The organism is Bartonella grahamii ATCC 700132, from assembly GCF_000518085.1.
Classification (GTDB): Bacteria; Pseudomonadota; Alphaproteobacteria; order Rhizobiales; family Rhizobiaceae; genus Bartonella; species Bartonella grahamii.
This window is the reverse complement of the sequence record NZ_JACX01000012.1, coordinates 1-57671: the sequence shown is the minus strand read 5'-3', so window position 1 is coordinate 57671 and position 57671 is coordinate 1. Positions and strand designations below refer to the sequence as shown.

The window sequence follows — 57671 nt, the reverse complement described above, 5'->3', positions numbered from 1 at the left end:
TAACCAATTGCTAAGCACAAAAGTATCACGGCAGCAGCAATAGGGATAATCACTTTCAAGTCTGTTTGGAGAGCAGTTAAAGCTTTGTTGGCAGGATCTAAAACTACTGCTTGGGCTAACACAGGATTGACCATACAAAATACAGTTAAAGCTGCAGAGGTTTTAGTAGCTTTATTCCAAATTATTGTTTGAAGAGTTTTTAATTGTTTCATATTGTTTATTCCAATTTAGATTACAGTTGGTATAAATAATCTCTTTTTTCGATATAGTTCTTTATTGCACTAAATAAAAAAACAGAAATCTAAATTTCTTTATTTCATTAAAGAAATATTTCATTTTTTTAATAGATTTATCAGGGGTTTTTAAATAACAACTCAGCAAGTTCAGTTGCTGAACCAGCGATAACGACACCAATTGCCCACCGTACGAATGTATCTCTTCCGATATAGCGCCCTGCATAACCAATTGCTAAGCACAAAAGTATAACGGCAGCAGCGATAGGGATAATCGCTTTTAAATCTGTTTGAAGCAGCCCTAAAGCTTTTTTTGCAGGATCTAAACCCGCTGCTTGGGCTTGTGCATGAGCAGAATCACCCATAAAAAATACGGTTAAAGCTGCAGAAAATAAAGCAATTTTATTACGAGCTGTTGTGTGAAGAATATTTAATTGTTTCATGTTCTTTATCCTGATTAAGATTAAAACTCCCACAAATGACCCCTCGTTCATGAAGAAACTTAAAGAGATATTTTGGATCAGCCCAAGTTCTTAATTTTCCTCTTTGTGTAAGTAACGTATATTTATTTGGCTTTCCGGTGATTGGATCATCGGAAATAAACGTAAAATACCATTCCCTTTCTGAAAGCATCACAACTGTAATCTCACGTGCTGCTTTTTGACTAAATGCTATATCAACGCTGTTTTGTTCTATCATTTTCATTATATTTGCCCTCAATTAGAAGAGATTTTGTCAAATCTTACTAATTAGAGCTTTAACATTTTCTTATCTACCTTTCATTACAATATCCTATCAAAATTCTAGAGTTTCGTGAAAATATCAGCTGTCACTCTAGCGAGCCTCTCGATGAAGAAGAATCTTCAACCGAAAAAGCATCGCTGGTACCACTTTCTTTATGTGTAAATGCATCTTCTTCTCCCTTTGAAGAGAGAGGAAGAGAATCTACGTTAGTTGTCTGTTCTGGTTCTTCTTTTTTAAGCTTTACAGGCTCCTGCAAATCTTCATTTTCCTGTACGACAGCTTTTACTCCAATATATGAAGTAACTTTCTGTATAGAGGTGTGGTTTGAGTTTTCTGTGTTGTAAAAATTTAGCACAGATTGCAAAGTCGCTTTTTCAAAGATGCACTTTGATGTTGTTTGTTCATAGCAGTAAGTCAAAGCGCTTTGCACAGCTGTAAGATTTCTACAAAAACCAAATGCATCAAAAAGAGAAAACAATTTCACATTTCCAACACCAATTTGCCCTAAAATTATGTTAAAATTATGTTTGCTCTGTCCAAACTGTTCAGTTGTTGCGATTGTTTCCTTAAGCTGAGATGATTGATAGAAGAAGTTATCTTTATCATCTGTTACATAGATACTGTCCCGCGCTTCTTGTTCGGCGATAACTGAAAATGTTATGGGAGGTGTATTGGATATGTACGCAGCAGCAAAAAATGTGAAATCTGGAACAATCATTAGCAATACACCTTATTATGAAGAATTCTATTAATACAAATGCTAATTCTTTGTGGTGCTTTTTCTCGTTGCTTTTTGATTTTATAAATTTGCAGAACAAGATTGTTTAGCTTAGAATATTCCTTGTGATTATTGTTTTGTTCTCTTCTAAGAATATTTCTAATATATGCGAATATCCAACCAACAAGATAAAAGTGTGGGATAAAATAGAGCACATTACGCCAACCAATATTATTGGAACCACGAAAAAAGGTGCTGCTTTTAAAAAATAATAATCTTTGATACTGTATTGAAGTTGCTTGTTTTATATAATTTTTTAGTTGCAAAAATCTTTTCAAAAAAAATTTATACGAAGTAAAAAGCCGTTGTGTATGAGGGAAGGTTTTATTGTCATAATGAACTACACTATCATTATACAGAGAGGGCTTGTTCTTTGTTGCGTATTGCCATAACTTATAGAGTGACGATTTATATTTACTTTTGACTACTGATTCATGAGAGTCAGAGAGGTGTGATGGTGTTTGAGCACTGCATTTAGTAGTTCCAGCGATTGAGCTGAAAAAAGATGCAGTGATGGTAATTGATGTACCAATAAACAGTTCTTTTTGGTCCAAAGCACATCTCCGTCAAAGTGATATATGTATCGTAATTTTAATTTCGATAATAAATAGACAGAAATTGTCTATAATTGTGTTTAAAATATGGCAAGAAAAGATTCTTTTTTGCAAGGGGAGTAATTAAGGTGAATGATCTCAAAAATATGAATTTTGATGAACTACAAGAGATGCGTACACAAATCGATGTGGAATTAAAAAAACGGCAAGCAAAGGAAAAGCAAAATGCGCGACGAAAAATTCTTGAAATTGCTAATGCCCATGGAATTGATATCGCTGATCTTGTGAGCAAAGAGCGCCATTATAGAAATCCCAATAACCAATGGGAATTATGGAATGGGCGTGGACGTAGACCTAAATGGATTAAAGAGTGGTTGGAGAATGGGTATACACTTGATGAACTTGAAGTAACATAACACGTGTGCGATATTTACAAGATAAGGGAATACCAAGGAATGTAAATGCAAGAAGTATGCTCTTTTGGGTAATTTGATTGTATAAACATACTGAACGAATATATTAAAGTATTGAGTGATCAAATAAAATGATAGGGGGCATGAATAAATGTATTTAAGTGAAAAAGTCTTGTTGTTATAATCTGGCAAGCATAATGATGATGCCGGATTAAAATATTGTAATTGCTTTTGGCATTTGAGAGAGGGGGATATTTTACTTCTTTTTATAGTTTTATTGACTCTTTACAAACATAGTCGAAATGAGAATAATTTATTGCATAGGGATTTTCACTCAATATGTAAAATGATAATTTTATCAATTAATATGTTAATAAATTAGCATACTTATATTTTTGAAATATTGTTCTGTAGAATAAGCCTGATGTTATAGATTTTGTTTAGTCTTTTTTCTATAAGATTATATATGAAGCATTTGCGTTATTTATCGTTCGTTTTGTTGAGATGATAGAGTGTGTGGGAAATGAAAAATTTCTATGGCTGTTATGGGTTTTATAGAATTTATGACATATTTCTGAGCGCTTGTGATTAAAATTCATTTATGAGCATTTATGAATAATGAATAAAGAGCATATTTGAAAATAAAAGGATTGAGTCATTTCTATTGCGGTTTATCTTCTTTTATGGTGTGAAATAGGGGGTGATATGCAAGTTTACAATTGTGTGTGATGGTATAGAGTACGGAACACTTTGTTATATATTAGAATATTTTTTCTAAAATCGTGTGATATTCCACAATAAGTTAAAGGGTTTGTCTGAGGAACAGAATACCTCAAACGGGATACAGTTGTGTTACCAATTTACGCGCTTTTTTTAAAAGAAAAATTTTTCAATGCAACGAAGCTTATTTTATGGCGCTTCTCGTGAATAGTATAACGTAAAAATCCCTATAATTACATAAAATCCATTTTGTACACTAGCATTTTTATTTCAATAAAAAATATAAGCCGGCGTCATTATACACTTTACTCGCTTCCAATGTTACTAAAGCCCTTAGTACTTGAGAGGGTAAGGCTTTTTATTGCTGTTTTTATTTATACGACACTCCCGCTTGTGATGTGCAAGTGAATGATTTTGATTGCTTCAACATGAGAGAGATTTGAATTAAGGGTATTTTATGATCGTTAGATTTCTCACTCAATATGATAACAATGAATTTATTATTATAAATAAAATGTTGTGTGCTAAAAAGTCTTGTTTATTTCGTTATGACGTGAAATGGTTTCTTTTAAGGTGTGGTGATATAAGGCAACCTCTTTGAGACATTATTTTTCAGTGCGTGGTGAATATTCTTAGAATGTATCTCGCTTGTCGAGTCTTATGTTAAGTGAAATATGGGAGGAGGAAGTCAAGAGAAAATTACTCGACAGGAATCTGGTTTGTAAACAGATTGGATGAGATAGGAATTTTTTGTTCTTTGAAGGAGGGAGGCAAAGGTTGTAAAAAAGTGAAATAGGATGAATTTTTGCTTAAAGTGGGAAGCCGTGTAGAAGACGTGGAGCATTGGGAGTGAGACCAGAAGCTTCTTGAATGAAGTATTTTTTTATTTTTGGCGTTTGATTAACGATACCAAGGCCGGTATCGCGGAGCATCCGTAAAAGAAGGCTATCATTAGAAAAGAGTTTATTAAGCCAATCATTGCTTAAAGCCATACGGACAACTTCAAAACGTCTCCAGCTTTGATAGCGCTCTAAAGCAGTGAGGGAGCCAATGTCAAGACCTAGTCGCGCTGTTTCAATAATCACTTCAGCGAGGGCAGCGCTATCGCGTAATCCTAAATTGAGTCCTTGTCCTGCAATGGGGTGGATGGTATGGGCGGCATCGCCAACGAGAGCAAAACGTGGTTTAACGCATTGACGTGTTAAAGAAAGACTCAAAGGAAAAGCTTGACGTTCGCCATTCCAAGAGAGTTTGCCTAATCGATGGCCAATGCGTCTTTCGAGTTCTGTTTCAAAAATAAGGGCATTAGCTTTGAGATAATATTGCGCAGTTTTATGATCTTCATTCCACACAATGGCAGATCGGTTGCCTTTGAGAGGGAGAAGAGCAAAAGGACCGGCAGGTAAAAAATGTTGAATTGCTTGACCATTATGGGGTTTTTCATGTTCAACTGTACAGATGATTGCTGTTTGTTTATAGGGATGAGAAAAGTTTTTAAGACCTGCTTTTTGGCGTAATTTCGAATGGGCTCCGTCGGCTGCAATAAGCAATTTTGTTTGCCAAACCTCTTCATTATTTAAAGTGACGGTTTTATGTTGGTCTTCTTGATGAAAATCAATGACACGCGTGTTTGCAATAACAGGGATATTGAGATCTTTGACACGTTTTTTTAAAGTGTTGATGAGTTCTCTCTGCTCTACCATAGCAGCAAAGGGCTCACCAGGGTTAATGTCGCCTTCAAAGGTTAAAAGGGTGGGTTTGACAGGGTCACTTGTGCTTGTATCTGTGATGATCATTGAATGAATGGGTTGCGCATAGGGTTTTATAGGTTCCCAACATTGTAATTGTTTTAACATACGAATAGAAGCAGCAGCAAGGGCAATGGTTCGTATGTTAGAAGCAGGAGTATCTTCTTGTGGAGCAGCATCAACGATTTTTATTTTCAGATTAGGGGCTGTTTGCTTGAGTGCTATCGCTAAGGTTAAACCGACAGCCGCTCCCCCTGCAATGAGAAGATCACATTGTTTTGTTTTATGAGATTTAATTTTTTTATTGGGTTGTACGTCTTTATTGCGATTAGAACACACAATACTTCTTCCATTGTTTACAGTTTGCTTTCTTTTAAAAAGAATATCTTTTTAAATTGCCTAAAATATCTTAACGTTTACTTTTCTTTCTGCTTTACAAAAACGAGGTTCTTTTTTGGCGCCAATCTGATGACAGATTGGTTTTTCAGAGTTCTTCTGCTTCATCATTTATGTGATTCATTTTACAGATTTATCGGATAAGCTTTTTTGAATGTCCTCTTCAATTCTTTTTACACTTGGTTGATAAAAAAGAAAACTAAAAATAAACAAAGATGGTCGTATATTTTTTAAGTTGTATGAGTGTACTTTAGTATGCCTGTTCTGAAGGGGGATATTTAGTTAGTATGATAGATAAAAAATTGTGTTCATTCGTGATGGTTAAAACAGTATTAATATTTTGCCGTTATCATGATGTAGCGTAAAAAACATCATCTGTTTAGGAAGGTGCCTATAGGACCCATGTAAAACTTTACACATGAGGTGTTTTTTGGTTGGTCGTGTGATAAATATCCTAGGAGAGCTTTTTGTGTGCCTTATGAAGGATAGTCTCTTAGGGTGGTGATATATGAAGTGGTTAGAAGGTAGAACGCGCTAGATAAGACGTCGGATTGTTTACAGGCTATTTGTTTACAGATCGGTATAGAGTTTAAGCTTCATCCTTTTTTTAAGAGAGAGAGTTATAACTCTTTAAAATATGAAAATTTTGTATTTGGAATTGATAGATGCACCGAAGTTCTTCTCCTTATGATTCATTAGAAGTGCGAAATTCTCAAGGTTCGCGTCTTATTGAGATGTTTTTACGTCAGATAGGGGTATTTATTGGGCTTGGGCTTTTGGGCTTTATTATTTTTTGTGTGTTTGCTTTGGCGACGTGGAATGTTGAGGATCCATCTTTAACCCATGCAAGTACAAATGAGGTTACAAACCTTATGGGGTGGATGGGGGCAATTTTTTCAGATTTTATTATGCAGTTTTTTGGCTTGGCAAGTCTTGCTGTTTTGTTGCCGCCATTATTTTGGTCTTTTCTCTTGTTGGCGCAAAAGAATATCTACAATTTGACTTTGCGCTTTTTTTTATGGTTGCTATCAACGATTTGTTTTTTAATTGCTTTTGCCCTTATGTCACCTGTTGCTTCTTTTACTTATTGGCCATTGCCAATGGGATTGGGAGGGGTTTTAGGAGATAAAGCTTTAAGTGTTGCTTCTTCAGTCTTTCCTCTTTTTCTTTCTCCTCTTTACACGGTGTTTTTCAGTGTTGTTTTTATTCTTTTAGGTTTTTTCACTGCTGCTTTTGCTGGCAATGTGATATGGCGGCGTCGAACAAAGAAAAGAAAAGAAAAAAGCATTCCAAAAGACGCAATCGTTAATCCAGTTTTTGAATTGGAAGAAGATACGGAATATGCTGCAGAGGATGATCGTGAAAATCATGGTTTTTTTGCGACAACTTTTGGCGCTCTTTTACATCTTTTTTATTTTTTACAAGCGCGTTTCTTTCGTTTGTTCTGTTTCAAAAGCCGTTTTCAGAGTAAGGGGCAAGGAAAGTCATTTGATCGGATTGAGCCAACTTTTTTGGGTGAAAAAGTAAAGTGTGAGGAAAATCAAAATAAAGCCTATGTTTCTCCTGTTAAAAATCGAAAGTCTTTAACAGCTTCTTCAAATGGTGGTTTTGTTCTTCCTCTTGTAGATTATCTTTCGGTTCCACCACCGTCTGTTAGGGAGGCAAAACTTTCTCCTGCTGTTTTAAGAGCAAATTCTCAGGAACTTGAAGGGGTTTTGTTAGATTTTGGAGTCAAGGGGCAAATTATTGATGCTTGTCCTGGACCGGTGGTAACTTTGTATGAATTTGAACCGGCTGCCGGCATTAAGTCTTCCCGTATCATTGGTTTGGCAGATGATATTGCACGCTCGATGCGTGCGATTTCGGCGCGTGTTGCGGTGGTTCCAGGACGTAATGTGATTGGAATAGAATTGCCCAATGCAAAGCGTGAGATGGTTTATTTACGAGAAATGTTGCAGGCGCAGGAATTTATTGAAAGCAAAGCAAAATTAGGGCTTGCTTTGGGTAAGACAATCGGGGGGGAAGCTGTTATTGCAGATTTAGCAAAAATGCCCCATCTTTTGGTTGCTGGTACAACAGGATCGGGAAAGTCTGTTGCTATCAATACAATGATTTTATCATTGCTGTATCGGATGACACCTGAACAATGTCGTCTCATTATGGTGGACCCGAAAATGCTTGAGCTTTCGGTTTATGATGGCATTCCTCATTTATTAACGCCCGTGGTGACAGATCCTAAAAAAGCCGTGATTGCTTTAAAGTGGGCTGTTCGTGAAATGGAAGAGCGCTATAGTAAAATGTCAAAACTGGGTGTTCGTAATATTGATGGGTTTAATGCGCGCCTCAAGGAGTCAGAAGGTCAAGGAGAGACAATGGTGCGTACAATTCAAGTGGGCTTTGATCATGAAACTGGTGAGCCTCTTTATGAAACGGAAACACTTGATTTTAGTCCTATGCCCTATATTGTTGTTATTATTGATGAAATGGCTGATTTGATGATGGTTGCTGGTAAAGATATTGAAGGCGCAGTTCAACGCTTGGCACAAATGGCACGTGCTGCCGGTATCCACGTGATTATGGCGACCCAGCGTCCTTCCGTCGATGTTATTACTGGGACGATCAAAGCCAATTTTCCTACACGTATTTCTTTTTCTGTGAGTTCAAAAATTGATAGCCGAACAATTTTGGGCGAACAGGGAGCTGAGCAATTATTGGGACAAGGAGATATGCTCTTTATGATGGGAGGAGGACGTGTTCAACGTGTGCATGGTCCTTTTGTTGCGGATGATGAAGTGGAGCAGGTTGTTGCGCATCTCAAAGCGCAAGCACGACCTGATTATTTGGAAACAATTACGCAAGAAGTTGAAGAGGATGGTGCTGATGTTTCTTTGGCTTCTCCTTCAGAAGATGATCCCTATAGTCAAGCTGTTGCTATTGTGCTTCGTGATCGTAAGGCTTCGACCTCTTATATTCAACGCCGTTTAGGCATTGGTTATAACCGTGCTGCGACATTGATTGAGAGGATGGAAGAAGAAGGTATCATTAGTCCAGCAAATCACGCAGGGAAACGAGAAATCTTAGTGCCTGCCGAAGAAGAACGCTTTTGAAAAATCTTTATAGTTGTTTTTATAATATCTTATAAAACAAGTGTTTATTCCACTTTATCGTAGAAATTCTGCATTTTCATACACCAGCTCTCGATTTGCGATAGCTCCTTGGCACTTGAGACTCTTTATAAAGGATTCTTTTTATAAAGGATTCTTTATCTTATATAACTTTTATCCACACACCAACCTTGCTTGTAACGTGCAAGCAAATGATTTGAATTGATTCGATATGAGAAAGTATGTGATGAGAGAATCTTCCTGTATTTGGCGTTATGATTTAAGTTAAAAAGATAATTTATTATAAATCAATATCTTGGTATAAAATAATGTCATTGCGAGTGTAGGGGTATAAAAGCATGTAAGGCTTGATATTTAAGTGTTTTTTTAAGTGCACTCTAAATATTTAGGGCAAGGCTTATCTGTCGAGCCTTATATAAATGAATCATATGGGGCGGGAAGCCAAGTGAAATCTGCTAAACTCCAAATTGTTTACAGGCTGGTTCGGGTGAAAATTTTTATTCTTTTGGATTGGAAGGAAGTCAAAAAAGCATTTTTGCCACTTAAAAGAGTTTTCAGGTTCGCGAGCAATATATGTTTAGTACTTAATCCGTTATGTATTGACTATAATCTATGTTGCTTCACAGATTAGGGGTGGGAAGAATATATTATGCGTTTAGAAAATCAGCAGAAAAGCGGGAAATTTGAATGCTTTCGGAAACTTAAACGCAGACTGATTATTTGGAAATGATACCGCAAGAGATCGCAAGAAATAAAGAAGGATGTTTCTTTAGTTTTTTCTTTAGCAGATGATTCCTATTGTCAACCTATTGCTATTGTGCTTCGTGATGGTAAAGCTTCGACCTCTTATATTCAACGTCGTTTAGGCATTGGTTATAACCGTGCCGCAACATTTATTGAAAGGATGGAAGGAGAAGGCATTATTAGTCCAGCAAATGATGTGGGTAAGCGGAAAGTTTTGGGGACGGTCGAAGAAGAATGCTTTTAAAAATCTTTTGATAGTTTTTTCAAACAATATCGTTATCTTATAAAGAAGGGTATTTATTCATCGTTGATTACTTAAGTTATAAATTATAAAGTCAATTAAGTATTGTTTGGGAGCATTTTTTATGAAAACGTCTTTTTTGCCGCAAAGAGGAGTCTTTGGGTTGGTGGGAATTATTATCTTTTGGTGTTTAACTTTTCCTGTTTTTTCGCAAGCGTCTAATAAAGTGATAAAGGCGCAAAATGTTGTAAATCACTTTGCGGCAATCAAAACAATGACAGGTGATTTTATTCAGTTTAGTCCAAAGGGGAAAATGTCTCAGGGGACATTTTATTTAGAGCGTCCAGGGAAAATTCGTTTCATTTACAAAAAAATGCCCTTACAGATTATTGCAGATGGTCAATTTGTAGGTATTAACAATCGGGCTTTGAATACTTGGAACTTTTCACAACTTTCGCAAACGCCAATGAAGTTTCTGTTGGGTGATAAAATTGATGTATCTTCTGGGCGTTTATTGGCATTTCGCGAAGATCCAGGGGCTGTGACGATTGTTTTGCGTGATAAAACGATTGGGGCAGGGCAAATAAGGATGGTTTTTGATTCTAAAGGCTCTGCTTTGCGGCAGTGGACAATTGTTGACCAACAAAATTTGGAAACTACTGTGCAGATTATGAATGTACGGACAGACGTCCGTTTTGCTAATGGAATGTTTGCACTTCCTTCGAAGAAATAGTGCGGTGTTGTTTCATTGGGATTGAAATGGATGTTATTTCGTATTGCAACTTGGAATATTAATTCTATTCGTTTGCGTCTTGCACAGGTTTTTCAGTATTTGGAACTCTTTTCCGCAGATGTTTTGTGTCTACAGGAAACAAAGTGTCCAGATGCTTTATTTCCAGTGGGGGCTTTTGAAGCAGCGGGTTATAAGCATATCGCATTGAGTGGACAAAAATCTTATAACGGGGTGGCTATTGTTTCTCGTTTGCCTTTTAAAAAGGTAGAAAAGCGTTTCTTTTGCCAAAACCAAGATTGTCGCTATATCTCAGTTATTGTGGAAGCCCATGGGAGAAACTTGCGGATTCATAATTTTTATGTTCCTGCTGGGGGAGATATTCCTGATGCTGATGTGAATGAAAAATTTCGGCATAAGCTTGATTTTTTAGAAGAAATGTCTTCCATACGTGCGGATCAAGGAGATGGTCTTTCTTCTCTTTTGGTGGGCGATTTAAATATTGCTCCTTTGGCAGAGGATGTTTGGTCTCATCAGCAGTTGTTGAAGGTTGTAAGCCATACTCCCATTGAAACCGAACGTTTACAGGACTTGTGTTGTCAAGGTGGATGGGTTGATCTGATGCGGTTACATATCCCTGTTCCTACCAAGCTTTACACATGGTGGAGTTATCGTGCACGCGATTGGGCATTTACCGATTATGGGCGGCGGCTTGACCATATTTGGTCTTCTCCTGATTTAGCACCTTTTGTTGTAGATCTTTCGATTTTTCGTGATGCGCGCGGATGGGAACGTCCTTCAGATCATATTCCTGTGCAAACTGTATTTGATTTTTCACGTTAAGTTTGAAATAAGAAGTAAATAAAGTATTAATATTAAATAATGATTCTGAAAGAATGCGGGAGACTAGATGTATATCAGAAATCTCAAAAGGGGCGCTTCTCGTGGATTACTTTCTAGTATCTTGTTGTGGTTGCTTTTGTCAGGATGTATGGTTGGTCCTAATTACCAGAAAACATCTTTTCGTGTTCCAGCAGTTTGGGGAGAAAAATCTGCACAGACTGCAGGACAGCCAGTTGCGCTTGCCGGATGGTGGCGGCGTTTGAATGATCCTGTTCTAGATGCATTAATGGATTATGCGATTTCTGGAAATAATAATGTTGCTGTTGCCAAAGCTCGGGTACGTGAGGCGCGTGCGGGTTTAGGGCAGGTTGTAGGAACTCTTTTACCAAATGTGTCCAATTCAATTTCAGGAACCCGTAGTCATTCTGGACAGTCTGATGCATTGTTAAACCAATACCGTAGTGGTTTTGATGCAAGCTGGGAGCTTGATTTTTTTGGTGGGCATAAACGAGCGGTTGAAGCAGCGCGTTATGGTCTTGATGCGGCTGTGGAAGATATGCGTGCTACCATGGTGACATTGTTAGGAGATGTGGCAACAAATTATGTACAAATGCGTGGTTGGCAACAGAAATTGTTGATTGTGCGTCAAATTGCTGTATCACAACGTAAAACCTATGAATTGATGCGTGCTAGATTAACAGCTGGTGATGTTTCTGAGCTCGATGTTTCAAATGCGCAAGCACAAATGGCAAATACAGAAGCAGATATATCACAGATGGAAGCGAATTTAGCAATGAGCGTTCATCGCCTTTCTGTCTTAACTGGTTGTGTGCCTACGGCATTGAAGGATCTTTTACAAAAAAATGCTAAGCATGCAAAGATTCCACAACCACGCTGGCCGATACCAGCAGGAATTCCAGCCGATATTTTGTTAACACGTCCGGATTTGCGACGGGCAGAGCGTCAATACGCGCAAGCAACAGCGCGGATTGGTCAGCGTGAAGCAGATCGCTATCCATCACTTACTTTAACAGGTAATATTTCGACAGCAGCAACGGCGATAGATCAGTTATGGAAAAATTCAACGATTGGCTGGTCTTTTGGACCTGGTCTGCGTTTTCCTTTTTTTAATGGAGGTCAGGTTGAGGCTTCTATTGCTGTTGCGCGTGCACAGCGTGATCAAGCTTTTATTACTTATCGGGCTGCTGTTTTGGGAGCTTTAGAAGATGTAGAAAATGCGTTGGTAAGATTAACTAAAGAATATCAACGCTTAGAAAAGCTAATCATTGTGAATAAAGCTTCTCTTCATTCCTTAAAACTTTCACGGAGTCTTTTTGAGAATGGAAATACCAGTTTTCTTGAATTGTTAAATGCTGATCGCTCTTATTATTCTGCACAAATGGCACTTAAAGATAGCCGTGTTTCTTTGGTTACGCAATATATCACGTTGATGAAAGCATTGGGGGGGGGCTGGGATGGCGTTGTTGATGTATCACGTCCGGAAGTCGTTGATGGTGCACCTCGTTCGCGTGCAAAGGTAGGAAAATGAAAAAAAGTCTGCTCAAAAATTTCATTACAAAACACAAAAAACTTTCCTTCTTTTTAGCTGCTATATTCCTTCTTCTCTTGTTTTTATGGTTGCGTTCTGTTGTTTTTGGAACATCTAGCCCAACTTATATAACCGCGGTGGTGAAGCGTGGGGATATTGAGGAAAGTGTTTTAGCTTCTGGTCTTGTACGTCCTTATCGGTTGGTGGCTGTTGGTGCGCGTGCAACAGGGCGTGTGGTATCAATGCGCGTTTCTCCTGGGAGTGTTGTGAAAGAAGGCGATCTCTTGGCAGAAATTGATCCTACAGATCAAGAAAATGATTTAAAAAGAAAAAAAGCAGCATTATCTCACTATTATGCGAGTTTGGTAGAACAAGAAGCCCATCTTTCTCTTGCGCAGAAAAATTTAGCGCGTCAGAAAAAAATGATCGAGTCACGTGCGGTTTCACGGGCTAATCTCGATGATGCTGTGACACAAGTAAAAATACGTGAGGCGCAAATTGCTCAACTTCAACAGCAGATTGTGCAAGCACAAATTGATGTGGATAGTGCAGAGGTCAATTTAGGTTATACACGCATCATTGCCCCTTCAGCGGGAACGGTTTTGGCAACAGTTGTGGAAGAAGGGCAGAATGTGAATGCGGTTCAGTCGGCGCCAACAATTGTTATTTTGGGCGATTTGTCAAAGATGACGATCAAGGCGCAAATCTCAGAAGTTGATGTTCTTAAAGTTCAGGCTGGACAACCACTTTATTTTACGGTTTTAGGGAATTCGCAGCGTCGTTATGAGGGCGTTTTAGAAAAGATAGAGCCGGCTCCTGAAGCAATTCGTGCTGATGTGAGTATTAATCCTGGTATGGTAGGGGGGTCTAGTGCTTTAATCTCATCAGCTATTTATTATAACGGAATTTTACATGTTGATAATGCGGACAATTTTTTGCGAACCTATATGACTGCTCAAGTTCATATTATCTTAGGGCGTGCTCAAAATGTCTTGTTGGTTCCAAGCGATGCTTTACGCGATGAGACAAAAGAACATAAGGCATGGGTTTCTGTTTTGGTGGGGGGAAACAAGGTGGTTACTAAACAGGTGAGCGTTGGGTTGAATAATAAAGTGATGGCAGAGATTGTTTCAGGACTTAATGAGGGCGATGTTGTTATCACCGGCTCGCCTGATGGGGTGATGCCAGAACCTTCTGACGTGCATAGTGAAGACGAGATTTAAGCCATGAACACAAACCAAGCAGATGCTGTCCTTGTGTTGGAAAATATTGTACGTAAATTTCCTGCGGGCGAAACATTTGTTACTGTTTTGAAGGACATCAATCTTACCATTAAGCGCGGTGAAATGGTAGCGATTGTGGGAGCTTCTGGTTCAGGAAAATCCACATTGATGAATATTTTAGGTTGTCTTGATCGGGCAACTTCTGGTCGTTATTGGATTGCAGGGAAAGAAACAGCCTCTCTTTCAGCTGATGAATTGTCGGCTTTGCGGCGCAATCATTTTGGTTTTATTTTCCAGCGCTATCATTTGTTGAATGAATTGACAGCTCTTGGGAATGTTGAAATTCCTGCTATTTATGCAGGATATGCCGTGGAAGCAAGGAAAAAGCGTGCACAAGATCTTTTAACGCGCTTGGGCATGGGTGATCGGGTGAATCATCGTCCAAATCAACTCTCGGGTGGTCAGCAACAACGGGTGTCTATTGCTCGAGCGTTGATGAATAATGCGGAGGTTATTCTTGCCGATGAGCCAACTGGTGCACTGGATAAGCAGAGTGGACAGGAAGTGTTGCGTATTTTGGATGAGCTTCATCAAGAAGGTCGTACTATTATCATTGTAACTCACGATATGCAGGTGGCCAAAAGAGCAGAGCGTATTATCGAAATCAGTGATGGAGAAATTATTGCTGACAGTATGACAAAGGTTGCAAAGAAAAGAGCAGTGGGGGCAAAAATAAAAACGGATAGTCAATCTTTTTATGAAAAACAGAAACTAAAAGTTAAACAACAGCTTGGCTCTTTTCGGTCTTTTGTTGAGCGGTTTCGTGAGGCATTTATTATGGCTTTGTTGGCAATGAATGCACATCGAATGCGAACTTTTTTAACAATGCTTGGAGTGATTATCGGTATTGGGGCAATTATTGCTATGGTGGCTTTGGGAAATGGTACACGAGAGAAAATTTTGGAAAATTTTAAAAGCTTGGGTGCTAATACATTAACAATTTTACCTGGCAAAAGTTTTTCTGATCCCCAAGCAGAGAAAATAACAAGTCTTGTTGAAGCTGATGCAGAAGCCTTGTCTGGGTTACCTTATGTTTTTGGTGTAACACCTCAGATTTCAACAAGCTCGAAAGTGCGTTTTGGTGCAGTTGAAGTCAATGCCGTCATTGTGGGGGTGGGAGAACAATTCTTTCAGACACAGGGGCTTAAGGTTTTCAAAGGACAGTTTTTTGATCAAAAAAGTGTGCAGGATCGGGCGGTTGATCTCGTGATTGAGAAAGAAGCATTGTCTGTTCTTTTCCCCCATAGCCATGAAAGTCCCCTTGGCAAAGTGGTGCATGTGGGTAATGTTCCAGCACGTATCATTGGTGTTGTTGATTCGCAAAATAACGCAAATGGAAATACATCAAATACATTACAGCTTTATTTGCCCTATACAACAGTGCAAACGCGTTTTCTTGGCACAACAGAAGTTCGTGCAATTACCGTTAGGATTGCTGATGATGTCGATTCACATTTAGCGGAAAACATGGTGAAACGTTTTCTCATTATGCGGCATGGTGGAGAAGATTTTTTCATTAGAAATTCAGAATTCTTTCGTGAACGTATCATGGAGAGTACACATATCTTAACACTTTTAATTTCTTCAATTGCAGCTATTTCGTTGATTGTGGGTGGTATTGGGGTGATGAATATTATGCTGGTCACCGTTTCTGAGCGGATCAATGAAATTGGTGTGCGTATGGCAGTTGGTGCACGTCAAAGTGATATTTTGCAGCAGTTTCTCATTGAAGCGGTGTTGGTTTGTGTGATTGGTGGTGGTTTGGGAATCTTGCTTGGGCTTTCTATTGGTGGTTTATTTCTTCTGTTTAAGGCGCCTATCCACTTGGTTTATACGATTGATTCGATCATCTTATCCCTTACTTTTTCAACCCTCATTGGAATCTGTTTTGGTTTTTCTCCAGCGCGGCAAGCTTCACGGCTTGACCCTGTTGTCGCTCTTTCACGCGATTAGGCTTTATCAATTGTGGGGCATGTTTGTTGTGATGTTTTCCACTTGGATGAAGCGTTTATGAAGCGAAACATGGATGGGAAAAGTTTAGCGTTATTCGCTGTTCTATTTTAGAAAACGCTTTGTTCGTTAAGTGGAGCGCGCTTTATATAACGTTAAAGGATGAAGTTTTATGGCACAACGTATCATGAATAAATTTCCTTTGTATTTTTATAACTATACAAAAGACAAGGCGCGATAACTTTAGGATTTTAACCTAAAAATAGGCGTGGAAGTGGAGTGTATATCTGTTAACAAATAAGATAAAAAAGAAGCAAGTTTAAACGAAAAGCAGCTTATATCTAAAAAAAACGAACGGGTTATACGAGGTGGGTTGGTTTCTATAGTTTTTCTTTTCCTTTTGTTTATTCGTTACCCTGTTTTTTCTCACAAATTGTATGGCAAAGGGAGGGGCGTTGGTATTGGTAACGTTTGGTTTTAAGATTCTTTATGGCTTTATGCGACGGAGATATAGGTTTTTACGAAGCTCCAGTTTTGTAGGGAGAACGAGATGAATACACTTATGGGCTCATGTTGCTGGGAATGTTAATTGCTGTATTCATTATTATGTGTATTGGTATAGCTGGTTGTTAGTTTTACGTTATGCTTTTATTGCGTTTAGCACCTCCTGAATATGAGCTTAAACTATTTTCAATAGATAAATATTAAAAAGAAGCTCACCAATCTCTACATTCTTGTGCGTGATTACATGATATTTATCAGAGATGAGTAGGAAGCAGATTCTATTCTTTTGCTAATAAGTAAAACTTTATTCATTTGTTTTGCTTAGTACGTATACCATTATAAATATCGGTTCATTCAGTAAATCGAGTTATCTAAAGTCTTTTGGGGAAATAATAGGCATTTGACCAAATTGGCTAGACTCGATAATTGAAAGTATTTTTCATTGGGGGGAAGCATGACGCTGCAATCGCTTTTACAGACATATCGTGACGAAGCGCGTACCGAACGGGACAAAGGTACATATTTTGAGCGTTTTGCTCTTGCTTATCTGACACATGATCCTCTTCAGTTTGGGTGTTATGAAAAGGTTCAAACCTTTAGAGATTGGGCTCGTGAAAATGATTGGAATGGTCATGATACTGGCATCGATCTTGTGGCAAAGATTCGTAATGAAGAGGGTTTTGCGGCAATCCAATGTAAATTTTATGATGCAGCATATCGGATTAGAAAAGCAGATATTGATAGTTTTATTTCGGCATCAGGGAAAGCTCCATTTAAGCGGCGTGTTATTATAGATAGTACTGAAAGTGCTTGGAGTGATAACGCTGAAACAATGATACGGGGGCAGGATATTCCTGTTATACGGATTAATCTTTCCGATATACAACAAAGCCCAATCCGTTGGGAAACTTTTGCAGCCCAGGGCAAAATTGTGTTGGAGGATAAAAAGAAAATTCGTCCACATCAGCAGGATGCATTGCGTGATGTGCGTGCTGGGTTTGCTCAAGCAGATCGAGGTAAGCTTATTATGGCTTGTGGTACTGGTAAGACATTTACCAGTCTTAAAATTGCTGAGGATTTGGCGGGTGAAGGCAAGTTTGTTCTGTTTCTTGTTCCTTCCTTGGCGTTGATATCACAGACGGTGCGTGAATGGACAACGGATGCAGAAATCGGATTGCGCTCCTTTGCTGTCTGTTCCGATACACAAGTGGGAAAGCGTCGTAAAAATAGTGATGATGTTGCTGAAATTGATGTGTTTGATCTTGCTTTTCCGGCGACAACCGATGCTGCTAAACTTGCAGAACAGGCGGGTAAGAGTGTTGCAGATAGGATGAGCGTTGTATTTGCAACCTATCAATCCATTCAGGTGGTTGCGGATGCTCAGAAAAAGTATGGTTTGCCAATATTTGATCTTATCATTTGTGATGAGGCGCACCGTACAACAGGGGCAACGCTGGTTGGAGAGGATGAATCCAATTTTGTTAAGGTGCATTCTAATGATGTTATTCGTGCCAAGAAGCGCCTTTATATGACAGCGACACCACGTATTTTTGGTGATAACGCAAAAAGTCGCGCGAATGAAGCCAATGTTGTTCTTGCTTCGATGGATGATGAAAAGCTTTTTGGTAAAACACTTTTTTATCGGGGGTTTTCTTGGGCAGTACAAAATGATCTTTTAACGGATTATAAGGTTATTGTCTTAGCAATGGATGAAAAATTGGTCAGTTCCGCTGTTCAGAAGCGTCTTAGTGATGACCAGTCTTCACTTGTTCTTGATGATGCAACGAAGATTATTGGCTGTTATAAGGCGCTCACAAAACAAGATCTGAAGGCTGATGTTGGTGCGGATCCACACCCCATGCGTCGTGCTTTGGCGTTTTGCAAGACTATTGAAAGTTCTAAACTGGTGTGTGGTGAATTTTCTGCGGTTGTTAGAGAATATCTTGATTATACGAAAGAGAATACGGAAAATGAGCACTTTCTGAAGTGTGAAATTGAGCATGTTGATGGCACTTTCAATGCGAAGGATCGTGGTGCATTACTTGATTGGCTGAAAGCGGATAGTGGTGAGGATGTTTGTCGTATTTTGACCAATGCACGGTGTTTGTCTGAGGGGGTGGATGTTCCAGCTCTTGATGCGATCATGTTTTTAAATCCACGCAAGAGCCAAATTGATGTTGTGCAATCCGTTGGACGGGTGATGCGTCGCTCTGAAGGAAAAAAGATGGGGTATGTCATTTTGCCAATTGGCATTCCCTCTGGGATTCCAGTGGAACAGGCTTTGAACAACAATGATAAATATCGGGTTGTTTGGCAAATTTTAAATGCTTTGCGTGCGCATGATGATCGTTTTGATGCGACGATTAATAAGGCATCTTTGGGGCAGGATATCAGCAATGTGGTTGAGATTATTGGTGTCACGCAGAGTACTGAGTTACAGGCTGTTACAGCTGTTGTAGACAATCTTCCACTACGCGCACAACCGGCACGAGCGGGAATTGGAGCACCGGAATATGATTTCACTCTTACAGAGCAGGTAAACAAGGAGTTTTCTTTCCCAGTGGATGAACTTTCTCGTGCGATTCTAGCAAAGATTGTCAAGAAATGTGGGACACGTGATTATTGGGAAGATTGGGCGAGCAATATTGCTGAGATTGCTAAGAATCATATCACGCGGTTAACAGGTATTCTGGCAGAGCCAGATACTGAGGCGCGTCGAGCCTTTGACAGGTTTGTGGCAGAACTGCGTGATGATTTAAATGATGCTGTTACAGAAGCTGATGCGATTGAGATGTTGGCACAGCATATTATCACGCGTCCTGTCTTTCAGGTGTTGTTTGAGGGGTATCAATTCACACGTGAGAACCCTGTCTCGCGTGCTATGCAACGTATGCTTGATGTGCTTGATGAGGCGAACCTTGATAAGGAATCCAAAGATCTCGAGAAATTTTACGCAAGTGTAAAATTACGCGCCAGTGGAATTACGGATCAAAAAGCAAAACAGAGGTTGATTGTAGAGCTTTATGATAAGTTTTTTCGTTATGCTTTTCCACGTACTGTAGAAAAACTAGGCATTGTTTATACCCCCGTTGAGGTTGTGGATTTTATTTTGCACTCTGTTAATGATGTCTTAGAGCAAGAATTTGGGCAAACGCTTGGCTCATCGGGTGTGCACATCATGGATCCCTTTACAGGAACGGGGACTTTTATCACGCGGCTTTTACAATCGGGTTTGATAAAACCAGAGGAGATGAAACACAAATTTTGTCATGAAATTCATGCCAATGAAATCATGCTTTTAGCCTATTATATTGCAGCCATTAATATTGAGATGACCTATCATGGTCTGATGGGGGGAGGTTATGTTCCTTTTGAGGGAATTTGTTTAACCGATACATTCCAGCTTTATGAGCAAGAAAAGGATCTGATCAGTGATTTGCTGGTGGATAACAGCACACGTCGGTCACGCCAGAAGGAACTGGATATTCGTGTTATTGTTGGCAACCCCCCTTATTCTTCGGGACAAAAAAGCGAAAACGACAATGCTAAAAATATTGGCTATCCTAAATTGGACCGTCGTATCCGTGAAACCTATGCTGCTCAATCTAAAGCGAGTAATGTTAACGGACTTTATGACAGTTATATTCGTGCCATTCGCTGGGCAAGTGATCGCATAAAAGACTGTGGTGTTATTGGTTTTGTGACAAATTCAGGTTTTATCAATGGATATTCTACGAATGGCTTACGAAAAGAATTGAATGAAGAATTTTCGAGCATTTATGTTCTCAATTTGCGTGGTGATATTCGCAAAAATATGATGAGCAAAGGACGTGCTCGAGAAGGGCAAAATGTTTTCGGAAGTGGAAGTATGGCAGGAATTGCTGTGACACTATTTATTAAAAATCCAAATGTCACGGAGCATTGCAAAATTTACTATTACGATATTGGTGATAATCTCACGACAAAAGAGAAATTATCTCAACTTCAGCGGTTGAGTAATGTTGGTGGGATCAAGCGTGAACACGGCTGGCAGATGATTACACCAGATGAGCATGGCGATTGGTTGAATCAGCGCAACAATGATTTTAAAAAATTTATGGCCTTAGGTGATAAGAAAGGCAGTGATAAAAAGCTCTTTGAAACGTTTTCTCGTGGGATTATAACTACTCGCGATGCCTGGGCATATAATTCAAACCGTGAAGATCTAGCGAAGAATATGCGTAACACGATAACTTTCTATAACAATGAAGTGGAACGTTTTAATAATGTTTATGCGCATTCTGACCGCAAAGTGCGTGCAAATGCTGTGAATGATTTCGTAAATTTAGATGCAAGGAAAATCAGCTGGAGTAGTAGCCTTAAAGAAGAATTGGTAAGAGGAAAGTTTTCTGAATTTGAAAGTAATTGCTTAGTTCAAAGTCTTTATCGTCCTTTTACACAACAATGGCTCTATTATAACCGTACTTTTAATGAAAGAGTATATCAAATGCCGCGTATATTCCCTATGGAGCAAGCGGTTGAAAACAGAGTAATACAAGTTACGGGAGTTGGAGCAAGCAGTGGCTTTTCTGTCCTTATGACTAAGAGTTTACCCAATCTTCATACAATGGATACTGGTCAGTGTTTTCCACGGTATGTTTATGAGGATGCTGAGTACTTAGGAGATAAAGAGAAGGATCAGGTTCATTTGTTTGCAAATTTTTCAGAGGAAAGCAAAGAAACTGGTTTGCAGCGGCGTGATGCACTCACGGATGAAGGGTTGGCATATTTTAAGGCAGCATATCCTGGTGAAATGATAACAAAGGATGATTTGTTTTATTATGTTTATGGGATTTTGCATTCTGAAGATTACCGTGCGCGTTATGCGCATAATTTGTCTAAAGAATTGCCACGAATTCCAACAGTTAAAAAGGTAGAGGATTTTTGGGCTTTTGTAACAGCGGGGCGAAAGCTTGGTGATTTGCATATGAATTATGAAGAGATTGAACCCTATCCCGTTACCTATAAACAGGGTGATCCAAGAACTTGGATGATTTCTGATGAGAAGAGTTTCTATCGTGTTGAAGCGATGAAATTTGCTGGTAAGCGTGGCGCTATTGACAAGAGCACAGTGGTTTATAACGCAAATATTACGATGCAGAATATTCCTCTTGAAGCTTATGAGTATGTGGTCAATGGCCGGTCTGCTCTTGAATGGGTTATGGAGCGCCAGATTGTCAAAACGGATAAAGCGAGTGGGATTGTGAATGATGCTAATCGCTATGCTGTTGAAACGGTGGGTAATCCGGCCTATCCTTTGGAATTGTTTCAGCGGGTTATTACGGTAAGCTTGGAAACAATGAAAATTGTTCGCAGTTTGCCAAAATTGGAAGTGAGAGATACTGAAAATGTTAAGCTATCCATTGTGTCGTAAAACAGCGTGTCGTAACAAACTGGCACTATCCATACACTTTGCCAGCTCGTGGGTGTTGCGACAGTCCTTGGCACTTGAGACAAGTCCATAAGAGGCATGCCTTTCTTGTACAGTTTTACGCCACGCAAGCTCTCTTCCCTTGTGATGTGCAAGTCCTTTGTGATGTGCAAGCAAATGGTTTTGATTGATTCAACAGAGAAGAGATTTAAGATGAGAGAATCTGATGATATTGAGAGATCTCATTCAAGTTGTAGTGTATAAACTTTCCTTATAAATCAATATGTTGCATGTGATAAAACATCTTAGGTAGTAGACGGATAAAATGATGACGCATGCGCTTTAGCGACCGTGATGAATAGCTTTAAGCAGAGCTTGTTCGTTGAGCCTTATGTGAGTAAACCATATAAATGGGGAAGCAGAGAGGAATCTGCCCAGAGAAGTAGGATTGTTTACAAACCGTTGCTGATAGGAATCATCGTCCTTTGAGATGTTGGGAGGAAATCACAACTCTTATGAAATCTGTCCTTTGAGCAGGGGTGATCGGAAGTGAGCAGGGAGAACGCGTTAGGCAAGAAGCTGGATTGTTATTGTTTACAGATCGCTAGAGTTTAAAAATTTTCGTTCTTTTTTGGGGAGGCAGCCAAACAAAAAGTGTTTTTAGAGGGAAATGATTTCAAAAAAGATTGCGATAAAGAACGTGGGATGTTCGTGGCGGTGTGCGTTTTGAGCTTATTCCTATCTGTGATCTAAAATGCTCTTATGAAGATGCTTTGTTGAATGAAGAGATTATTACTAATGTATCGATTTATAATGATCGTTTAACCTTCTCTCTGTTGAATGAGAAATCTAATTATCATAAATTTTCTTATTTTAAACCTATTAAAATTACTTCTTTGCATGTCATATGAGGTTGGTATATTCGTGTTGAAAAAAGGCGTAAAGCATGTCTCTTACCAATCATCCCAAGTGGCTTAAGAGCTATCGTAATATTGGGCGGGGCGGTAAAATATAGGGGGCGGTTTGTCTTTTTTATGAAGCAGAGGGTGGTATCAATATATCTCTATAACAAGTCGGGAGATCTTATAGTTGTCTGGGGGCTTTATTTACAAGAGCTTATATATTGGGATGGCATATACAAATCCGTGCTGTAAGATATGTTTTGGATGTAAGAGATGTCTTTGGGTGAATGTGCAATACAGTGATACGTGTATTGGGGTATTCTGTTTTGTATGAGGGTAAGCTCTGTCGAGCTTTTATAGAGGCAACCTCGTGTGGAAGGCTATGGAAAGAACGGTATGAAGCGGTCAGAAGATGGCAAGGTTTTAAAAAAGTCAGAAGGATAAAGATTAGGGGGAAAGATCAGAAAGCGGTTCTGAGATAGACTTGGAGCGTTTTAATATATTGGAATAGAAGAATGCGGATTTGATTGATCTGTTGTATTGCGCTTTCAGCATTGCTCTTTTTAACAGGATAGGCAATGAAATGGATATCAGGCATTAAATATTTAAGTTCTCGCATCGAGCGCCACATATGGTAATCATGGGTGACGATATAAAGGGTTTTAAAGTGGTGTTTTTTGATCCAAGTAGCACTTTCTTTAGCGTTTCCTCTGGTGTTAATCGCTTGATGCCCAATGTCAATACAACATGAGACAAGCCGTGGGGTAATATGCCTGTTATGCATGAAACCTTTCAGATTGGTTGTGGTGTTTACGCCACTGATAAGGAGTCGTGAACCAAGCCCCTTTTGTAAGAGATGGAGTCCTGTCTCTATTCGGTTTTCCCCGCCTGTCAGCACAATGATGGCATCAGCTTTGGGGAGAGGCTTTGGGGGAGAAAGTCGTTCAGTTTTTTCAGAAAAAACAATAAAACCGCCCCAGAAAATGAAAACAATGATTGCAAGAGTAAGTGTTGTCGGTGGAAAATAGCGAAATAAAAAGCACACAGACCAACGATAGTGGGGTCGTTTTGGAAGAGGACGTTCTAAATTGTTTTGCCTCAACGAGTTGGAAAGGTAGGAGTGGTAAGTCATAAAATTAAAATAAACCATTTTCACATTGATCGATTTTTTTCAGTTGCGCTAAAATAGTCATGCGGTTTGTAAGAGTGGTAAGAAAAGAAACGAAAATAATAAGAAAAATGATTTTTCCGTAAGGAACGGAACTTATGGAAATATGTCCAAACAAAGCTGTTACTTGGCTAGCTTCCACTCTTCCCAAGTTATAATTCGTCCAGAGACAAAAGGCTAAAAACAGAAATATGCTTGTGAGACCACCATATAAAGCACCACGCAGCGCAGTTTTAAAAAAATGCCAGTCAAATTGGCGGGCAATGAAAAGAGTTTCAGTACCAAGGAAATATAAGACATTGATAATATGCGCATTTTCTGCCAATGCATTGCGGGTGGTAAAAATGATGGTAAGAATAAGAGAGCCTAGAACCAATGCTAAAATTGAAAAACCGATAAAAACAGTGGTGTGTGCCATGGTCGCAAAACGATGGACCCAAACACGGTGATCATCAAATTGACCTCCTGGAATTTGGGTTTTAATGGCGTGATTAATGGCTGCAAAATTGATTTTTTCATCCCTCTTCAGGGTCACAATGATAAGGCGGGGAAGGGGTAGTTCATTGACATTGAAGCCTGTTCCAAGCCATGGTTCCAGTAACTTTTCGGTAGCTTTTTGGTCAACAATTTTTGCATCTTGTACACCAGAAAATGTTTTAACCAATTGTACGGCATCACGGAGTGCTTTGTTGATATCAACATTGTCTATGGGGCGTATTTGTATTGTTGCTTCATAGCTAATTTGATTACTCCAATTTTGGGCGGCACGTTGGACTAAATCAACACCGATTAAGGTGAGGCTTGAAAGAAACGTCATAATAGCAATCACGGCAACCAATGCTTTTCCAGAAATATTGCCACTGGGAATAATCGCTGTTGTATTTTTTTTATTGCTTGTAAAAATGGGGAAAGACTTATTCATGAATCGTCATCCGTCCGTTATGGAGAAGCATACGTCGTGCTGCAACTTGTTCCATTAAGGCAATATCATGGGTAGCAATGATAACAGCTGTTCCAAAACGATTTAATTCAATAAACAAACGGAGTAAGCGTTTTGCTAAGGGCGGATCGACATTTCCGGTGGGTTCATCGGCAAGTAGAATTTCAGGTTGATCAATGAGCGCGCGTGCAATGGCTACCCTTTGTTTTTCTCCGCCGGAAAGAACTGGTGGTAAAACATGAATATGATCTCCAAGACCTACCCAACAGAGAAGATCTTCCACTTCACTGCGATAGGTTGCCTCTTCTTGTCCTTTAATGCGTAAAGGTAAGGAGACATTTTCATAAGTGGTCATGTGGTCGAGTAAACGAAAATCTTGAAAAACAACACCGATACGTTGTCGTAGCGCAGGGAGCTCTTGTCGTTTGAGTAACGCTGTGTCTGTTCCAAATAAATCAATATGACCGCGGGTGGGTTTGATTGCCAAAAACATAAGACGCATCAACGACGTTTTCCCTGCTCCAGAGGCGCCAGTGAGAAATTGAAATGATCCAGGAGGAATATGAAAGCTAATATCACGAAGGACCTCAGGTCCCATTCCATAGCGTAGACCGACATTTTCAAAATGAATCACTTTTTATTATTACTCCTGATTTTATATTGCATCATTTATTCTAAGAACTCTTACTTTCATTGCTTTAGATTTTTGTTGTAAGCTTGGTTATTTTAGATTTCATGGTTTTCAATATTTTTTACACACCCTCGTTATAGATAAATATTTTTGCTCAAAAATATTATCACTTATACTTTCTCTTTTTAGCTTTATTTATGATTTTAGCAGGAATTTCAAAGTGATTCTAGCATAAACATCAGAACTATTTTTCCTTCTTTCTCAGAGGCTTTTTTGCATTGAGTGGGTACTGGGCGATTTTAAAAAGCTATGTTGCTCTTTTTATCTCACTTTCTTATTCCTATTCGCATTTATATTCCAATCTTAGCATCTTCCAACCGTGAAGCTTTTTCTTCTATTGTTTCTGATTGTTATGAAGAAAGGCGTTTGTTGTTAGAGTTGTTGAGCTTCCCATGAATTGTTTTGTTTTTTATTCTCATGGGTGGTTTTCGTAACAATGCTAGGATAATTTTAGCAGAAAAACAAAAACCACCGTATGTTATATTTCTTCGTGGGGTCTTTAATTTTGTCGGTTAGCAATCAGATCTTCAACAACTTGTGGTTCGGCAAGAGTTGAGATATCTCCGAGAGTATCAAAATCGTTTTCGGCGATTTTTCGTAAAATACGTCTCATAATTTTTCCTGATCGCGTTTTGGGAAGCTGTGGGGCAAATTGAATTTTATCCAATATGGCAATGGAGCCTATTTCTTGTCTTACATGTTTAATAAGCTCTTTTTGCAACTCTTCATTTGGAGCTGTCCCTTCCATTAAGGTGATAAAACTATAAATTCCTTGTCCTTTAATGGGATGCGGGTAACCCACAATGGCTGCTTCTGATACAGCGGGATGAGAAACAAGGGCTGATTCAATTTCAGCAGTTCCTAACCTGTGCCCCGAGACATTGAGAATGTCATCAACCCGCCCTGTAATCCAGTAATAGCCGTCACTATCACGCCTACAACCATCGCCTGTAAAATATCTTCCTTTATAGGAGGAAAAATAAGTTTGAATAAAGCGCTCATGATCTTTATAAAGCGTACGCATTTGTCCTGGCCATGAGTCGATAACACAAAGATTGCCTTCTGCTTCACCTTCTAAAATATTGCCTTGAGCATCAACAATTTGGGGTTGAACACCAAAAAAAGGACGTGTGGCTGATCCTGCTTTGAGGGGGGTTGCACCAGGCAAGGGCGTGATCATATGCCCTCCTGTTTCCGTTTGCCACCATGTATCGAGAATCGGACAACGGTCATTTCCAACTGTATGATAAAACCATTCCCATGCTTCTGGGTTAATAGGTTCTCCTACCGTGCCTAAAAGACGCAACGATGTCCTGTTTGAGTGTTCAACAAACGAATTTCCTGCTCCCATTAAAGCGCGGATAGCTGTTGGTGCGGTATAGAGTGTATTGACTTGATGCTTGTCGACAATTTCCCAAAATCTTCCTTTGTCAGGAAAGGTTGGTGTGCCTTCAAACATTAAAGTAGTCGCACCATTGCATAAAGGTCCATAAACCAAGTAAGAATGACCGGTAATCCAACCAATATCAGCTGTACACCAGTAAACTTCATTGGGGTGGTAATCAAAAACATATTGATGTGTCATCGCGGCATAAACAAGATAGCCCGCTGTGGTATGCAAAACACCTTTGGGTGTGCCGGTTGAGCCTGAAGTATAAAGAATAAAAAGCGGATCTTCAGCGTTCATTGGTTCTGGTGGGCAGTCTGTTTTGGCATGAGCTATCTCTTCGTGGTACCAAAAATCACGCCCCTTTATCCATTGAATGGGTCCACAAGTCCGCCGTATAACCATGACTTGGTCCACATGCACGTTTTGGCGCGCTGCTATCTCAATAGCATGATCAACATTGTCTTTTAAGTTGATTCGTTTGCTGCCACGCAAGCCTTGATCAGCTGTAATGATGAAGGTTGATTCGCAGTCAACAAGGCGTCCTACTATTGCCTCAGCAGAAAAGCCAGCAAAGATAACCGAATGAACAGCACCAATGCGGGCGCAGGCGAGCATAGCATAGGCTGCTTCGGGAATCATGGGAAGATAAATGGTTACTTTATCGCCTTTCTTAATGCCACGACTTTTCAAAAGATTGGCAAAACGACAAACATGTTCGTAAAGCTCGTTATAGGTTATTTTTTTATCAAAATAAGGATTATCTCCTTCCCAAATAAGCGCGATTTTGTCTCCATGGGTTTTCAGGTGGCGATCAATGCAGTTATAGGCAACATTTGTTATTCCATCTTCGTACCATTTTATTGATACATCTCCATTAAAGGAAGTGTTTTTTACTTTTGTATAAGGTTTAAACCATTCAATGCATCGTCCATGTTTTGCCCAGAAGCTTTCTGGATCATTGATGCTTTCTCGATACCATTGTTGATAGGTCTCCTCATTGATAAGCGCATTTTTTTTGATTTCTTCTGATATTGGATAAATTTTTTCAGTCATGTGTCCCTCTTTTAATTTATTGTTTGGAAAAATTTGCCTCTATACTTTCGTATGTTTATATTTTTGGCAGAGTTTTCCAAAAGCTTTTCATTGTGAGGTTAGACTAAATGACAAAGATTAGAATAGTCAATTTTTAAAATCAGCTGTGTTTGTCTTTACGTTTATATTTTAAGAGAGCTTTTTTATGCTGTTTTAGGGGGTAACGTGTGACAAAGTATATCGTCATAAAGAGCTGTAAATTGTATAGAAATACAAAAAGATCGTATTGTTGTGAGAGAGCTCTTTATGTGCCGATAAGAAATTAAATTTTAAAAACAAATTCATATAAAAGTTAAAAGGAGATGGGGATTCGTAGATTATCGGCATTATTTGTAAAGTCATTTTCGAAGGGCGAATATTACCACACTACAGATTTATTACTTCCATAAATGTAAAATACTGACACTTAGTGTTTTGCGTTATGCCATTCACTGATTATACTAGGAAATGGTATTGGGAGAAAGGACAAATGTTTCTTCAAGATCCACCTAAGGCTAGGAACGCATTGAAAATCTAAAATTAATTCTTGCTTATTTTTTAGGGAAAGGAAAAAATCAAGTTAACTATCCGATTGTGCACGCCCTAAAAATATCATCCTTTAAAGCAGTGTTATAAACATGCTGGGTAATTTATCGATTTGACTGTTTTTTAATTAATATAAACACAAATATATAAATAAGTTATTAGAAATAAAGAACATAATAACTGACTATAATGCCGTTATGATATTTTCTAAATGTAACAAAATTTTTTCTAAAAAATAAATAAGGAAAAGAGTATCACTAATAGTCATAAGAGTATTGCTAACAGACATAGGATCCATTATAAGTACCTTCATAAAAGTTGCGATTGTAACATACAGCGTTGAATACTATCTTAAATATACATATTTGTAAATATGTATCTACATAATATTAATATTTAAAAATATACATTATAAAATATTTCTCAAAAGTTGATATAACCCAATATAATTAAATAAAAGACTAACAAGAAAGAATATTGAGCTTATTAATAATGATTTTTTTAGAGAATCTTTCCAACTATAAGAAATAAAATTACAATAAAAAAGATATATTAAACCAAAAAAATGTTGCTATAAGCGATTCAATGATTTTATAAGCAAAATCTGTCATTATAAATGATAATTTCTCATTAATAGTATCGTTGCTACTTTATTCAGCGTGCTCGGAACTCATCCAATAAATATTAATATAACCCAAAATATCTACATAAACTATCAGAAATAAAAAATAGAATTCCCACAAATAATCCTGTTATTATAGATAGTTTCCAACTCCAACCACCGAATATTTTAACAAAAGTAGCATATATAGGGATAAATACAACAAGTATTAAGAACAATCTTGCAACTTTATAAAGAATATCCATTATAGAAAAATCCTGATTATAATATTTTATATATTAGATATCTCTGAAAATTATTTTGTCCATAGATATTTGGTATATTCTTTCGAATATATTTACAAAAATACTAATTTCAGAGATATCTTTGTCGCTATTCTCTATAAATTAGAACCAACACTCCCAAGCTTTTTCTCCAAAAGCCCAAAGACCACCTGCTAAGAATCCACCTGCGGCACCTAAGAGTCCACCTGAAAGCGCCCCCGCTGGTCCTCCAGACATACCGCCAAATGCCCCGCCTATTCCTCCATCAAAAGCTCCATGCACCCCCCCCTGCACCTATGTGATACATAAAATCATTAGTACTACATGCATTTCCATAAATGATAGGTGTTGAATCATTTATCGTATAAGTTAAACCTGAAGCAAAATTTCTCATTTTAATCCTCCTTGAATTATCTACATTAAAAGTAGTATCACAATGATACATTTCAAATGGCTATCACGTATTTTAGAGAAATATCAAAGATAAACTTTAAAAATAACAATAAAAATAATGTATAAATAATATATAAATTATGTATATATGAAATTATTATTCTTAATAAGATAATAATATTATTTATAATATTTTAAAATACAATAAATTACACCATATTTTTTCTTAATTAAATTTTAAAATTAGAAAAATGTGCATCTGAAAAGTTGAAGTTTTTTCTCTTTGTTTATGCGAACGATAAAGGAATAATGATAAAGAAATATCGTTATTGAAATCGGTCTCATTGCCATTGTTTTGCCTGCATATATTATGCGCATATGCACGGGATTCGTTCTTTTATTTTTCAGGAGAATATTGAACGTATGTTACGCTCTGTAAAGCATAGAAAGCCTTTATGCTATCGTTGGACCTTATAGATTACTATCATGTTATTTAGCGCGGTTCTTGGTGCTCTATTGGGCATTTTAGATGTTTATTTTGCTCAAGTGGCTTACATGAAAGAGTTTTGTTACTGTATTATGCAGCCATAAGCCTCTTTTTGCCTGCTTTACACCATTGGCATGTGGGGAAATTGTTTACGCGTGTTGGAGAAGTTTAAGAGAATTCGTGTTTTTAATAAGAGCCTTTGTGAAGCTGAGGCTGAATATTCTTTTACAATTATTGATTTTGCGACAGTTTTTTCATGAATGCGCAATGCCTCTTTTATCATTTTGCCTTTATATAAGGATTTATTTTTATGTTGCTTTTGCTGGAGAGGCGGTCAGAGGGGAGGGGAAGTAGAGCCAATATGCGAGAATATGAGAGCCAAATTGCAATGCTATTTTGAAGCTATTGTACGTGTTGTGGATGAGCCAGTGAGAAATTTGAGAAACCAGCTTTTTTGCTAATTTTGCTAACAGGATGAAAGAGGGACTGGAATCTTTTTTGCTAGAATTGCTCTTTTATTGATATTGGAGGAAATATTTTTTCTCATTTCTGCTGTTTTTGGCTTGTTCGTAGAATTTTCAATGGGAATTTATATGAAGGGGGAATGAATTTATATGAGGGGAAATTGCTTTACACAGGGCGTTTTCCAAATAAAGCAGAGCCAATGCGAAGGACGTTAGAGCCAAACTGTAGAGCGGTTTTGAAGTCACTGGACATACCCATGGAAATCTTTGGAAGATCTGCTTGTTTTGCTAATTTTGCTAAGAGCGCGAAATAGGGTCCGGGGTTTTCATCGACAGGGGGGATGCCCATAAGACCGATGATATCAAGTCCATAGTTGTTTTTGCATTGGTTGACAAAAGGGATTACTTCTTGCGGTGCGACACCACTTTTTTGCGGTTCTAAGCCAATGTTAACCTGAACATAGCAAGGAAGATGCCTTTTTTGTTTTTGCATTTCTTCCGCCAAAATTTTGGCTATTTTTTCACGATCAACCGTTTGAATGACATCAAAAATTTTGATAGCTTCAGCGGCTTTATTTGATTGTAGGGGACCAATGAGATGAAGTTTAATATTTTCAAATTGTTGACGTAACCCGAGCCATTTTTGTGCCGCTTCTTGTACGCGGTTTTCTGCAAACAAAGATTGGCCTGCTTGCAAAAGGGGACGTACATCAGCGGCAGAAACAGTTTTTGAAACAGCGATAAGTTCAATTTCTTCTACAGGGCGTTGTAGCTCTTGACATGTTTCAGCAATGTCTTTTTGAAGGTTTTGCCATGCTTCAATGGAAGGGGCATCGAGGGGCGTTTGTGTATTCATATTTTTGTGCTTTACCTTTTTTGTTCAAGAGTTGGTCGTTTTTTTAAGAGTTTTATAAAATACTTAGGGAAATATTTCACGAAAATGTTGACGATGAGGTTAATCCATGGTCAAGCATAATAAAACAAGTTTTTGGTTCTGTTTTATTAAAAGAGTATAATGGGAATGACGATTGGATATTATAATATAGGCGAACGCTATAATCCACGTGCGAGAGAAAAAAAATGGCAAGAAATTTGGGATGAAAAGAAAATTTTTCAGACTGTTCAAGAAGATGCTCGTGAAAAATATTATGTTTTAGAAATGTTTCCTTATCCGTCAGGCCGTATTCACATGGGGCATGTGCGCAATTATGCCATGGGGGATGTGGTGGCACGCTATAAAAGGGCAAAGGGTTTTAATGTGCTTCATCCTATGGGCTGGGATGCTTTTGGTATGCCGGCTGAAAATGCTGCTCTGCAAAGTAAAGTGCATCCTAAAACTTGGACCTATCAGAATATTGCTGTGATGCGTGGGCAATTAAAGCAATTAGGGCTCTCACTAGATTGGACGCGTGAATTTGCGACTTGTGATGTGGAATATTACCATCGTCAACAAATGTTGTTCCTTGATTTTTATCAAAAGGGTTTGGTTGCGCGTAAAGTGGCTAAGGTGAATTGGGATCCTGTTGACCACACCGTTTTGGCAAATGAGCAGGTTGTTGATGGGCGGGGATGGCGTTCTGGTGCGTTGGTGGAACAGCGTGAATTGACGCAGTGGTTTTTCAAAATTAGCGATTTTAGTGAAGATCTCTTGGCTGGGCTTGAGGAGCTGGAACAATGGCCGGAAAAAGTTCGCACGATGCAAAAAAATTGGATTGGAAAATCACAAGGTTTGCTGATTCGTTGGGCTTTAAAGACGAGTGCGGATGCTGATGATGCAAGTGGTGTTGATGATGTTTGTGAGATGTTTAATGAGGTTGTTTGTTATTCAACACGTCCTGATACACTTTTTGGCGCCTCTTTTTTAGCTCTGTCTGTTGATCATCCTATTGCACAAGCTTTGGCAAAGAAAGATAAAGCGTTGAGTGCTTTTATCGAAAACTGTCGGTGTGGTGGAACGACAACGGCAGCACTTGAAACAGCTGAAAAACAAGGATTTCTCACGCCCCTTTTGGCAGTTCATCCTTTTGATTCAACAGTACATATTCCTGTTTATATCGCGAATTTTGTGCTTATGGATTATGGAACAGGGGTTGTTTTTGGTTGTCCGGCTCATGATCAGAGAGATTTCGATTTTGCGCGTAAATATGATCTTCCAATAAAACCGGTGGTTTTGCCAAAAGGAGAGCAAGCAGAAGATCTTGTCATTGCTGAAACAGCTTATACGGGTGATGGTGTGATGATCAATTCTAGCTTTTTGGATGGTTTGACACCTAAACAAGCTTTTGAAGAAGCAGCCAAAAGGCTTGAAAAACAAATGCTCAATGGGCAACCGCAAGGGAAAAAAACAGTGCAATTTCGTTTGCGTGATTGGGGGATTTCGCGGCAGCGTTATTGGGGGTGCCCCATTCCGATGATCCATTGTACATCTTGCGGAGTGGTTCCAGTACCGCGTACTGATTTACCGGTTGTGTTGCCTGATGATGTTACTTTTGATCAACCTGGAAATCCTCTTGCACGGCATGGAACATGGCAGAATGTTACTTGTCCTTCCTGTGGTCAACCTGCCAAACGTGAAACCGATACCATGGATACATTTGTTGACTCTTCTTGGTATTATGCACGCTTTACGGCCCCTTTTGCGCAGGAACCTGTCGACAAACAAGCAATCTCTGAATGGTTGCCTGTGCAACAATATATTGGTGGAATTGAGCATGCCATTTTGCATCTTCTTTATGCACGCTTTTTTATGCGTGCCATGAAATTGATCGGTCATGTGACTGTTGATGAGCCTTTTAAGGGGCTTTTTACCCAAGGTATGGTGGTTCATGAAACCTATCGGGATGATCAAGGGTGGGTTTCTCCAGCAGAAATTTCCATTGTTGAAAAAGATGGAAAACGACAGGCTTACAAATTGACCGATCAAAGTGAAGTGATGATTGGTTCGATTGAAAAAATGTCGAAATCCAAAAAGAATGTCGTTGATCCTGATGATATTATCGCATCCTATGGCGCTGATACTGTGCGTTGGTTTGTGTTGTCAGATTCTCCCCCTGATCGGGATGTCATCTGGACAGAATCTGGTGTTGAAGGAGCTCATCGCTTTGTACAGCGTGTTTGGCGTTGTGTAGCTTTGAGTGCTTCTGTTTTAAAGGATGTAGCGCCTTGTGCAGGGCATCAGGGGGCGGCTTTGGAACTCTCAAAGGCTGCACATCGTACGCTTTGCGCTGTAGAAGATGATTTGGAAAAATTTGCTTTTAATCGGGCTATTGCACGCCTTTATGAATTCTTGAATATTATGGCACCGTTGCTCAACAAGATAGCAAGTGTTGACGATGAAATGAAAGCTTCTTTACGTCAAGCCATGGATTTTTTTCTTGCCATGATTGCACCGATGATGCCTCATTTAGCAGAAGAATGTCATGCTGCTTTAGGGGGAAAAACTTTAATGTCTGCGCTTGCTTGGCCTGTTTATGACAGTGCGTTAACCGTTGCGGAATGCTATACTTTGCCAGTACAAATTAATGGTAAAAAACGCGGTGAGGTGAGCGTTGCAGCAACAGCAAATGAAACGATGATTAAAGAAGCGGTTTTGGCTTTAGATTTTGTAAAGGCACAGCTGGTTGAAAAGCCTGTGAAAAAAATCATTATTGTTCCACAAAGGATTGTAAATGTCGTTTTTTAAAAGTTTGATTCTTGTCGTTTTAGCTGGTGTATTCACACTGTTGTGTGGATGCAAAGTTGAACCGCTTTATCGTCAAGAGTTGCAGAGTGCAATGACAATGAATTCTGCTTCCTATAGGAATCCTGTTTCTGGGCAAGCTTCTTTGGGGCTTGCGCAAAAGCTTGCCTCTATTGTTGTGGAAGAGCCTTCGGATCGTTTTGGTCAAATGGTGCGCAATCATCTGCTGTTTCTTTTGTATGGAAATGGTGGTAAACCTTTTGCGCCGGTTTATCGATTGGCATTGCAGATATCCGTATCTACAAGAGAATCTATGCAGATAGAGGTTGATTTCGAGAAAAAACGAAAAGGACGACCTTCTGTTGGAACTGTTATGAGCAGAGCTTCTTACACTTTGCAGGATATGAAAAATACTCTTGTTGCAAAAGGAACAGCAATGATGAATGCATCTTTTGACCGACTTCGTCAAGAATATGCAACGATGCAAGCAGAAGAAGACGCAAAAAAACGTGTTGCTGAAGAGTTGGCTGAACAGATTTTTTTGTTACTTTCAAAAGATCTTTCCAATAAAAATTCTAGATATTAAGCAATATTTTGTCCTGTTTTTTTCCAGTCGTTGAGAAATATTTGCAACCCTTTATCAGTGAGAGGGTGTTTGACCAGTGCTTTTAAGATTGCTGGTGGAACTGTTGCAACGTCAGCACCACTGAGTGCTGCTTCTTTGACATGATTAACGGTGCGGATTGAAGCGGCCAAGATTTGTGTTTTAAAGTTATAGTTATCATAGATTGTGCGAATTTCATGAAGCAATTCATTTCCATCATTTCCGCAATCATCAAGTCTACCAATAAAAGGCGAAACAAATGTCGCGCCTGCTTTGGCTGCAAGTAAGGCTTGATTGGCAGAAAAGCAAAGTGTGAGATTTGTTTTTAGTCCTTCTTCTGTAAGGGCTTTACAGGCTTTTAATCCATCGAGTGTTAAAGGAAGCTTGATACAAATATTGTCAGCAATCTTTGCTAAAACAGCCGCTTCTTTCATGATGCTTTCAAATTCTGTTGCTGCAACTTCAGCAGAAACAGGTCCGCTAATGAGAGCACAAATTTCTTTTGTAACATCAAGAATATTGCGTCCTGATTTTAGGATAAGAGAGGGATTGGTGGTGACACCATCAACAAGGCTTAAATTCTGTAACTCTTGGATTTCTTCGATATTGGCGCTATCCACAAAAAATTTCATATCTAACCTCTTCTTTTTAGCTTTTATCCTACTTTTTGTTATGCGCTATTGTTGACTGCAAAAGCAAGAGAAAGAATTAATCTCTGTGTAAAGAACAAGAATGCTATGATGTTAACCATGTACTCGTTTTCAGTAAAGAAATATTACTTATTGTTTCTATACCTATTTTATATCGTTGCTCGTGATAAGGCATAGAGTTCATTGCGTACCAACATTTTTGCGTATTGGCATCTTTGCGTAGCGGTATTTTTATACTTATGAAAATAAGCTAGCATTATCACACACTTTGCTCATTTCCTATTTGCGATTGCTCTTGATATTTGAGAGTGCATCATAAGATACCTCCCTTTTTCAGGGGGTAGGTTTAACCTCATTTTTAATAGAAGCGAATGGATTTATTTTATCATAAAACACCATTGAAGAAGGCATGTAAAATTTTACACATGAAGTGTTTTTTATGGTCAATACATTGATTTATTCTGTGCTACCCATTCTTCAACAGTACGCTTTTGTGCTGCTTGTATTGTTGCTTGATTCTCAATCAAGCTGAAAGATGTACGCACGTGTTTCCACGTTTTGGCACAAAGCCAAGGTGAATATTGTAACGGTTCCATTTGCAATACTATTCTCCCTGTAATTCAAATCATGGGAGACTCTCTCATCAATAAGGATTTACAAATGTTCCTCGATGGGTTTGAAATGAGAAAAATTCATCGTATTGAGGGTTTTTATTACAATAGGTAAAATGATGATTATATCTTTATAAATCAGTTTGTTGAAGATAAATTGAGATATAAGACGGTAAAAAAATAAACGTGTGTGTTGGGAAGAAGTTACAGTATGGGATAGCTTTGTTGAAGAGCGCACTTACAATATCATGTTGAATGCTTATAGTGATGAGCTTTATTTACACAGAAGAATGGCGCTGGTTTTTTTGCTATAAAGTTTTTTGTTATAGAGGATGAGATTGGTTCTTTTATTGGCACTTTGGTGATGAAATGAGTATTAAAAAGAATTTTTGTGAGAAAAGTGTTGTGATAGGGGGAGAGATTGAATCCCGCAATGAATTTTATAAGAGTGTTTAAAGATAAGGTGTAGACCTGTTGGTGCTCAAGAGGTCGTAGATTGGTTTAAAAGATGCATTCAAACGTGATAGAGGAAGAGATTGTATCCGTATTGGTTCCTCTTCCTGTTGCTCACGCTTATAGTTATAAAGTTCCATCTTCTATGGAGGTGAACGTTGGTTCCTTTGTTCGGGTTCCGGTGATGGGGCGTGAGCTTTGCGGTTTTGTTGTGGATGTTGGAGAGAAGGCAGCAGATGGGCAAAGGGCTGGTTCGGTGGCGCGTGAAAAATTACGCTCTCTGCTTCATGTTTTTGATTGTCCCCCATTAAAGGCAGAAATGATTACATTTTTGCGTTTTGTTAGTCGCTATACAATGGCGCCTTTTGGTCTTGTGGCGCGATTGGTTTTGTCTGTACCGGCTGCTTTAGAGCCGGAAGCACAGATGTTGGGTTTGCGATATTGTGGTGGAAATGTAGAACGTCTTACACCAGCGCGATCACGGGTTTTGGAATTGGTGCGTAATGAGAAGATATGGACACGTTCTGGTCTTGCGCATGCGGCTGGAACTTCGGTTTCTGTTGTTGAAGGTTTAAAAGCGTTAGGGGTTTTTGAAGATGTTATAGTTCCTGCTCCTGATCTTGTGGCAATGCCTGATCCTGACTTTTGTCCCCCTCAGTTGCAGGGAGCGCAAAATGAAGCAGCAACAATGTTGCGAGAAGGTGTTTTATCTTCTCAGTTTCAAGTTTTTTTGCTTGATGGTGTTACGGGATCAGGAAAGACAGAGGTTTATTTTGAAGCGGTTGCTCAAGCCTTCAGAGGGGGCAAGCAGGTTTTAATTTTATTACCGGAAATTGCTTTAACACAGCAGTTTTTAGATCGTTTTTATGCACGCTTTGGAGCTGCGGCAGCAGAATGGCATTCTGATTTGACGCCACGTCGTAGAGAACGCGTCTGGCGGCAAGTTTCAGAAGGGCGGGTGCGTGTCGTTGCGGGGGCTCGTTCAGCGCTTTTTCTTCCCTTTCATGAGCTTGGCTTGATTGTTGTCGATGAAGAACATGATAGCGCTTATAAACAAGAAGAGCGCATTTTTTATCATGCGCGTGATATGGCTGTTGCACGGGGCTCTTTTGAGCATTTTCCTGTTATTTTATCTTCAGCTACACCGTCGATTGAAAGCCAAGCCAATGTTTTAAAAGGGCGTTATCAAAAGGTGCATTTACCTTCCCGTTTTAAAGAAGTAGCACTTCCACAGTTGCGGGTGGTTGATATGCGCCAAGGAGGGGTGCAAAAGGGGCGCTTTATTTCCTTTGCTCTTGAAAGGGCTTTAAAACAAACGCTTGATAAGGGCGAACAAGCTCTTCTTTTTCTTAATCGTCGTGGTTATGCACCTTTAACTTTATGCCGAATTTGCGGACATCGTTTTCATTGTACTGATTGTTCAAGTTGGTTGGTAGAACATCGTGCGCAAGGGCAATTGAAATGTCATCATTGTGGATATCATGAACCACTTCCTCAAGCCTGTCCTGAATGCGGGACATTAGATCATCTCGTGGCTTGTGGACCGGGTGTGGAAAGAATTGCAGAAGAAACACAAATGCTTTTTCCTCAAGCGCGATCATTGATTCTTTCAACAGATCTCAAAGGAGGGATTGGGCAATTGCGAAGCGAATTACAAGCTATTGCAAATGGCGATGTGGACATTATTATTGGAACACAGTTGGTCGCTAAAGGACATCATTTTCCCAAGCTCTCTTTGGTTGGCGTTATTGATGCTGATCTTGGTCTTGCCAATGGCGATTTACGCGCAAGTGAACGTACCTACCAGCTGCTTTCTCAAGTTACCGGAAGAGCAGGGCGTGTGGGATTGGAAAGTTTAGGATTATTGCAAACTTATCAACCAGATCATCCGGTCATCAAAGCCTTACTTTCATGCCAGCCAGAAGATTTTTACACACGTGAAATTGCAGCGCGTCAGCATTATCATTTGCCTCCCTATGGGCGGCTTGCCTCTTTGATTGTATCTGCACAGCAGCGCCAAGCAGCAGAATATTATGCGCGTGCATTGCGTCAAGCAGCGCCACGGGAGAAAAATATCTCGGTTATGGGACCAGCAGAAGCGCCTTTGGCTCTAGTTCGGGGGCGTTATCGTTTTCGGCTTTTGCTGCAAGGACAGCGCTCTTTTGATATACAAGGGTTTATACGTGCAATGCTTAGCGGTACACCCAAAATGCCCAGTTCCGTTCGGGTTCAAATCGATATTGATCCGCAAAGTTTTTTCTAAAACCAGTATCGCATAAAGTGAAGGTCCCTTTAGCTTAAGGTGCTTTACTTTAATACTATCTATTCAGAATAAGCATCCAAGCAGCAGAATATGATACATGTGCATTGCATTAAGCAGAGCCACGGGAAAAAATATCTTTGTTTTGGAACCAGCAGAAGCGTCTCTCTTATTCGAGGGCGCTATCATTTCGGCTTTTACTCCTTTTTTGTTTTAGGGACAGTATCCTTTTGATAGGCGGATTTTTTTATAATGGCTGATTATAGGGGCTGAAAATGCTTAGCTGTACACCCAAAATATCCAATTTTATACGGGTTCAAATTGATATTGATCTATGCTTTTTCTAAAATCAGTGCAATATAGTGCCATATAAAGTGAAGCTATGTGGGCTTAATGAAGGTCGTGTTTTTGATGTTATTTGACCTTAAAACTTTATGAAGCAGCGTTCATAAGATGTATTAGTGCTGTACGAGTCGTACTTGCTTTTGTATGTTAGATTAGGGCAAGAGTATTGCATATATCTATTTTATTTATCTTTGACGAGAACATAGACTCATTTGGGAGCGTAAAGGTTAAAATGAGCATTTATCGTTGTCGTCCTTATTTATGGGCTCTAGAATTTTCAAAAGCGCCCGTAATTATAATTTTATAAATAATAACATATTGATTTATAGTGATAATATGCCGTTATTCGCTTTAGAATCTCTACTATTGTAGGATTCTCTTATTTCAAATCTATTTATATTGATCAATCAAAACCATTCGTTTGCATGTTACAGATGGGGGAGCCTGTGTCGAGTGAAACTATATAAGAAAGGACTAAAATACCTCATCATCTCAAGTGTTAAGGGCTGTCGTAAAATTGGGAGATGGCAAAGTATGTGATGGTGCCGGCTTGTTCTTTCATAAGTGTAAAGATAAGGCTGCTCAATGGAGTTCTCATTATAGCATTTATGGGTGCTGTCGTGAAATGGAGATTATCCATTGCTTCATGCTTTTGTTACTTTCGTTCTCTAATGGGGGCACATTTTTCATGTAAAGCAGAACGCTCAAAACGGAATATTACAGAACATCTATTGTATTACTGTATTCATATGCTTGTTTAAGTAAATCTTTCTCAGCATGCTCGAATTCATTTTACGATGTTTCTCGAGTGTAGAATGTAAAAGCTTTCATGAATGAAAAAAACGCGTTAAGGCTCCCCATCTTTATTTCATAAAGGTATAAAATGGCGCCATTTATTATTTAGCTTTTAGGATTACGAAAGCTCTTGGTACTTGAGAGCGTTTATACGAGGTGTTTTTTCTTTAATCATTTCCTCTTTTGTTTGTGATGGAGCAAGGGAGTGATTTTGATAAAAAGATTTGAAATAAGAGAATCTTTCGATGTTTGGGGCTCATCTGGTATGAAAAATGATACATTATCATTATAAATCAATGCATTGTATGCTTAAAGAGTGTGTTTACAAGAAAATATACTTGGTGAATTTTTTTAAAAGGTGTGGGTATTTGAAGAAAAAAGATCAATTTTTTCTTTAGTTTTTAGGAGGATATTCATTATTTTTTCTTTCTTACCAGTTTTCAATAATAGACTTTTTCAGTTGCAGTCGCATCTTGTTAAAGGTCTTGAGGTGATAAAGGGAGTGATTTTTAGAGAAGAAGTGTTTTGTTATGGTGGCAAGAGCATTTGAAGCAAAATCAAAGAGAGTGAAAAAATTGCTCAGAGAATGTCAAAAAGAGGCATAAAAAAACTGTGATGCCATCCTGTATATCTAAAAAAAATTCTTTTCAAAAATATTTTGAATATTTTATTAAAATTTTTAAAAAGCAGCGATTTGTGGTGTTGCGAGTCGGCTATGTCTATGCTAGAAACCAAGAGGTTTTTGTTCTAGGTTTTAAGAAGAAGATTCTTAAGATTGAGAATGTCTGTTTCATTTCATCTGATAACTATCAGAGAGTCGCTCAAGGGAAAGAGGCGGTATTTCGTGTCGGATTCATTTTCTCTCATACCGCTGCCGTTGGTAGATCAACGCTATGCGCAAGCGCTTTTTGATTGCATTCAAGAAGCTGGAAACGTTGAAAAGGTTGAAAAGGCAGTGGAAGATCTTTTGCTTGTTTTGGAGCAAAATAAAGATTTAAAACGCTTTGTGCTTAGTCCATTCTTTTCAGTTAAAGAGCAAATTAAGGTGATGCAATCTGTTTGTGCAAACATCCAATTTGCTGATAAAAACGCAGGTCAGATTATTGGTAATTTTTTACGCGTTATTGCAACAAACCGTAGGCTTAGTGCCGTATTTGGTATTTTACATGCTTTTCAGCGTTGTGTTGCACGCGCTCGTAGGCAGGTGACTGCGCAAATTATTTCTGCGCGCCCCTTAAGTTCTCAACAAAGACAAGAGTTGTGTGAGGCTTTGGAAGGTGTCGTTGGAGGAAAAGTTTTACTACACAGCATTGTGGATCCAACAATTCTTGGTGGATTAATCGTTCGTGTGGGGTCGTCTCAAATTGATACGTCTCTTCTCACAAAATTGTCTTCGCTTAAGCTTTCATTGAAAAAAGAGGTCAGCTGATGGATATTAGACCATCTGAAATTTCAAAAATTCTAAAAGAGCAAATCAAAAACTTTGACCAAAAGGCTGAGGTTTCAGAAATTGGTTGGGTTCTCTCTGTAGGGGATGGTATCGCTCGCGTTTATGGTTTGGATAATGTCCAAGCAGGGGAAATGGTTGCTTTTCCAAACGGTGTGCGTGGTATGGCCCTCAATTTGGAAGTTGATAATGTTGGTGTGGTCATTTTTGGCTCAGATCGCGATATTCGTGAAGGTGATTGTGTAAAGCGGCTAGGCGCTATCGTCGATGTTCCTGTGGGGCCCGCTTTGCTGGGGCGTGTGGTTGATGCGTTGGGAAACCCTATAGATGGTAAGGGGCCCATTAAAGCAACGGAGCGTCGTCGTGTCGATGTTAAGGCTCCTGGAATTATTCCGCGTCAGTCAGTGCATGAACCGATGTCGACCGGATTGAAAGCGATTGACGCACTTATTCCTATTGGACGGGGGCAGCGTGAATTGGTGATTGGTGATCGCCAAACAGGAAAAACAGCAATTTTGCTCGATACATTTTTAAACCAAAAACCTTTTCATGAAAAAGGGGCTGGACGAGAGCAAGACAAAGTTTATTGTATTTATGTGGCTATCGGTCAAAAACGTTCGACGGTGGCACAATTCGTTAAAGTTTTAGAAGAACGTGGAGCGTTGGAATATTCTATTATTGTTGCAGCGACCGCTTCTGATCCAGCACCACTGCAATTTATTGCACCTCTTGCTGGATGTGCTATGGGTGAGTATTTCCGTGATAATGGGCAACATGCTTTGATCGGTTATGATGACTTGTCAAAACAGGCGGTGGCGTATCGTCAGATGTCTCTTTTGTTGCGTCGTCCTCCAGGTCGTGAAGCTTATCCGGGAGACGTTTTCTATCTTCATTCGCGTCTTTTAGAGCGGGCTGCGAAGTTGAATGCGGAAAATGGATCTGGGTCACTGACAGCTTTGCCGGTTATTGAAACGCAAGCAAATGATGTTTCTGCCTATATTCCTACAAATGTGATTTCGATTACTGATGGGCAAATTTTTCTAGAGACTAATTTATTTTATCAAGGAATTCGTCCTGCTGTAAATGTTGGTCTTTCTGTGTCGCGTGTTGGTTCTGCCGCACAAATTAAGGCGATGAAGCAAGTTGCTGGCTCGATTAAAGGTGAATTGGCACAATATCGTGAAATGGCAGCTTTTGCGCAGTTTGGCTCTGATTTGGATGCGTCAACCCAGCGTCTGTTGAATCGGGGTGCGCGCTTGACAGAGTTGTTGAAGCAGCCACAATTTTCTCCACTCAAAACAGAAGAACAAGTGGTGGTTATTTTCGCGGGTGTGAATGGCTATCTTGATGCTTTGGCGGTTTCTGATGTTGCGCGGTTTGAGCAGGGACTTTTGGTGCTTTTGCGTAGTGATTATCAAGATCTCTTAAAGGCAATTGCTGAGCAAAAGCAAATAACAGACGAGCTGAAAGATAAGTTGATAACTGTTCTTAATACTTATGCGAAAAATTTCTCGTGATGAATTGATGGAATGCTTGAATGGCCTCACTAAAAGATCTTAGAGACCGTATCGCTTCGGTTAAAGCAACACAAAAGATCACCAAAGCTATGCAGATGGTTGCAGCGGCAAGGTTGCAGCGTGCTCAAGAGGCAGCGCAGTCTGCGCGTCCTTATGCGAAGAAGATGGCTGATATTTTGACCAGTGTTGCTGCTGATGTAGATGGTGTTGATGCGCCTGCTCTTATGCGTGGTACGGGGCGAGATGATGTGCATCTCTTGGTGGTGTGTACTGCTGAGCGCGGTTTGTGTGGTGCTTTTAATGTGCAAATCGCTCGTCGTGCACGTGAACAGATTAAGGCATTGTTGGCATCTGGTAAAATAGTGAAAATTATCACTGTGGGCAAAAAAGGTGCGGATATTTTATCGCGTGATTACAAAGGCTTGATAATTGATCATATCGATTTGCATGCTGTAAAGCGCATTGGTTTTGCAGAGGCGGTGATGATTAGTCAACGGATTGTTGATTTATTCAATGAAGGCGCTTTCGATGTTTGTACGCTGTTTTATTCTGAATTTATTTCTGTGATTAATCAGCGTCCAACAGCTTTTGGCTTGATTCCGATGATTGCTCCAAAAGCAGCTGTTGAGGCAATAGATGTTGAGGAGCAAACAGATCATAGCAAAGGTTCACAATCAATTGTCTATGAGTATGAACCTGATGCGGCTTCTCTTTTAGAGGCGCTTGTGCCACGCAATCTTTCGGTGCAAATCTTTCGGGCTTTGCTAGAAAATATTGCTGGTGAGATGGGTGCCAAGATGACAGCTATGGACAATGCATCGCGCAATGCAGGTGAAATGATTAATAAATTGACGGTAGCTTATAATCGTCAACGTCAGGCACAGATTACGACAGAATTGATCGAAATTATTGCGGGCGCTGAAGCGCTTTAAATGGAAAAGGTAAGGATTGATGGTAAAAGCAGTAACCTCAAGCAAAGGAACAGAAAAAGGTGAAAAAAAGAAACCAGCTGCTCGTTCCGGCGTGAAAAAAGCCGCTTCGAAGTCTCAAGTGGATGTAAAGACTTCAGCGGATGTAAAGGCTTCTTCTGCGCCTGCGCGTAGTGCAGCTAAAGAGACACCTGTAAAAAAAGAAGAGCGTGCACAAGGCGCTGTTGGTGAGATCAAGCAGGTTATTGGTGCTGTCGTTGATGTGCAATTTGAAGGTGAATTGCCAAATATTCTTAACGCTTTGGAAACAGAGAATTTAGGCAATCGCTTGGTATTAGAAGTTGCGCAGCATTTGGGTGAAAATACCGTTCGTACGATTGCTATGGATACCACTGATGGTTTGATGCGGGGCCAAAAGGTTGTGGATACAGGCACGCAAATTAGCGTTCCTGTAGGAGAAGCAACATTGGGACGTATTATGAATGTGATTGGAGAGCCGGTGGATAATGTGGGGCCAATTCCTGCGACCAAAACGCGTTCTATTCATCAAGAGGCACCTCCATATGTTGAGCAATCAACCATTTCAGAAATTCTCGTCACTGGTATTAAAGTTGTGGATTTGTTAGCTCCTTATTCTAAAGGAGGTAAAATTGGCTTGTTTGGTGGTGCTGGTGTTGGAAAAACCGTTCTTATTATGGAGCTTATAAACAATATTGCAAAGGCACATGGTGGCTATTCTGTATTTGCTGGTGTGGGAGAACGTACACGGGAAGGAAATGATCTTTATTATGAAATGATCGAAAGCCGCGTGAATGTGAATCCAAAAGAGAATAATGGTTCAACGGAAGGGTCAAAGTGTGCCCTTGTCTACGGGCAAATGAATGAACCGCCAGGAGCGCGTGCGCGTGTGGCTCTCTCAGGATTGACAATTGCAGAAAGTTTCCGTGATGAAGGACAAGATGTTCTCTTCTTTGTGGATAATATTTTCCGTTTCACGCAAGCTGGTGCTGAAGTGTCAGCGCTTTTAGGGCGTATCCCTTCTGCTGTGGGGTATCAGCCTACCTTGGCAACGGATATGGGGGCTTTGCAAGAACGTATTACCAGTACAAAAACAGGCTCTATTACTTCCGTTCAGGCAATTTATGTTCCTGCCGATGACTTGACGGATCCAGCGCCGGCAACGTCTTTTGCTCATTTGGATGCAACAACAGTTCTTTCGCGCTCTATTGCGGAAAAGGGAATTTATCCGGCGGTTGATCCGCTTGACTCTTTCTCGCGTATGTTGGATCCATTGATTGTAGGGGAAGAGCATTATACTGTTGCTTGTCAAGTGCAAACTATTTTACAACGTTATAGAGCGCTCCAGGATATTATTGCTATTCTTGGAATGGATGAACTTTCTGAAGATGACAAATTGCTGGTGGGACGGGCGCGTAAAATTGAACGTTTTCTTTCGCAACCTTTCCATGTTGCGGAGGCCTTTACTGGTTCGCCAGGGAAACTCGTTCCTTTAGAAGAGACAATCAAAGGCTTTAAAGGTCTTTGTGCTGGCGATTATGATGATTTGCCAGAAGCTGCTTTTTATATGGTTGGTTCGATTGATGAAGCACTTGAAAAAGGAAAGCGTCTCATGGCAGAGGCTTCTAAGTAAGAAGCTTCTTGTTCAAGAGAAAACTGTCATGAATATTTTTCGTTAAAAAGGACAAGTCGTTGAAGAAAACAGAGAGTCCTTATATCGGGTATTGTGGAGACTTTTGTGGAAAACAATAGAGAAGAGCATTTTTTATTTGAGCTTGTATCGCCTGAAAAAATTGTGTTTTCAGAGCAGGTAGTGTCTGTTGTTCTTCCTTCAGCCTCAGGTTCTTTGACAGTTATGGCGCATCATGCGCCATTAGTGGCAAGCATTGTGTTGGGTAGTGTGCGTGTTCGCACCTCTTTGGGTGAAAAATTATTTGCTGTATGCGGGGGCGTTGCAAATATTACCTTTTCGGGCTGCTCTTTATTGGTAGAGCACGTTGTGGCTGTAGAGCATCTTTCTTTTGATGTATTGGAACAGCGGATTTTGCAGGTCCAAGCGACATTAGAAGGGGGGACAAGAGATGAGGATAATCATAAAATAGAGGCTTTTTTCCAGCAATTGTCAGCTGATGGTGCTGTGTTGATAGAAGCGTAGCAGCGTATACAGGAAAAAGGTGACATGAGCGGAAAAAAGAGTACGGTTGTGTTTGCTAAAAGGGGTGGAAAACCTTTTCCTCGTCCTGGTCGTATTTTTGCAGGACCTTTGCCAAAATGTTTTGTTTATATTTTTGCTTCTCTTATTTTGCAATGGGCTTATGGTTTAGGGGCTAATATTGTTCAGTCTAACATTGTCCATCTTACGGGTGATTTTCACGCAACTTTAACCGAGACAACATGGTTGGTAGCGGCTTATATGGCGCCAAATGTGAGTGTAGCGATTATGTTGATCAAAATCCGCTATCAATTTGGGTTGCGTGCTTTTGCTGAATTATCAATCCTTGGCTTCGTTTTGGTTTGCGTGTTGCAACTCTTTGTTACGGATTTGCGTTCTGCATTGATTATTCGCTTTTTTGCTGGGATTGCTGCTGCGCCTTTGGCTTCGCTTGCGCTGCTTTATATGATGGAGGCTTTTGCTCCAGCAAAGAAGTTTACTGTTGGTCTTAGTTTGAATTATATGAATGCGGCTTTAGCGGCGCCTTTATCACGTTTGATTTCTCCTGATTTGCTGGAAAATGGTGGCTTTTCCAGTCTTTCCGCTCTGGAAATGGGGTTGGTTCTCATCAGCTTGGTCTGTATCTATACTTTGCCTCTAACGCCAGTTGTCCGCAGTAAGGTTATTCAAAAGTTAGATTGGATAAGTTATGGTTTGATTGCTCTTGGTCTTGGATTAAATGCCGTGATTATGTCTGTTGGCATATTGTATTGGTGGTATGAAGCACCATGGATTGGTTGGGGGCTTGCACTTGCTATTTTCTCGTTGGCTATTGCTATTATTATTGAGCTTAATAGAGAAAAACCGTTGATTGATTTACGTTGGATTTTCAGTAAAGAAATGGTCCAATCTGTTTTTATTTTATTGATCTTTCATGTTTTTTTGTTAGAGCGGTCAAATTTGCCCGTAGGTTTTTTTAATCTTTTTGGTTTGCTTAATCGTGAGATGGCGCCCATGTATCTTGCGGTGACATTGGGTATTCTGTTAGGGGGGGCTGTTTGTGTCTTTTTTTTACGGGCGGGGCGTGAAGATTATTTTTATTTGTTATCTTTAGGTTGTTTGGCGCTGGGAGCTTATTTAGACAGTCGTGTAAACTATTTAACACGTCCGAAAGATATGATGTTGAGCCAAGGGTTGGTGAGTTTTAGTTATGCACTTTTTTTGCCTCCTGCTCTTTTCAAAGGGTTTGTGATCGCTGGTGAGCGAGGACCGCGTTATGTTTTGAGTTTTATTGCGGTTTTTTTGCTAACGCAAGTGACAGGGGGATTGATGGGATCGGCTTTTTTTGGCAGCCTGCAGTTTTATTTTGCCCATAAAAACTTTGAGTCCTTAACACAAAATATTGTTGTGACTGATCCGCTTATTTCTGGTGAGATGAATACTTTGTTTTCGCCTTCTTATGCTACTTCTGTCCCTCATGGCTTGGGGAGTGAACAGGGGACTTCTCTGTTGATAGAAAAATTTAAGTTAACAGCAAATATTTTTGCTTATGATGACGTTTTTCGGCTTTATTTTTATATTTCAATGGTTGTATTCATTATCTTTCTTGTCACAATAGTTGTTAAGTCATGCTCTTTGCGGGCGTTAGAAAAGTAGAGTGATGGTATAGAAGAGGGGTGCAAAAAATGATAAAAGCATTACGGTCAAAAGCTACGATTGTTGCATTTCTGTCAGGTATTACGGGTGTTTTGCTAATTTTGTGGGCTTGGAGACTTCCTCCTTTTGTAAATAACATTCAAATAACGGATAATGCTTCCATTAAGGGCAATGTTACTCTGGTTAGTTCACAGATCTCTGGGGTAATTGCACGGATTTATGTGCAAGATTATCAACGTGTTGAAAAGGGAATGCTGCTCTTTGAGCTTGATGATTCTCTTTTTCGTCAGCAGCTTGCACGGGCACAGGCTGTTCTCGATTCAAAAAATGCAAAACTGGCAAGTATTGAATTGCAAGCTCAGATTTTACAGGGAGAAGTTAATGCTGCAGAAGCAGAATTAGCGCGTTCACGAGCATTCTCTAATGTTGTTCCTGATAGTAAAAAGTTAGGCTTTGGTGATGCGGCAATTTCTGTTTCTCGCCCTCTTTCACAACTCTTGGCAGCCCTAGAAACAAAACGACAATTGCAAAAACAATTAAATCTTGAAAAACAAAGTTTACAGTCAGAAGTTTCGGGAGCAAAGGTGAGTGTTGAGTTGGCAAAACTTAATCTCGATCATACAAAGATTTTATCTCCTAGAACAGGCTATATTGGGTTGGTTGGCGCTAGGGTAGGGCAATATGTTATGCCGGGTACGCAATTGGTCTCTGTTATTTCTGATGACATTTGGATTATTGCTAATTATAAGGAAACGCAACTTTCTCAGATGCGTGTGGGACAACCGGTTGTTTTTTCTGTTGATGCATTGAACAACAAAAAGTTAACAGGGCGTGTGGTTCGTTTTGCTCCAGCGACAGGTTCGGAGTTTTCATTGTTAAAAACAGATACGACAATTGGTAATTTTATCAAAATTGCGCAACGTATTTCAGTACGGATTTCTTTAGATCCTGGGCAGGAGGGGATTGAAAAGCTCATTCCTGGGATGTCTGTGGTTACGTACGTGGATACTTCGCAGCGGGTCGATTCTGGAGGATAAATTTTGGGTTTTTTCAGTTTAATTCTTGTGTCATTTACTTATAGCAAATGGGTATTCACATTGGAAGATTTCGTTTGGTTTTTTATAATACATCTTTTAAAGCTCTTAGGCTTCTTATACTTCTATATCATGATGTAAATAATGTTCCTTAGAATATTAAAGCGCATGCATCTTTACTCACTTCCACTTCTTTTGAAATAACTCAGTTGCGGGATGGATGCAATGTTGAAAAATTTTCTTATAATTTCTCACAACACTGTCCTTTGAGATGTGGTGCCACCGCGTGTTTTGAGGACAGGGGTGGGGGACTACTGCCAGATAAAAAATTGGATAATAGACTGGTGGGATGGATGGAAAACTTATCTTTTGGAGGAAAGTGTAAAGTTAGGGGGAAAGACGTAAAGTTTATATTTTGTAAACTATAAAAAATGCCCGCTTTGAGTCGGGCATTAAAAGGGAAGGTTGTTGGTTGTATTGTTAATTTTTACGGATCAGCAAGAAGCTTACTAAAACGACTCCTGCTGCTAGTGCGAGGGTTTTTTTAGGATTTTCTTTCGCTTTTTTCTTTAATTCTGTAGCATGTTCGTTGAGGTGATAAAGCGCGTGACGGCCTTTTTGTTTCCATGTGTTAAACAGCTCAGAAATGTTTTCAAAGCTATCATCTTGAGAACTCCAATGATTTACGGGGACCAGTTCTCTTTTTAATTGTGCTATACGTTTTTTAATTTTAGCATTTTTGGCGTTGGGTGAAAATAGACACATTTATTGACTCCTTCATGTGTTAAATTATTGCGTGACGGTTGGAATTGTGTTTGGGGTTTTGCTATAACGGCTTGAAAATTGAAAGGTTGCATTGATAATGCCGCGCGTGGATGAGATGAGAGTTAAGAGTTTGGGTTTAATGAGGAATTTCTTAATGTGCTTGAATTCATTTCATGATGGTGTTTGTTAAGGATGTGAGGTAAAAATTTTTACAAAATGGTGTAGAATTCATTCTATCATCTTTATTTCATAAAGATGTAAGTCGGTGTCTTCATTTTTTGTTTGTTTAAGTGTTGGGATAGCTTTTGACACTTGAAATAGTTTATAAGAAGTTTTTATCTACATGTTCTCTTGTGGCTTTAGGAAGTGGTATTGATTGATTCAATTAAGAAGATTTAAAATGAGAAAATCTTACGATATTTTGGTTTTCTATTCAAATTTGTAAAAAATAGATTATTATAAATCAATGTGTTGGATTAATTTGGCGGTGTCTTTCATGCATTTTTAAAAATTGCGCTTTAATAGGCGTTATCTGTTGTGTTGTAAAACACTGTTTTGCGATGACGTGGGTGTACGGTATAGGCATGCAACTTAAAAATGCAGTATTGTCTCTGTTTGGTTTCAGTTTCTTTTTGAATCACCCAAGTGTAGAAGTATAAACTTGAACAGAAGTAGTAAAACTTATCCGGTGCGTCTATAGGATGAATCCACCTATGAATTGTATTAGTAGGTGGAACCTTTTGAGAGCAATCTGTTAAGATTGGTGGGCGGTGTAATTTTCGTCCTTTGAAGCGCGGAGGAAGTCAATGTAAATGATGATTGATAGCGCAGGTTTTAAAAATTTGAGGACTTGATGAGTACGACCTATTTTTTATCTAAACCACTTGAGCGTCGTCAGTCTATTGGTGTTGCTGTTGGTGATGTGATCGTTGGGGGGCAGAGCCCGATAGTTGTACAGTCAATGACCAATACAGATACAGCTGATGTTGATGCAACTGTTGCTCAAGTGGCTGCTCTTTGGCAAGCTGGTTCACAATTGGTTCGGATTACTGTTGATCGTGATGAAGCGGCGGCAGCTGTACCAAAAATACGGGAGCGATTGGAGAGGTTAGGATTTTTTGTACCATTGGTTGGGGATTTTCATTATATTGGACACAAGCTTTTATCTGAGCATCCTGCGTGTGCTGAGGCGCTTGCAAAATATCGCATCAATCCTGGAAATGTTGGTTTTGGCGCAAAAAAAGACCGTCAATTTGCAGAAATTATTGAGATTGCTTGTCGGTATCATAAACCTATTCGCATTGGCGTGAATTGGGGCTCTCTTGATAATGCGTTATTAACACGGCTTATGAATGAAAATGCACAGCAAGAAAATCCTTTATCGGTTGCTGAAGTGATGCGGGAAACTGTTGTGCAGTCTGCTCTGCAATCGGCTCTTTGGGCTGAAGAGATGGGATTGGGACGTGATAAAATTATTCTTTCTGCTAAAGTGAGTGATGTCCAAGATCTTATTGCTGTTTATACCACCTTGGCGGCACGTTGTGATTATGCTCTTCATTTGGGATTAACGGAAGCTGGGATGGGAACAAAAGGCGTTGTTGCTTCTTCGGTGGCTTTGGGTATTTTATTACAGCAAGGTATTGGCGATACGATACGAATTTCCTTAACACCAAAACCTGGTGGTGATCGGACACGAGAAGTAAAGGTGGGGCAAGAACTTTTGCAAGTGATGGGTTTTCGGCAATTTTTGCCTGTGGTTGCGGCTTGTCCTGGTTGTGGGCGCACAACCTCAACGGTCTTTCAACAATTGGCGCAAAAAATTGAAGCAGATTTATACAAAAATATGCCTGTTTGGCGTGAAAAATATCCTGGCGTTGAAAGTTTGAAGGTTGCCGTGATGGGATGTATCGTCAATGGACCGGGAGAGTCAAAACATGCGGATATTGGAATCTCTTTGCCTGGAGTGGGGGAAAGTCCTGCGGCACCTGTTTTTATTGAGGGACAAAAGGTAAAAACTTTGCGAGGTGATCACATTGCTGAAGAATTTGAAGCGCTTTTGAGTGATTATATTCATACACGCTTTGGACAGGGTTGAAATAAATTCTTGGAGTGCATTTTTTCTTCATTAAAGGCTGTGTTTTTGCTTGTAAATCAATATTCAGTCTTCATTGTGGTTGCATGTTGAGAACAAGATGATTATTCATAAATTGAGGCGCTTCTTCATTGGTTTCAAGCATTTCTCCTTGATAATACTGTTTTCAAACAGATCCAATAGCAAACTAAACGTGACATTATTTCCAGCAATTTTCAGGATATCAAATTGATAGGATTGGAGATCCGCATAGCGGCTATTGCCATATTTGTCATAAAATTTAAGCTTTTATCTTTATATAAAAGGATGTATTGACACCTTTCGTGGCGTTATTGGGGAATAGATGACAAATATATTAGCGTTTGGATTTTTGTTTAACGGTATAAGAATTTTAACAGGTGCCTTTATTGTATTTTATATGCTTGAAAAAGGGCTAACTCTTATTGATATCGGGATCATTAAGTCGTTTCAGGCTTTTATTATGATGGTTACAGACATTCCTCTGGGATATTTTGCTGATAGAAAAAGTTATAAAATATCTATCGTTTTGGCAGCGGCTTTTGCTGCTACATGGCTATGTCTCATGGGATTTTCTACAAGCTTTTATGGTTTTCTTTTGGCAGAATCTTTTAATGCCTTATCGCTGACATTGATTGCTGGGGCCTATAATGCTTTACTTGTTCAATATGCAAAAGCAAAATTGACATCGATTAAAAAAGTGCTTGGTTCCAGCTCTCAATATAATTACATCGGCATGTTTATATTCAGTTTAATTGGCGCATATTTTGCTGATTATTCTAGCCAATATATATGGTATATCGCGGCGTTTTTAATGTTGATGACAACACTATTTGGTTTGTTTTTTCTTGATGACCTGAAAGGAGAGAAAAAAACAAATAAAGCGAATTCTTTCATTTATGATGCTAAGGAGATGTTGTCTATTTTTATTAAAGTTCCTTATATCTCTTTATGCTTTTATTTTTCACTGATCTTTTTCAATATATTCTCGCAGTATTGGCAGTGGATATTTAAAGATCATCATATTAATGTCACTTATTTTGATCTTGGTGTGACATTTTCACTGATATTGCTCTCTCAGCTCTTGGCTAGTTTTCTCTTTACAAAACTAAGTGAAAGAGTGAATTTTATTTTATTGCTGTTTCTTTTGGGTTCACTGATTTTTACAATGGTTTTCTTTGAGCCGAAAAAAGAAATCGCTGTTATTTTAGTCTGTATGATTTTTTACTTAATTAAGTATACATATCTTCGTGTAGAAGTTGTTTTGCATGATAGTATTAGTGATCATTTCAGGGCTACATATGAATCTTTCTTGTCAACCGTTGGGAGATTTAGCTTATTGGTATTTTTTTACATGAGTGCGTATATGGTCGATATATTTGGCTTTTTCTCACTCGTTTATATTTTGGGTATCTATTTATTGGTTTATCTGTTGGCAATGTTTTTTTTAGAAGGAGCCCTAAAGAAATCTCAGTGAAAATAGTAACGTATTTCACGTGTGTTTCATGGGGTTTATAGTGGATCAAGGCTTTTATTTATTAAGGCGCATCATTGTTTTTGCATGTTGAATGGGAAAGCAGAATGTTATCCGTTATTCTTATTTCAAATCTATGTATGTTGAAGCAATCAAAGTCATCTGCTTGTACGTTATAAATGGGCGTGGCATCACAATCATTAAAAAAATAAAAATGCTTCTCATGAATATTGCACCAAGAGTTGCTGACAAAATTGGACGCTGATAAAGAAAATGATTGTGCCGGATCATATGCTTATTAAGGAATGGTGATGGAGCAGTTTTCCCATTTTCATTGGCTACTTGCCTGGTAACACTTTATCTCATTAGAGCTCATTAAGCAGTCGGACAATTTATAGCCTGTTCAAAAAGGCTTTCCTCATGACCGATTTTGTTGTTGATATATCTAACGCGTTTTATTCCTGTTTCCTTTAAAATATAAATCATCTTGTTGAGATAACGGCATCTTTCATTCTTATTTTTGAGTATTTTCTCTTTGGTTGTGGTCTCTGTATTGGTATTGTTGGGATGTACTCGCGTGGATAGTCTAGAGAAGTACAATAAACTTTACGAAGAATACATAAATGGAAAATACGAGGCTTTTGAACATTTTCAAAAACAAGAGCAAGCAAGAAACTTCGTATATAGCCGTGGTATCAGAATATAGCGCCCAAATTTGATATTATATGGCATCATTACATACTTATTGTTTTATGTGGACGCTTTGTTAATTTATTGCGCGGTGGATTATAATGAGGAGATGTCATGGGCAATGTTCCCTAATGTCATAAGCAGTTTGCGTTATGACTATGATTGGAGAGAAAACAATTCTATTTGGGCATATAATATGTCTATGAACTCTACGGATCCCATGATTGATTATGCGAAAAAATTTCTTAATTCTTCAAGCGGAAATGGCATTAGCCCAACAACATAAGTTATTGACCTTGTGTCTAGTATGGAAGCTTGTCATAATGAAAACACTAAACAAATAGCGCGTTTTTGTATAGAGCTCAATACGATATATGACATGATGAAACCAAGAAAAACTTACAAATGACATTTAATGGGTAATGGGCAAAACTCTCTCGAAAGATATTAAATGGCTATAATACTTTATTGATCATCACGATATTTTCTTAGCTATGTTGCGTGTTTTTTATTATGCCTTCAAAAGGTGGGCATATTTTCCAGCTTTGGCAATAGGCATAGGTTCACTTACAATGATGCTCTTCATCTTAATAAGAAAATTTCACTTAAAGGAGGAAATTTACACTTAGCTTGAAAAAAGTACCTATCATAAATTAAATTGCGCTATTATATTAATAATAAGGACTTTTTTATCTTTCTGTTTCAATGATCATTCTCTGTTTAACCTTATCAATTCTCTTTTTATGCGATGAATTGAATAAACGAGATAAAGGGCGTGACGAATTAAAGTTCTACAGTGATCGTGATTATTATTAAATTGAAGTTATTCCATAGTTTTGTAAAAATGTTTCTACTTTTGAAGGAGTACGCCGACACTATCATTCACTTTGCTGTTCCCCAATGTTGCTACAGCTCCTGGCTCTTGAGACGATTCATAAGAGGTATTTTTTAATCCTTTCTTTGATGTTTTGCCCTACGCGGCTTTTTCCGTTTGTGAGGTGCAAGCAAATGATTTTGATTGATTCAACATACACAGATTGAAATGAAAGAATCCTACGGTATTCAGAGTTCTAATTCAATATGAATAACGCTGAATTATCATTATAAATAAATTATTTGTAGCTTTTTTGCGAAGAAAAGAGAGATCAGTAATAATATTGCTTTGGTCTTTCGTTCTGTTGAAATTGATGACTTTATTTATCCTATTATGCCGTAATACACTGTCATTTGAGGGGAGGTGAAGGTTGTCTGTTTGACACATTAAATATTTTAAAAATTGCATGGTGAATATTCTTAAGTCTTGTTTATCGAGTCTTTAGTTTAAGTGAATCGCATGCGTGGAAAGCTAGAGGAAACTACTCGGTTAAGAATCTAGACTGTTTACAGAGCAGATTGGGTTAAAAAACTTTGTTCTTTGAGGGTGGCATAAAAATCAAAATAGCCATTGTGTTCATTTTTTTCTGATATTTTAAATATGGGCTTCAAAAAAATGATGCTTGAACTAAACAACGAGTACTTTTGTAAAAGTGTTTTTAGAGATCAAGCAATACACGAGTGAATTTACAGAATGTAACCATATTTGATCTTCTACAACAAGATAGCGTGGAAAGGCATAAAAATTACGATTCTCTACTGCGGGCATTTACTTAGGGCATTGTACTTCTTTTATTGTTTTTTACGGGTTTATAAAATGCCTTGTTTGATACTTATCCTGTTTATTTTTTGCCTTATCGTTAGAAGATTAAAGACATGAAGGAGAAAACGAGTTTTCTTCTTTTCGGTCGTTTTTATTCGGCTTTAAAGCATCCACGGTAATATCTTTTAAAGCATGGTGATTGCGCATTGTTTCACATTTTCTTTCGTTCATTCTTTAATGGAAGGTATTTTTCATGCAAAATGAAATGCCCAGAATGCACTTGTGTTATAAATTCACGCGGCTTGTTTTAATGAAATCCCTCTCAAGATTTGTCGCACCCATTTCATGATAAGAACTATAATGGAGATTAATGGTAACGTTTCTTTGAAAAGTCTATTATGCATTCAACAAAGGTGATGGTTTACACTATGTGCAATGGAGCGGATGAAGTTTAATTTTTGCGTATTGCACTAAAGTGTGCTGCTTGTTGGAGGGGGAGTGCTTTAGCGCCAAAAGGATGTAAGAATGCTTCTGCTTTACTGATGAGTGTATCTCGCTTTTTTTGGGTTTCTTCAATGCCATAAAGATGAACAAAAGTTGCTTTTTGTGCCGTTTCATCTTTTCCAGCAGTCTTTCCTAGGGTTTGTGTGTTGGCGGTGACATCAAGAAGGTCATCAGTTAATTGAAAGGCTAAACCAAGATAGGTACCAAAATCAGTAAGTTTTTCGGTTAATTCTTTAGATGCATTGCCAATAATGGCGCCTGCTTGGCAAGCAAAGCTTGTCAGGGCTGCTGTTTTCATGTGTTGTAGAGTGATGATGTCACTACTTCCTTGCGGTTTTTTTTCAGCTTCAAGGTCCAGCATTTGTCCACCTAACATACCGCCAAGTCCTGCCGATTGTGCAAGAGACGTGATCAGTTTGATTCTAATGTCTGTAGATAAAGTACTGGCTTTATGGGCAATGATTTCAAAGGCAAATGTTAAGAGAGCATTGCCTGCTAGAATTGCTGTTGCTTCGTCAAATGCTATATGGACGGTGGGTTTTCCACGTCGGAGTATATCGTTATCCATAGCGGGAAGATCATCATGAATGAGCGAATAACAATGGATACATTCTAAGGCACATGCAACATCAAGAGAATATTCGACAGGGATATCAAAAAGTGCAGCACTTTGAATCACAAGAAAAGGACGTAGGCGTTTTCCACCGTTCAGCACACCATAGCGCATGGCTTTGATTAAGTTTTTAGGGCGTGAAATTTCACCATTTTGGATTTGATCACTTAACAGGGTATCAAGCCGCTTTTCAACAGTGTGTCCATGTTTTGCAAGAAGGGTGGTAAATTCGTGCATTCTTGCTTCCTTTGTTTTTACAAAAATGAAATTATGAAGTTTTGAAGAGAAAGGTTGTCGCTTTTTCTTGTTTTCATAAATTGGCGCTGTTTTTTATTAAAAATCAATTTCTCTTTTTATCCGTATCTCTATTGTATGTGCAAATCCCTTTTTAAGCCAAATAAAAATTGAATGAAGGTCTTATGAGAATGCTTTCATTGGCGTATAAAATTTTCAAATTTTGCGGTGTTTTTGATATTCATTTGATCATTTTGACATCATTTTTGATAAAAAGAAGGTCATTTTTGGTAAGAGGAGGAGCATTTTGACATTGCCTCTTCTTGTTTATCAGTGTATAACATCTTAAAATTTTATGGTGTTTTTAAATGAAGCATTGTCATTTTTGACATTGCTTTTTCTGTTTTAATGGATTTGGAGTGTCTTTTTATGGCTGTACCTAAACGAAAAACCTCTCCAGCGAAGAGGGGCATGCGCCGTTCGGCTGATGCTCTGAAGGCGCCGACTTATATCGAAGATAAAAATTCTGGTGAATTACGTCGTCCTCATCACATTGATTTGAAAACGGGAATGTATCGCGGGCGTTCCGTTTT

General features: G+C 38.9%; 38 protein-coding genes and 1 pseudogene (1 of these 39 running past the window's edge). 23 read left to right on the top strand and 16 right to left on the bottom strand.

Annotation, left to right across the window (positions count from 1 at the left end; all coding sequences use genetic code 11):
- The 5 genes from trwL (U736_RS0105930) to U736_RS0105910 all read right to left on the bottom strand — a co-directional run.
- Positions 1-212 carry the 5' portion of a VirB2 family type IV secretion system major pilin TrwL gene (gene trwL, locus U736_RS0105930; protein ID WP_026500447.1) on the bottom strand. The gene continues 103 nt to the left of window position 1, outside the view, so 212 of the gene's 315 nt are visible here — the first part of the coding sequence; it begins with the start codon at positions 210-212; its stop codon lies beyond the left edge, outside the window.
- Positions 213-352: 140 nt separating this feature from the next.
- On the bottom strand, positions 353-676 hold the full coding sequence (trwL, locus tag U736_RS0105925; protein ID WP_015857011.1) for a VirB2 family type IV secretion system major pilin TrwL: 324 nt from the start codon (positions 674-676) through the stop codon (positions 353-355).
- Entirely contained in the window at positions 639-938 is a 300-nt protein-coding gene (gene korA, locus U736_RS0105920) for a KorA family transcriptional regulator (RefSeq protein ID WP_015857010.1), read from the bottom strand. The genes trwL (U736_RS0105925) and korA overlap by 38 nt, the downstream gene beginning before the upstream one ends.
- 124 nt (positions 939-1062) lie before the next feature.
- The gene (locus U736_RS0105915; protein ID WP_026500446.1) at positions 1063-1695 is read right to left on the bottom strand and encodes a lysozyme family protein; all 633 of its coding nucleotides are present in this window, start codon (positions 1693-1695) and stop codon (positions 1063-1065) included.
- Entirely contained in the window at positions 1695-2309 is a 615-nt protein-coding gene (locus tag U736_RS0105910; protein WP_026500445.1) for a hypothetical protein, read from the bottom strand. The genes U736_RS0105915 and U736_RS0105910 overlap by 1 nt, the downstream gene beginning before the upstream one ends.
- 128 nt (positions 2310-2437) lie before the next feature.
- Between U736_RS0105910 and U736_RS0105905 the strand changes: the two genes are divergently transcribed.
- Positions 2438-2725 carry an H-NS histone family protein gene (locus U736_RS0105905; protein WP_015857007.1) on the top strand — a complete coding sequence of 96 codons (288 nt, stop codon included), beginning with the start codon at positions 2438-2440 and terminating at the stop codon, positions 2723-2725.
- A 1526-nt stretch (positions 2726-4251) separates the two neighbouring features.
- Here the strand turns inward: U736_RS0105905 and U736_RS0105900 are convergent.
- Complete coding sequence (locus U736_RS0105900; protein WP_015857006.1) at positions 4252-5529, bottom strand: ubiquinone biosynthesis hydroxylase; 1278 nt, start codon at positions 5527-5529, stop codon at positions 4252-4254.
- A 722-nt stretch (positions 5530-6251) separates the two neighbouring features.
- Between U736_RS0105900 and U736_RS0105890 the strand changes: the two genes are divergently transcribed.
- The 8 genes and pseudogenes from U736_RS0105890 (at position 6252) to U736_RS0105855 (ending at position 21968) form a co-directional block, all read left to right on the top strand.
- The gene (locus tag U736_RS0105890; protein WP_015857005.1) at positions 6252-8693 is read left to right on the top strand and encodes an FtsK/SpoIIIE family DNA translocase; all 2442 of its coding nucleotides are present in this window, start codon (positions 6252-6254) and stop codon (positions 8691-8693) included.
- 732 nt (positions 8694-9425) lie between these two features.
- A pseudogene (locus U736_RS13175) lies at positions 9426-9699 on the top strand (DNA translocase FtsK); the annotation flags it as partial.
- A 121-nt stretch (positions 9700-9820) separates the two neighbouring features.
- A complete protein-coding gene (locus U736_RS0105880) occupies positions 9821-10429 on the top strand; it encodes a LolA family protein (RefSeq protein ID WP_026500443.1) in 609 nt (202 codons plus the stop codon).
- 30 nt (positions 10430-10459) lie between these two features.
- On the top strand, positions 10460-11269 hold the full coding sequence (locus U736_RS0105875) for an exodeoxyribonuclease III (RefSeq protein ID WP_026500442.1): 810 nt from the start codon (positions 10460-10462) through the stop codon (positions 11267-11269).
- A 67-nt stretch (positions 11270-11336) separates the two neighbouring features.
- Positions 11337-12818: an efflux transporter outer membrane subunit gene (locus tag U736_RS0105870; RefSeq protein WP_015857002.1), complete on the top strand. Its 1482-nt coding sequence runs from the start codon at positions 11337-11339 to the stop codon at positions 12816-12818.
- The gene (locus U736_RS0105865) at positions 12815-14041 is read left to right on the top strand and encodes an efflux RND transporter periplasmic adaptor subunit (protein WP_015857001.1); all 1227 of its coding nucleotides are present in this window, start codon (positions 12815-12817) and stop codon (positions 14039-14041) included. Before U736_RS0105870 ends, U736_RS0105865 begins: the two co-directional genes overlap by 4 nt.
- Positions 14042-14044: 3 nt before the next feature.
- Positions 14045-16054, top strand: a complete 2010-nt coding sequence (locus U736_RS0105860) for a MacB family efflux pump subunit (RefSeq protein WP_015857000.1) — start codon at positions 14045-14047, stop codon at positions 16052-16054.
- Between the two features lie 955 nt (positions 16055-17009).
- Complete coding sequence (locus U736_RS0105855; RefSeq protein ID WP_026500441.1) at positions 17010-21968, top strand: DEAD/DEAH box helicase; 4959 nt, start codon at positions 17010-17012, stop codon at positions 21966-21968.
- 1359 nt (positions 21969-23327) lie between these two features.
- Here the strand turns inward: U736_RS0105855 and U736_RS0105845 are convergent.
- From U736_RS0105845 to U736_RS0105815, 6 genes are all read right to left on the bottom strand, one after another.
- Complete coding sequence (locus U736_RS0105845) at positions 23328-24017, bottom strand: YdcF family protein (protein WP_015856998.1); 690 nt, start codon at positions 24015-24017, stop codon at positions 23328-23330.
- Positions 24004-24957 carry a cell division protein FtsX gene (locus tag U736_RS0105840; RefSeq protein WP_015856997.1) on the bottom strand — a complete coding sequence of 318 codons (954 nt, stop codon included), beginning with the start codon at positions 24955-24957 and terminating at the stop codon, positions 24004-24006. Before U736_RS0105840 ends, U736_RS0105845 begins: the two co-directional genes overlap by 14 nt.
- Positions 24950-25609 carry a cell division ATP-binding protein FtsE gene (gene ftsE / locus U736_RS0105835; protein ID WP_015856996.1) on the bottom strand — a complete coding sequence of 220 codons (660 nt, stop codon included), beginning with the start codon at positions 25607-25609 and terminating at the stop codon, positions 24950-24952. Before ftsE ends, U736_RS0105840 begins: the two co-directional genes overlap by 8 nt.
- A 556-nt stretch (positions 25610-26165) precedes the next feature.
- Positions 26166-28109: an acetate--CoA ligase gene (gene acs, locus U736_RS0105825; protein WP_026500439.1), complete on the bottom strand. Its 1944-nt coding sequence runs from the start codon at positions 28107-28109 to the stop codon at positions 26166-26168.
- Between the two features lie 1572 nt (positions 28110-29681).
- Positions 29682-29840: a hypothetical protein gene (locus U736_RS12795; RefSeq protein ID WP_244395826.1), complete on the bottom strand. Its 159-nt coding sequence runs from the start codon at positions 29838-29840 to the stop codon at positions 29682-29684.
- 1228 nt (positions 29841-31068) lie between these two features.
- The gene (locus tag U736_RS0105815; protein ID WP_015856994.1) at positions 31069-31758 is read right to left on the bottom strand and encodes a YggS family pyridoxal phosphate-dependent enzyme; all 690 of its coding nucleotides are present in this window, start codon (positions 31756-31758) and stop codon (positions 31069-31071) included.
- Positions 31759-31923: 165 nt separating this feature from the next.
- Here U736_RS0105815 and leuS point away from each other — a divergent pair, with 165 nt between their 5' ends.
- Positions 31924-34584: a leucine--tRNA ligase gene (leuS, locus tag U736_RS0105810; RefSeq protein WP_015856993.1), complete on the top strand. Its 2661-nt coding sequence runs from the start codon at positions 31924-31926 to the stop codon at positions 34582-34584.
- Positions 34571-35167 carry a hypothetical protein gene (locus U736_RS0105805; RefSeq protein ID WP_015856992.1) on the top strand — a complete coding sequence of 199 codons (597 nt, stop codon included), beginning with the start codon at positions 34571-34573 and terminating at the stop codon, positions 35165-35167. Before leuS ends, U736_RS0105805 begins: the two co-directional genes overlap by 14 nt.
- Here the strand turns inward: U736_RS0105805 and fsa are convergent.
- Positions 35164-35817 carry a fructose-6-phosphate aldolase gene (gene fsa, locus U736_RS0105800; protein WP_015856991.1) on the bottom strand — a complete coding sequence of 218 codons (654 nt, stop codon included), beginning with the start codon at positions 35815-35817 and terminating at the stop codon, positions 35164-35166. The two genes, U736_RS0105805 and fsa, sit on opposite strands and share 4 nt — an antisense overlap.
- A 461-nt stretch (positions 35818-36278) precedes the next feature.
- Positions 36279-36431, bottom strand: coding sequence for a hypothetical protein (locus U736_RS12205; RefSeq protein ID WP_162147217.1), 153 nt, complete (start codon positions 36429-36431; stop codon positions 36279-36281).
- 523 nt (positions 36432-36954) lie between these two features.
- Between U736_RS12205 and U736_RS0105790 the strand changes: the two genes are divergently transcribed.
- The 8 genes from U736_RS0105790 (at position 36955) to U736_RS0105750 (ending at position 49055) form a co-directional block, all read left to right on the top strand.
- On the top strand, positions 36955-39162 hold the full coding sequence (locus tag U736_RS0105790; RefSeq protein ID WP_015856990.1) for a primosomal protein N': 2208 nt from the start codon (positions 36955-36957) through the stop codon (positions 39160-39162).
- 1981 nt (positions 39163-41143) lie between these two features.
- Positions 41144-41728: an ATP synthase F1 subunit delta gene (gene atpH / locus U736_RS0105780; protein ID WP_015856989.1), complete on the top strand. Its 585-nt coding sequence runs from the start codon at positions 41144-41146 to the stop codon at positions 41726-41728.
- The gene (gene atpA, locus U736_RS0105775; RefSeq protein WP_026500438.1) at positions 41728-43263 is read left to right on the top strand and encodes a F0F1 ATP synthase subunit alpha; all 1536 of its coding nucleotides are present in this window, start codon (positions 41728-41730) and stop codon (positions 43261-43263) included. Before atpH ends, atpA begins: the two co-directional genes overlap by 1 nt.
- A 20-nt stretch (positions 43264-43283) precedes the next feature.
- Complete coding sequence (locus U736_RS0105770; protein WP_015856987.1) at positions 43284-44195, top strand: F0F1 ATP synthase subunit gamma; 912 nt, start codon at positions 43284-43286, stop codon at positions 44193-44195.
- Positions 44196-44214: 19 nt separating this feature from the next.
- The gene (gene atpD, locus U736_RS0105765; protein ID WP_015856986.1) at positions 44215-45843 is read left to right on the top strand and encodes a F0F1 ATP synthase subunit beta; all 1629 of its coding nucleotides are present in this window, start codon (positions 44215-44217) and stop codon (positions 45841-45843) included.
- A 105-nt stretch (positions 45844-45948) separates the two neighbouring features.
- Positions 45949-46365: an ATP synthase F1 subunit epsilon gene (atpC, locus tag U736_RS0105760; protein ID WP_015856985.1), complete on the top strand. Its 417-nt coding sequence runs from the start codon at positions 45949-45951 to the stop codon at positions 46363-46365.
- Between the two features lie 24 nt (positions 46366-46389).
- Complete coding sequence (locus U736_RS0105755) at positions 46390-48018, top strand: MFS transporter (protein WP_015856984.1); 1629 nt, start codon at positions 46390-46392, stop codon at positions 48016-48018.
- Positions 48019-48047: 29 nt separating this feature from the next.
- On the top strand, positions 48048-49055 hold the full coding sequence (locus U736_RS0105750) for an HlyD family secretion protein (protein ID WP_015856983.1): 1008 nt from the start codon (positions 48048-48050) through the stop codon (positions 49053-49055).
- Between the two features lie 477 nt (positions 49056-49532).
- Here U736_RS0105750 and U736_RS0105745 read toward each other — a convergent pair whose 3' ends face one another.
- On the bottom strand, positions 49533-49817 hold the full coding sequence (locus tag U736_RS0105745) for a hypothetical protein (RefSeq protein ID WP_015856982.1): 285 nt from the start codon (positions 49815-49817) through the stop codon (positions 49533-49535).
- Positions 49818-50670: 853 nt separating this feature from the next.
- Between U736_RS0105745 and ispG the strand changes: the two genes are divergently transcribed.
- The 3 genes from ispG (at position 50671) to U736_RS12790 (ending at position 54377) form a co-directional block, all read left to right on the top strand.
- Positions 50671-51912, top strand: coding sequence for a flavodoxin-dependent (E)-4-hydroxy-3-methylbut-2-enyl-diphosphate synthase (ispG, locus tag U736_RS0105740; RefSeq protein WP_015856981.1), 1242 nt, complete (start codon positions 50671-50673; stop codon positions 51910-51912).
- Between the two features lie 340 nt (positions 51913-52252).
- The gene (locus U736_RS0105735) at positions 52253-53404 is read left to right on the top strand and encodes an MFS transporter (RefSeq protein ID WP_026500437.1); all 1152 of its coding nucleotides are present in this window, start codon (positions 52253-52255) and stop codon (positions 53402-53404) included.
- An 808-nt stretch (positions 53405-54212) separates the two neighbouring features.
- Positions 54213-54377: a hypothetical protein gene (locus U736_RS12790; protein ID WP_208434831.1), complete on the top strand. Its 165-nt coding sequence runs from the start codon at positions 54213-54215 to the stop codon at positions 54375-54377.
- A gap of 1801 nt (positions 54378-56178) precedes the next feature.
- Here the strand turns inward: U736_RS12790 and U736_RS0105720 are convergent.
- On the bottom strand, positions 56179-57081 hold the full coding sequence (locus tag U736_RS0105720; RefSeq protein ID WP_026500436.1) for a polyprenyl synthetase family protein: 903 nt from the start codon (positions 57079-57081) through the stop codon (positions 56179-56181).
- Positions 57082-57507: 426 nt separating this feature from the next.
- Between U736_RS0105720 and rpmF the strand changes: the two genes are divergently transcribed.
- The coding region (rpmF, locus tag U736_RS0105710; protein ID WP_026500435.1) for a 50S ribosomal protein L32 at positions 57508-57671 on the top strand (164 nt) is incomplete at its 3' end.

What these genes read in the sequence shown, in the direction of transcription:
- U736_RS0105855 (WP_026500441.1), top strand. Translation starts at nt 17,010, where the DNA reads ATGACGCTGCAATCGCTTTTACAGACATATCGTGACGAAGCGCGTACC.
- korA (WP_015857010.1), bottom strand. Translation starts at nt 938, where the DNA reads ATGAAAATGATAGAACAAAACAGCGTTGATATAGCATTTAGTCAAAAA.
- atpD (WP_015856986.1), top strand. Translation starts at nt 44,215, where the DNA reads ATGGTAAAAGCAGTAACCTCAAGCAAAGGAACAGAAAAAGGTGAAAAA.
- U736_RS0105890 (WP_015857005.1), top strand. Translation starts at nt 6,252, where the DNA reads ATGCACCGAAGTTCTTCTCCTTATGATTCATTAGAAGTGCGAAATTCT.
- U736_RS0105735 (WP_026500437.1), top strand. Translation starts at nt 52,253, where the DNA reads ATGACAAATATATTAGCGTTTGGATTTTTGTTTAACGGTATAAGAATT.
- U736_RS12205 (WP_162147217.1), bottom strand. Translation starts at nt 36,431, where the DNA reads ATGGAACCGTTACAATATTCACCTTGGCTTTGTGCCAAAACGTGGAAA.
- U736_RS0105865 (WP_015857001.1), top strand. Translation starts at nt 12,815, where the DNA reads ATGAAAAAAAGTCTGCTCAAAAATTTCATTACAAAACACAAAAAACTT.
- acs (WP_026500439.1), bottom strand. Translation starts at nt 28,109, where the DNA reads ATGACTGAAAAAATTTATCCAATATCAGAAGAAATCAAAAAAAATGCG.
- U736_RS0105745 (WP_015856982.1), bottom strand. Translation starts at nt 49,817, where the DNA reads ATGTGTCTATTTTCACCCAACGCCAAAAATGCTAAAATTAAAAAACGT.
- ispG (WP_015856981.1), top strand. Translation starts at nt 50,671, where the DNA reads ATGAGTACGACCTATTTTTTATCTAAACCACTTGAGCGTCGTCAGTCT.
- U736_RS0105770 (WP_015856987.1), top strand. Translation starts at nt 43,284, where the DNA reads ATGGCCTCACTAAAAGATCTTAGAGACCGTATCGCTTCGGTTAAAGCA.
- U736_RS0105880 (WP_026500443.1), top strand. Translation starts at nt 9,821, where the DNA reads ATGAAAACGTCTTTTTTGCCGCAAAGAGGAGTCTTTGGGTTGGTGGGA.
- U736_RS0105860 (WP_015857000.1), top strand. Translation starts at nt 14,045, where the DNA reads ATGAACACAAACCAAGCAGATGCTGTCCTTGTGTTGGAAAATATTGTA.
- U736_RS0105870 (WP_015857002.1), top strand. Translation starts at nt 11,337, where the DNA reads ATGTATATCAGAAATCTCAAAAGGGGCGCTTCTCGTGGATTACTTTCT.
- trwL (WP_015857011.1), bottom strand. Translation starts at nt 676, where the DNA reads ATGAAACAATTAAATATTCTTCACACAACAGCTCGTAATAAAATTGCT.
- U736_RS0105915 (WP_026500446.1), bottom strand. Translation starts at nt 1,695, where the DNA reads ATGATTGTTCCAGATTTCACATTTTTTGCTGCTGCGTACATATCCAAT.
- U736_RS0105755 (WP_015856984.1), top strand. Translation starts at nt 46,390, where the DNA reads ATGAGCGGAAAAAAGAGTACGGTTGTGTTTGCTAAAAGGGGTGGAAAA.
- U736_RS0105840 (WP_015856997.1), bottom strand. Translation starts at nt 24,957, where the DNA reads ATGAATAAGTCTTTCCCCATTTTTACAAGCAATAAAAAAAATACAACA.
- U736_RS0105750 (WP_015856983.1), top strand. Translation starts at nt 48,048, where the DNA reads ATGATAAAAGCATTACGGTCAAAAGCTACGATTGTTGCATTTCTGTCA.
- U736_RS0105875 (WP_026500442.1), top strand. Translation starts at nt 10,460, where the DNA reads ATGTTATTTCGTATTGCAACTTGGAATATTAATTCTATTCGTTTGCGT.
- leuS (WP_015856993.1), top strand. Translation starts at nt 31,924, where the DNA reads ATGACGATTGGATATTATAATATAGGCGAACGCTATAATCCACGTGCG.
- U736_RS12790 (WP_208434831.1), top strand. Translation starts at nt 54,213, where the DNA reads ATGTTCCCTAATGTCATAAGCAGTTTGCGTTATGACTATGATTGGAGA.
- U736_RS0105720 (WP_026500436.1), bottom strand. Translation starts at nt 57,081, where the DNA reads ATGCACGAATTTACCACCCTTCTTGCAAAACATGGACACACTGTTGAA.
- atpA (WP_026500438.1), top strand. Translation starts at nt 41,728, where the DNA reads ATGGATATTAGACCATCTGAAATTTCAAAAATTCTAAAAGAGCAAATC.
- fsa (WP_015856991.1), bottom strand. Translation starts at nt 35,817, where the DNA reads ATGAAATTTTTTGTGGATAGCGCCAATATCGAAGAAATCCAAGAGTTA.
- U736_RS0105815 (WP_015856994.1), bottom strand. Translation starts at nt 31,758, where the DNA reads ATGAATACACAAACGCCCCTCGATGCCCCTTCCATTGAAGCATGGCAA.
- U736_RS0105790 (WP_015856990.1), top strand. Translation starts at nt 36,955, where the DNA reads ATGCATTCAAACGTGATAGAGGAAGAGATTGTATCCGTATTGGTTCCT.
- U736_RS0105845 (WP_015856998.1), bottom strand. Translation starts at nt 24,017, where the DNA reads ATGGTTTATTTTAATTTTATGACTTACCACTCCTACCTTTCCAACTCG.
- U736_RS0105805 (WP_015856992.1), top strand. Translation starts at nt 34,571, where the DNA reads ATGTCGTTTTTTAAAAGTTTGATTCTTGTCGTTTTAGCTGGTGTATTC.